Genomic DNA, 57,671 nt, shown 5'->3' with positions numbered 1-57,671 from the left:
GCCGACGAGGCCGGCCTGCGGGACCTTCCCGTCCTCGTCAGGCACACCCACCGGGTGCCCGGCGGCAGCGACCCGGCCCGGCTGGAGACCGCGGTCGCCCGGTATGCCGCGGAGCTGGCCCGGTGGGCGCAGGCACCGGACCCGGCCCCCTCGCTGGACGTGCTGCTCCTCGGGGTCGGACCGGACGCCCACGTGGCCTCGCTCTTCCCGGGGCGCAGCGAGCTGGACCTGGTCGCCCCCGCCACCACCGCCGTGCACGACTCCCCCAAGCCGCCGCCGCTACGGGTGAGCCTGACCCTGCCGGTGATCAACGCCGCCCAGGCCGTCTGGCTCGTCGTGGCCGGCGAGGACAAGGCGCAGGCCGTCGCCGCGTCCGTGGCGGCCACCGACGACCGCGACCTGCCCGCCTCGTGCGTGCACGGCCGCCAGGAGACCGTCTGGTGGCTCGACGAGGCCGCGGCCGCCCGGGTCGACGACCCGCCGGACCGGGGTTGATGGGACGCCTGACCCGGGGCTGACGGGCGGCCGGACCGACGGGGGACCTCAGGAGCCCCCGCCGACCCCCCGCTCGCGCATGGCCCTGAGGGCCTCCTCCAGCAGCGTGGCGCCGTCCTGGTCGCTGCGCCGTTCCTTGACGTAGGCCAGGTGGGTCTTGTAGGGCTCGTTGCGTGGGGCCTGGGGCGGGTTCTCCCGATCGGTGCCGGCGGGCAGCCCGCAGCGGGGACAGTCCCACGTGTCCGGGACGTCGACCTCACCGTCCCGCGCGAAGCTGGGTCGGGTCTCATGACCCCGCGCGCACCAGTAGCTGACGACGGTCCGGGGGGCGGCGTCGCCGCGCTCGCTCTCCCCCATCGGACCGGAACCGACCCTGCTGCCACGGATCGCGTTGTTGCCGACCATCGGGTGCCTCTCCTCGTGCCGTGCCGTGCCGGACCGGGCCGGCGGCTCGGGGCGAGCGGCCGGAACACCCGAGTGGGACGCGTGCGGCCCGGGGGTAGAGAGTAACCTGCGGTGCCGGTGCGACACCAGGGTGGCGGCTCAGCCGTAGCTGATGAGCAGCCCGATGGCCACGACGACGGCCGTCCACACGACGGCGACCGCGATCGTGATCCGGTTGAGGTTGCGTTCGGCGACCGACGACCCCCCGAGGCTGCTGCTCATCCCGCCGCCGAACATGTCGGACATCCCGCCGCCGCGCCCCTTGTGCATGAGGATGAGCAGGACCAGGAAGGCGCTGGTGACGACCAGCAGCCCGTTCAGGAACCAGCGCACGTACTCCACGCGGTGCACACCTCGACAGACGTTGGGAGGGAAGGGGACAGACGCCCGGGACCACGGGTCCCGGGCGTCCGACAGCCTAACCCAGCAGGAGCCCGCAGGACGAAGCCGAGCGGGCGCCGCGGAGGGTCAGGCGGTGCCGACGTGGTCGCGGTAGCGGCAGATCGCCGCGAAGTCCTCGACCGACAGGGAGGCCCCGCCGACGAGGGCACCGTCGACGTCCTCCTGGGCCATGATCTCCGCGACGTTGCCCGGCTTGACCGAGCCGCCGTAGAGCACCCGGAGGCCGGCAGCCACGTCCGTGCCCGCCAGCTCGCCCACGGTGGCCCGGACGGCGGCGCAGACCTCCTGGGCGTCGGCGGGGGTGGCCACCTCGCCGGTGCCGATGGCCCAGACCGGCTCGTAGGCCACCACGACCCGAGCGACCTGCTCGCCGTCCAGGCCCTCCAGGGCGGCACGCAGCTGGGTGACCACGTGGGCCACGTGCCCCTCGGCCTGCCGGACCTCCAGCGGCTCGCCGACGCACAGGACGGGGGTCAGCCCGTGCCGCAGCGCGGCGCGCACCTTCGCCCCCACGAGCTCGTCGGTCTCGGCGTGGTGCTCCCGCCGTTCGCTGTGCCCGACGACGACGTACGTGCAGCCCAGCTTGGCCAGGAAGGCCCCGGAGATCTCGCCGGTGTAGGCCCCCTCGTCGTGCTGGGACAGGTCCTGCCCGCCGTAGCCGAGGGCCAGCTTGTCGCCCTGCACCAGCGTCTGCACCGAGCGCAGGTCGGTGAAGGGCGGCAGCACGACGACCTCGACGGCCGAGAAGTCGTGCTTGGCGTCGCGCAGCGTCCAGTCCAGCTTCTGCACCAGGTGGGTGGCCTGGAGGTGGTCCAGGTTCATCTTCCAGTTGCCCGCCATCAGGGGCGTGCGGGGTGTGCCCGTCGATCCAGCCATCAGTCCTCCAGCACGGTGAGTCCGGGCAGCTGCCTGCCCTCGAGGTACTCCAGGCTGGCCCCACCACCGGTGGAGATGTGCCCGAAGTCGGAGTCGGCGTGCCCGAAGTCACGCACCGCGGCGGCGCTGTCGCCGCCGCCGACGACCGTCATGGCACCCTCGCGGGTCCGTTCGACGAGCACCTGGGCCACGGCCCTGGTGCCGGAGGCGAACGGCTCCATCTCGAAGGCGCCCATCGGGCCGTTCCAGAAGATGGTGCGGGCGTCGGCGAGCTTCTCGGCGAAGAGCTCCTCGGAGCGGGGCCCGATGTCCAGGCCCATCCGGTCCGCGGGGATGGCGTCGGCCGCCACGACCTCGTGCGCCGCGTCGGCCGAGAAGGAGTCGGCGACGACGACGTCCGTCGGCAGCACGATCTCCACCCCCTGCTGGGCGGCCGTCTCCAGGTAGCCCCTGACGGTGTCGACCTGGTCCTCCTCCAGGAGGCTGGTCCCGACCTCGTGGCCCTGGGCCTTGAGGAACGTGAACACCATGCCGCCGCCGACGAGGAGCCGGTCGGCCACCGTGATGAGGGACTCGATGACGCCGAGCTTGTCGCTGACCTTGGCCCCGCCGAGGATCACGGCGTAGGGACGCTGGGGGTCCTCCCGCAGCGTGCGCATGACCTCGACCTCCGAGCGGACCAGGCCGCCCGCCGCGTGCGGCAGGAGGCGGGCGACGTCGTAGACGGACGCCTGGGCCCGGTGCACCACCCCGAACCCGTCGGAGACGAAGGCGTCGGCCAGGGCGGCGAGCTCCTGGGCGAACTGCGCCCGGTCCTCGTCCGCCTTGGCCGTCTCCCCGGGGTTGAACCGGAGGTTCTCGAGGACGACCACGTCGCCGTCGGACATGGCCTCGACCGCCGCGCGGGCCGTGGGCCCCACCGTCTCCTCGACGAAGGTCACCGGACGTCCGAGGAGCTCGCCGAGCCGGTCGGCCACGGGCCGCAGCGAGAACCGGGCCTCCGGCGCCCCCTTGGGCCGCCCCAGATGGGCGGTGACCACGACCCGGGCGCCGGCCGAGGCCAGCTCCTCGATGGTGGGCACCGAGGCGCGCACCCGGCCGTCGTCGGTGATCCGCCCGCCGTCCAGGGGGACGTTGAGGTCGCTGCGGACCAGGACGGTGCGGCCGGCCAGGCCGCCCAGCTGCTCGGTCAGCTCTGCGATCGAGCGCATGCCGCTCAGAGCTTCTCGCCGACCAGGACGGTGAGGTCCACGAGGCGGTTGGAGTAGCCCCACTCGTTGTCGTACCAGCCGACGACCTTGACCTGGTCGCCGATGACCTTGGTGAGACCGGAGTCGAAGATGCACGAGGCGGGGTGGGTCTCGATGTCCTTGGACACGATCGGGTCCTCGGTGTACTCCAGGATGCCCTTGAGCTCGCCCTCGGCGGCCTTCTGCATCGCCGCGTTGACCTCCTCCACGGTGACCTCGCGGCCGGCCTGGAAGGTCAGGTCGGTGGCCGAGCCGGTGGGGGTGGGCACCCGCAGGGCGTAGCCGTCGAACTGGCCCTTCAGCTCGGGCAGCACGAGCGCGACCGCCTGGGCGGCACCGGTCTTGGTGGGCACGATGTTCAGCGCGGCGGCACGGGCACGGCGCAGGTCCTTGTGGGGCCCGTCCTGCAGGTTCTGGTCGGCGGTGTAGGCGTGGATGGTGGTCATCAGTCCCTTGACGATGCCGAACTCGTCGTTGAGGACCTTGGCCATCGGTGCGAGGCAGTTGGTCGTGCAGGAGGCGTTGGAGATGATGCGGTGCGCCGCGGGGTCGTAGTCCTTGTCGTTGACGCCCATCACGAGGGTGATGTCCTCGTTCTTGGCGGGCGCGGAGATGATGACCTTCTTGGCCCCGGCGTCCAGGTGGGCCTGGGCCTTGGTGGCGTCGGTGAAGATCCCGGTGGACTCGATGACGATGTCGGCGCCGAGGTCGCCCCAGGGCAGGGCCGAGGGGTCCTTCTCGGCGAACGCCTTGACGGCCTTGCCGTCGACGCTGATCTCGGTCTCGGTGGAGGTGACCTCGCCGTCCAGCCGGCCGAGGATCGAGTCGTACTTCAGCAGGTGCGCCAGGGTGGCGTTGTCGGTGAGGTCGTTGACCCCGACGATCTCGATGTCGGCGCCGGAGGCGAGCACGGCGCGCATGAAGTTGCGGCCGATGCGTCCGAAGCCGTTGATGCCTACGCGAACGGTCATGAGTGAACCTTCCCTCGTGGGTGGGCGCGGCGCGCGGACGCGCGCCGCGACGAAGGACGCCGTCGTCCTGGTCCCAACCTATCGTCCCGCGAGAGGGCTGCCCAACGCAGGGAGGCGGGCCGGCGCAGGTCCCGGGGGGTCGGTCAGTCGTCCAGCATGTCGGCGGTGAGGTTGGCCTCGGTGCCCTCGATGCCCAGCTCCTCGGCCTGCTTGTCGGCCATCGCCAGCAGTCGGCGGATCCGGCCGGCGACGGCATCCTTGGTCATCGGCGGGTCGGCCAGCTGGCCCAGCTCCTCGAGGCTGGCCTGCTTGTGCTGCAGCCGCAGCTCCCCGGCGACCCGCAGGTGCTCGGGGACCTGCTCACCCAGGATCTCCAGGGCGCGCTCCACGCGTGCCCCCGCGGCCACCGCCGCCCGCGCCGAGCGGCGCAGGTTGGCGTCGTCGAAGTTCGCCAGCCGGTTGGCGGTCGCCCGCACCTCCCGGCGCATGCGCCGTTCCTCCCAGGCCAGGACCGCGTCGTGGGCCCCCAGCCGGGTCAGCATCGCCCCGATGGCGTCGCCGTCGCGGATGACGACCCGGTCCACCCCCCGCACCTCCCGCGCTTGGCCTGGATGCCGAGCCGGCGCGCGGCGCCGACCAGCGCCAGGGCGGCCTCGGGGCCCGGGCAGGTCACCTCCAGGGCGGTGGACCGCCCCGGCTCGGTGATCGACCCGTGGGCCAGGAAGGCACCTCGCCAGGCCGCCTCCGCGTCGCACACCGAGGCCCCCACGACCCGGGGCGGCAGACCGCGCACGGGACGGCCCCGGTGGTCGATCAGCCCGGTCTGGCGGGCCAGCACCTCGCCCTCGGAGGTGGCGCGCACCACATACCGGGTGTGCTTGCGCAACCCGCCGGGGCTCATGACGACCAGCTCGCTGCTGCTGCCGTAGACCTCGGCCATGGACGCGCGCAGCCGACGGGCGCTCTGGGCGGTGTCGAGCTCGGCCTCGATGACGATCCGTCCCCCGACGATGTGCAGCCCCCCGGCGAACCGCAGCATCGTGGACACCTCCGCCTTGCGGCAGCACGTCCGGGTGACGGGCAGCCTGGCCAGCTCGTCCTTGACCTTGGCGGTCATCGCCACAGTCCTCATCCTCCTGGTAGGTCCTGGCACCGTGCGCGCAGGATCCCCACCTGCGTGCGGCAGGGTACCCCGTCGGCGGGGGTCATGGCAGGCTCGCCATCACGTCGCGGTACGCGGCGGCCAGCCGGAGGGTGTCGTGCACCCCGGGGGCGCGCATCTTGCCGACGGTGGTCACCACGAGGTGCGCCCCGAGCCGGGCCACCGCATCCTCCAGGGCCGCCCGCTCGGCGTCCGTGGACACGACCTGGGGGTCGGCGATGACGTGGTCGAAGGTGAGGCCGGGCGCGTGCTGGAGGATGGCCTCGACGTGGCCGGCCACGGTGTAGCCGGCGGCCTCGTCGTCGGTGAGGCTCACGTTGAGGGTCAGCACCCGCGTGGCCGGGGTGCTGTGCAGCGCCTGCAGCAGGTCGGGCACGAGCAGGTGCGGCATGACCGAGGTGAACCAGGAGCCCGGCCCCAGCACCACGACGTCGGCCAGCTTGATCGACTCCAGCGCCTCGGGGCAGGCCGCCGGCTCCTCCGGGACCAGCCGGATCGTGTCCACGCGCCCCGGGTGCTTGGCGATGCGCGACTGCCCGCGCACGGTGACGAGCACCTCCTGGCCGAGGTCGTCCGGCACCCCCATGGTCGCCTCGATGTCCAACGGCTGCAGGGACATGGGCAGCACCCGCCCGCGGGTGTTGAGCAGCCGTCCGACGAGGTCGAGGCCGCGGACCTCCTCCCCCGGCACCAGGTCCCACAGCGCGGTGATGAGCAGGTTGCCCAGGGGGTGGCCGGCCAGCTCGCCGTACCCGCCGAACCGGTGCTGCAGCACGGCCGACCACTGGTGCCCCCACTGGGTGTCCTCGCACAACGCCGCGAGCGCCATCCGCAGGTCGCCCGGGGGCAGGATGTCGAACTGCTGCCGCAGACGTCCGCTCGAGCCCCCGTCGTCGGCGACGGTGACCACGGCCGTGATGGCCTCGGTGGTGTGCCGCAGCGCCTGCAGCGAGGCGGACAGCCCGTGCCCGCCGCCGAGGGCCACGACCCGCGGACTCCTCACTCCCGCCCCAGGTCACGGTGGAAGGTGGTCAGCTGCACCCCGCGGTCCTCCAGGTCTCCCAGACGCAGGGCGAGGTCCTCGGAGACGGCCACCGACCGGTGCTTGCCGCCGGTGCAGCCCACCGCGACGGTGACGTAGCGCCGGCCCTCGGCCAGGTAGCCCTCGACGGAGGTGCGCAGCAGCTGCTCGGCGTGGTCCAGGTAGCGGCCGGCCAGCTCCTGGCCCAGGACGTAGGACCGCACGGGGGCGTCCTTGCCGGTGTAGGGCCGCAGCTGGGGGTCCCAGTAGGGGTTGGGCAGGAAGCGCAGGTCGAGGACGACGTCGGCGTCCAGGGGGATGCCGTACTTGAACCCGAAGGACATGACGGCCAGCCGCAGCCGCAGCTGCTGGTCGGCGTTGACGAGGGAGTCGATCTTGGCGGTGAGCTGGTGGACGTTGTAGCTGGTCGTGTCGACGACGACGTCGGCGTTGGAGCGCAGGTCCGCCAGCATGCGGCGCTCCCGCCGGATCCCGTCCAGCAGGAGGCCCTCGCCCTGCAGGGGGTGGGGGCGTCGGACGGCGTCGAAACGACGCACGAGGGCCTCGTCGGAGGCGTCGACGAAGACCACCCGGGGGCGCCAGCCGTCCTCGGCGAGCTCGCGCAGCGCCCGGGACAGCTCGGTGGTGAAGTCCCGGCTCCGGACGTCCACGACGGCGGCCACCTTCTGGCGTTGGGGGTCGTCGGCGGTCGTCCGCATGAGGTGCTGGATCATCGAGGGAGGCAGGTTGTCCACGACGTACCAGCCCCGGTCCTCCAGCACGTCGGCCGCCGTGGACCGGCCGGCACCCGACATGCCGGTGACGACGACCACGTCGTGCCGGTGCCCGGTGCGCCCGTCCGGGTCCGGCCCCGGACCGTCCCCGGGCGTCTCGCCCCCCGCCGGGGCCGCGGCGTCGGTGGCGGGGTCCGTGCCCGGGTCGGCCCCGGTGCGCTGGTCAGGATTCACTGCGCCCTCGTCCGTCGTGTCGTGTGCCTCCGGCAGGTCAGTCGAGCACCTCGCCTGTGCTCAGGTTAACCGCCAGGCCCGGCTCGCCGTCCCGCAGCCGTTCCAGCACCGCCCGGGCCACGGCCGGACCGATCCCGGGGACCTGGAGCAGGTCCTCCTCCTCGGCCCGCCGCAGGGCCTTGACCGAGCCGAACCGGGCCAGCAGCGCCTGCTGCCGCGCCTTGCCCAGGCCCGGGATCCCGTCCAGCTGGCTGCTCGTCATGCTCCGGGAGCGTCGCTGCCGGTGGAAGGTGTTGGCGAACCGGTGCGCCTCGTCGCGGACCCGCTGCAGCAGGTAGAGCCCCTCGCTGGTGCGGGGCAGGACCACGGGGTGGTCCTCGCCGGGGAGCCACACCTCCTCGAGCCGCTTGGCCAGGCCGATGACGGGCAGGTCGTCCACGCCGACGGCGGCCAGGGCCGCGCGGGCTGCCTCCACCTGCGGGCGGCCCCCGTCGACGACGACGAGGTTGGGCGGGTACCGGAAGCTCGAGCGGCTCCCCTCGTCGGCCGTCGGGTCCCCCTCGGCCGGGACGGCCGGTCCGGCCGCCAGGTGGCGGAACCGCCGGCCGAGCACCTCGTGCATGGCGGCCGTGTCGTCACCGGTGCCCCCCCGCACGACGAACCGGCGGTACTCGGACTTGCGGGCCAGCCCGTCCTCGAACACGACCATCGACCCCACCACGTCGCTGCCCTGGACGTGGCTGATGTCGAAGGACTCGATGCGCAGCGGCGCCTCGGGCAGCTCCAGGGCCTCCTGCAGCTCCTGCAGGGCCTGGGACCGCAGGGTCAGGTCGCCGGACCGGGCCACCTTGTGCCGGGCCAGGGCCTGGTCGGCGTTGCGGGCCACGGTCTGCATGAGGGTCCGCTTGTCGCCCCGTTGGGGCACCCGCACCCGGACCCGCGCACCCCGGCGGTCCGTGAGCCACGCCTCCATGTCCTCCGGATCGGTGGGCAGCACCGGCACGAGCACCTCGCGGGGCACGTCCTCGCCCTGCTCGGGTCCGTAGACCTGCTGGAGCAGGTGCTCGACGATCGAGCCCATGTCCTCGGCACCCTTCTCGCTCACCCATCCCCGCTGGCCCCGGATGCGGCCCCCGCGGACGTGGAAGACCTGCACGGCCACCTCGAGCTCGTCGTCGGCCAGCCCGAAGACGTCGGCGTCGGTGGCGTCGGGCAGGACCACGGCCGAACGCTCCAGCGCCCGCCGCAACGCCCCGACGTCGTCCCGGAGCCGGGCCGCCGTCTCGAAGTCGAGCTCCTGGGAGGCGGCGCGCATCCGGTCCTCGAGCCGACGCACGAACCGGGCGCTGTCACCGGCCATGAAGTCGCAGAAGTCCTCCGCGATCTGGCGGTGCTCCTCCGGGCTGACGCGCCCCACGCACGGGGCGGAGCACTTGTCGATGTAGCCGAGCAGGCAGGGCCGCCCGGACTGCTCCGCCCGCCGGAACACCCCGGCCGAGCAGGTGCGGACCGGGAAGACGCGCAGCAGGGTATCCAGCGTCTCCCGGATAGCCCACGCGTGGGTGTAGGGCCCGAAGTAGCGGGTCCCCCTGCGCTTGCGTCCGCGCATCACCTGGGCCCGGGGGAACTCCTCCCCCATGGTCACGGCCAGGTACGGGTAGGACTTGTCGTCGCGGTACTTGACGTTGAAGCGCGGGTCGTACTCCTTGATCCAGGAGTACTCGAGCTGGAGGGCCTCGACCTCGTTGCGGACGACGGTCCACTCCACGCTGGCGCCGGTGGTCACCATCTGCCGAGTCCGCGGGTGCAGGGCCCGCACGTCCTGGAAGTAGGAGGACAACCGGGAACGCAGGGAGCGGGCCTTGCCGACGTAGATCACCCGGCCGTGGGCGTCCCGGAAGCGGTAGACGCCGGGCTCGGTGGGGATCTCCCCCGGTCGCGGTCGGTAGGTCGCGGGGTCAGCCACGGACGAGCAGTTCCTCCCCGTCGACCTCGACGGTCAGCGTGCGCAGGCCGGTCGTCGCCGGACCGGACAGCACCGCCCCCGTGGCGGGGTCGAACCTGCTGTCGTGGCACGGGCAGACGAGCTGGTCGTCCCGCCGCTCCGAGGTCGCGCAGCCCTGGTGCGGGCAGACGGCGTCGAAGGCCACGTAGCCCCCCTCCGCCGTCCGGCTGACGATCACCTTCGGGTCGGGGTAGTAGGTCGAGCCGCCCACCGGGGTGTCGGCCGCCGGCACCCGCACGGTCCCGTCGGCCTCGGTGACCGCCGGGGAGGCCTCGTCCTCGCCCGAGCAGCCGGTGAGCAGCGGGGCGGCCCCGAGCAGCAGGGCGGAGGCTCCGCCGGCCCGCAGGACGGTCCGTCGGCCCGGTGCGGCGCAGGGCGGGCGGACGGCTCCGGACGAGCAGGTCATGGTGTTCTTCCTCCTCAGGCGGTGGACCGGCGGGCGGTCGTCAGCAGGTCGCGCAGGAACCGGCCGGTGTGGCTGCCGGGGTGGGCCGCGACCGTCTCGGGCGTGCCCTCCACCACGACGGTACCCCCGCCGTTGCCACCCTCCGGGCCCATGTCGACGATCCAGTCGGCGCTCTTGATCACGTCCAGGTTGTGCTCGATGACGAGCACCGTGTTGCCCTTGTCCACCAGGCCCTGCAGCACGCCCAGCAGCCGGCGGATGTCCTCGAAGTGCAGCCCGGTCGTCGGCTCGTCGAGCACGTAGATCGTCCGGCCGGTCGACCGCTTCTGCAGCTCGGCGGCCAGCTTGACCCGCTGGGCCTCGCCGCCCGAGAGCGTGGTGGCCGGCTGGCCGAGCCGGACGTAGCCCAGCCCGACCTGGGTCAGCGTGGTCAGGTGCCGGCTGATGGCCGGCACGGCGGCGAAGAACTCCGCCGCCTCCTCGATCGGCATCTCGAGCACGTCGGCGATGGTGCGGCCCTTGAAGTGCACCTCGAGGGTCTCGCGGTTGTAGCGGCGACCGTGGCAGACCTCGCACGGCACGTAGACGTCCGGCAGGAAGTTCATCTCGATCTTCAGGGTGCCGTCCCCGGAGCAGGCCTCGCACCGGCCACCCTTGACGTTGAACGAGAACCGGCCCGGCAGGTAGCCCCGCACCTTGGCCTCGGCGGTCTCGGCGAAGAGCCGCCGGACGTGGTCGAAGACGCCCGTGTAGGTGGCCGGGTTGGAGCGGGGGGTGCGTCCGATGGGGCCCTGGTCGACGTGGACGACCTTGTCGAGCTGGTCGAGGCCCTCGACGCGCCGGTGCCGCCCGGGCACGTGCCGCGCACCGTTGAGCTGGTTGGCCATGACGTGGTAGAGGATGTCGTTGACCAGGGTGGACTTGCCCGACCCGGACACCCCGGTGACGGCCACGAGGTTGCCCAGGGGGAAGCTCACGTCGACGTCGTGCAGGTTGTGCTCGCGCGCCCCGCGCACGGTCACCACGCGGCCGTCCTGGGGCCGCCGCTGGGTGGGGACGGGGATGGCGCGCCGGCCGGAGAGGTACTGCCCGGTGAGCGAGGTCGGATGGTCGCGCAGGGCGGCGACCGGGCCGCTGTGCACGACCTCGCCCCCGTGCTCCCCCGCGCCCGGACCGATGTCGACCACCCAGTCGGCGTGGGCGATCGTGTCCTCGTCGTGCTCCACGACGATGAGGGTGTTGCCCAGGTCGCGCAGCCGGGTGAGCGTCTCGATCAGCCGGTGGTTGTCGCGCTGGTGCAGGCCGATGCTGGGCTCGTCGAGGACGTAGAGCACCCCGACGAGGCCCGAGCCGATCTGGGTGGCCAGCCGGATCCGCTGGGCCTCGCCGCCGGACAGCGTGCCGGCCGGCCGGTCGAGCGAGAGGTAGTCCAGCCCGACGTCGAGCAGGAAGCCCAGGCGGGCGGAGATCTCGCGGTTGACCTGCGCGGCGATCGACTGCTCGCGCGGGGTGTACTCGACCTGGGCCAGGAAGTCGGCGCACTCCTCGATGGGCATCCGGGACACCTCCGCGATGCTCTTCCCGCCGACGAGGACGGCCAGGATCTCCGGCTTGAGCCGGGCCCCCTTGCAGGCGGGGCAGGGCACCTGGCGCATGTAGGCCTCGTAGCGCTCCCGGCTGCTGTCCGACTCGGTCTCGGCGTGCTTGCGCTTGACGTAGGGCACCACGCCCTCGAAACCCGTCGAGTAGCTGCGCTCCCGGCCGAACCGGTTGCGGTAGCGCACGTGCACCTTGTGCTTGTGCCCGTGCAGGATCGCGTCCCGGGCCCGTCCGGGGAGCTGGCGCCAGGGGACGTCCAGGCTGAACTTGAGGTCCTCGGCCAGGCCGCCGAGGACCCGGGCGTAGTAGTCGTTGAGCCCCGCGGTGGTGGACCAGGGGATGATCGCCCCGTCCGCGATCGAGGTCTCCTCCCCCCGGATCACCAGCTCGGGGTCCACCTCGAGCTCGGAGCCGATGCCGGTGCACTCGGCGCAGGCGCCGAAGGGGCTGTTGAAGCTGAAGCTGCGCGGCTCGAGCTCGTCGATGCTCAGCGGGTGGTCGTTGGGGCAGGCCATCCGCTCGGAGTAGCGGCGCTCCCGCGGCAGCGGCTGGCCCTGGGCGTCGACCGGTGCGGGACGGCCCGGCCGCGGCTCCTCCCCGGGGGCCGGCACGTCGACCATCTCGACGAGCACGATCCCGTCGGCCAGGCGCAGGGCCGTCTCGACGGAGTCGGTCAGCCGGCGGGCGAAGGAGGCGGTCGGCGCCCCGCCCTCCTCGTGCTTGGCCACGAGCCGGTCGACGACGACCTCGATGGTGTGCTTGCGCTGCTTCTCCAGGGCCGGCGGGTCGGTCAGCTGCACGACCTCCCCGTCGACGCGGGCGCGCGCGAAGCCGGTGCCCTGCAGCTCGGCGAACAGGTCGACGAACTCGCCCTTGCGGCCCCGGACGACTGGTGCGAGCAGCTGGAACCGGGTGCCGTCCGGCAGCTCGGCGAGCCGGTCGACGATCTGCTGGGTGGTCTGCTGCTCGACCGGCTCGCCGCACACGGGGCAGTGGGGCCGGCCGACGCGGGCGTAGAGGAGGCGCAGGTAGTCGTGCACCTCGGTGATCGTGCCGACCGTGGACCGTGGGTTGCGGTTGGTCGCCTTCTGGTCGATCGAGACCGCCGGTGAGAGACCCTCGATGAAGTCGACGTCGGGCTTGTCCATCTGCCCCAGGAACATCCGGGCGTAGGCGGACAGCGACTCGACGTAGCGCCGCTGGCCCTCCGCGAAGATCGTGTCGAAGGCCAGGCTCGACTTCCCGGATCCGGACAGGCCGGTGAACACCACGAGGGCGTCGCGCGGGATCTCCAGGGAGACGTCCTTGAGGTTGTGCTCACGCGCCCCCTGCACCTGGATGCGGTCGTGCCGCGCACGGGTGAACGGCGCGGCGGGCGCTCCGGGTGGCCCGTCGGACGGGGCGGTGCTGGACGGGGCGGGCGGGGATGGTACGGAGGACGGCACCCCACTACTGTAGGTCTCCGCACCGACACACCCGAGCCCGAAGGGTAGTGATGCACCCCACTGCATAGGTATGCTTCCCCCACTCCTCGCGCGGGCCGGTGTCGCCCCGGGCGTTCCACCCCGCGCCGCCCGGCGCCCGACGAGAGGGCCGACCCATGACCGTCCCCGTGCCCGTCCCGCGTCCCTACCAGGGGCCCCCCGCGCAGGGGCTGTACGACCCCGCCTTCGAGCACGACGCCTGCGGCGTGGCCTTCGTCGCCGCCCTCGACGACGAACCCCGGCACGACGTGGTGGCGCACGGGCTGACGGCACTGCACAACCTGGACCACCGCGGGGCCGTGGGCGCCGAGCCGGACACCGGCGACGGTGCGGGCATCCTCGTCCAGGTGCCCGACGCCTTCCTCCGGGCGGTCCTGGACGTCGAGCTCCCGTCCCGGGGGGAGTATGCCGCCGGCATCCTCTTCCTGCCCGCGGACGGCAGCGACGGGCAGGTCCAGGAGCAGGTGGAGCGCCTCGTGGAGGACGCCGGCCTGGAGGTGCTGGCCTGGCGGGACGTCCCGGTCGTGCCCGAGATCGTCGGGCCGACGGCCCGGGCGGTCATGCCGGTGATGCGTCAGCTCGTCGTCGCCGCACCGCCCGACGCGGCGGGCGTCCGGGAGTCGGGGCTCCCCCTGGAACGCCGGGCCTGGCTGCTGCGCAAGCGCATCGAGCGGACCACCACCGCCTACCCGGTGTCGCTGTCCTCCCGGACGATGACCTACAAGGGGATGCTGACCACCGACCAGCTCCCGCGCTACTTCCCCGACCTGACCGACGACCGGTTCGCCAGCGCGCTCGCGGTGGTCCACTCCCGCTTCTCCACCAACACCTTCCCCTCGTGGCCGCTGGCGCACCCCTACCGGGTCGTCGCGCACAACGGGGAGATCAACACCGTCAAGGGCAACCGCAACTGGATGAACGCACGCCAGTCCGCCCTGGCCAGCGACCTGTTCCCCGGCGACCTGTCGCAGGCGATGCCCGTGTGCACGCCCGGCGCCAGCGACTCGGCGACCTTCGACGAGGTGCTCGAGCTGCTGCACCTGGGCGGGCGGTCGTTGCCGCACGCGGTCCTCATGATGGTCCCCGAGGCGTGGGAGAACGACGCCACGATGGACCCGGACGTGCGCGCGTTCTACGAGTACCACTCCATGCTCATGGAGCCCTGGGACGGCCCGGCCAACCTCGTCTTCACCGACGGGACGCTCGTGGGTGCCGTCCTCGACCGCAACGGCCTACGACCCTCACGCTGGTGGGTCACCGACGACGGGCTGGTCGTGCTCGGCTCGGAGACCGGCCTGCTGCCCGTCCCCCCGGAGCGGGTCGTGGCCCGGGGCCGGGTCGCGCCGGGCCGGATGTTCCTCGTCGACCTGGCCCAGGGCCGGGTCCTGGACGACCGCGAGGTGAAGAGGGAGCTCGCGGCGCGGCAGCCCTACGGACGCTGGCTGGAGGAGAACCTCGTCCGGCTCGACGAGCTGCCCGAGCAGGTGCACGTGCGGCACACGGGCGCCTCGGTGACGCGCCGTCAGCAGATCTTCGGCTACACCGAGGAGGAGCTGCGGGTCATCCTGGCGCCGATGGCCCAATCGGGAGGTGAGCCGCTGGGTGCGATGGGCACCGACACCCCGGTCGCCGTCCTGTCCGACCGGCCACGCCTGCTCTTCGACTACTTCGTCGAGGCGTTCGCCCAGGTCACCAACCCGCCGCTGGACGCCATCCGGGAGGAGATCGTCACCTCGCTGGCCAGCTCCACCGGGCCGGAGCCGAACCTCCTCGACGAGACCCCCGAGCACGCCCGCCAGGTGGTCCTCGACTTCCCGGTCATCGACAACGACCAGCTGGCCAAGCTGCGACGCATCGACCTCGAGGACCATCCCGAGCTGGGCGCGGTCGTCGTCCGCGGGCTCTACCGCGTCGACGACGGCGCCGCGGCCCTGGAGCAGCGCCTGGAGGAGATCTGCCGCGAGGTCGACGAGGCGGTCGCGGGAGGCGCCTTCTTCGTGGTCCTCTCGGACCGGCACAGCGACCGCGAGCACGCCCCCATCCCCTCCCTGCTGCTCACCAGCGCCGTGCACCACCACCTCGTCCGGCAGAACACCCGGACCCGGGTCGGGCTGGTGGTCGAGGCGGGCGACGTCCGCGAGGTGCACCACGTGGCGCTGCTCGTCGCCTACGGCGCCGCGGCCGTCAACCCCTACCTGGCGATGGAGTCGGTGGAACAGCTGTGCGCCGCCGGCGAGCAGCTGGACGGGCTCGACCCCGAGGTGGCCATCCGCCACCTCATCAAGGCCCTCGGCAAGGGCGTGCTGAAGGTGATGTCCAAGATGGGCATCTCGACGATCGCCTCCTACCGCGGTGCCCAGACCTTCGAGGCGGTGGGCCTCTCCCGCGCGCTCGTCGGCCGCTGGTTCACCGGCACCACCAGCCAGATCGACGGCGTCGGGCTCGACGTGATCGCCGAGGAGGTGCAGCGCCGGCACGCGACGGCATACCCCCTCTCCGGCATCAGCCCGCACCGGGCGCTGGAGGTGGGCGGTGAGTACCAGTGGCGGCGGGAGGGCCCGCCGCACCTGTTCAACCCCGAGTCGGTCTTCCGGCTGCAGCACGCCACCCGGGAGGGGCGCTACGACGTCTTCCGCCGCTACTCCGACCTCGTCGACGACCAGTCCGAGCACCTCATGACGCTGCGCGGCCTGTTCCGGCTCGTCCCCGACCGCGAACCGGTGCCGCTGGAGGAGGTCGAGCCGGTCGGCTCGATCGTGCGGCGGTTCGCGACCGGGGCGATGAGCTACGGGTCGATCTCCCAGGAGGCGCACGAGACCCTCGCGGTCGCGATGAACCGGCTGGGCGGGAAGTCCAACACCGGCGAGGGCGGGGAGGACGTGGACCGCCTGCTCGACCCGGAACGCCGCTCGGCCGTGAAGCAGGTCGCCTCGGGACGCTTCGGCGTCACGTCCGCCTATCTCGTCCACGCCGACGACATCCAGATCAAGATGGCGCAGGGCGCCAAGCCGGGCGAGGGCGGCCAGCTGCCCCCGGGCAAGGTCTACCCCTGGGTGGCGCGCACCCGGCACTCCACCCCCGGGGTCGGCCTGATCTCCCCGCCGCCGCACCACGACATCTACTCCATCGAGGACCTCAAGCAGCTGATCCACGACCTCAAGAACGCCAACCCGCAGGCGCGGATCCACGTCAAGCTGGTCAGCCAGGTGGGGGTCGGGACGGTCGCCGCCGGGGTGGCCAAGGCCAAGGCCGACGTGGTGCTGGTCTCCGGTCACGACGGCGGCACCGGCGCCAGCCCGCTCACCTCGCTCAAGCACGCGGGGACCCCGTGGGAGCTGGGCCTGGCCGAGACCCAGCAGACCCTGCTGCTCAACGGCCTGCGCGACCGCATCGTCGTGCAGTGCGACGGGCAGCTCAAGACCGGTCGCGACGTGCTCGTGGCGGCGCTGCTCGGCGCCGAGGAGTTCGGCTTCGCCACGGCTCCGCTCGTGGTCTCCGGCTGCGTCATGATGCGGGTCTGCCACCTGGACACCTGCCCGGTCGGCATCGCGACGCAGAACCCCGAGCTGCGGGCCCGCTACACCGGCCGGGCCGAGCACGTCATCACCTTCTTCGAGTTCGTCGCCGAGCAGGTGCGCGAGCTGCTCGCCTCCCTGGGCTACCGCAGCCTGGACGAGGTGGTCGGACGCAGCGACCTGCTCGACACGTCCGCCGCGGTCGACCACTGGAAGGCGTCCGGGCTGGACCTCGGACCGGTCCTGCACGGCGTCGAGCTCCCGGAGGGTGCCGCCCGCCGGTGCACGACCACCCAGGACCACGGGCTGGACGCCGCGCTGGACAACCGCTTCGTCGAGGCCGCGGCTCCGGCCCTCGCGGACGGCACCCCGGTGCGGGCCTCCTTCCCGGTGACCAACGTCAACCGGACGGTCGGCACCCTCCTGGGCCACCACGTCACCAGGACCGCCGGCCCCGACGGGCTGCCGGACGGCACCGTGGAGCTGACCCTGACCGGTTCCGCCGGCCAGTCCCTCGGGGCCTTCCTCCCGCGTGGGATCACCCTGCGGCTGGAGGGAGACACCAACGACTTCGTCGGCAAGGGGCTCTCCGGCGGGCGGATCGTGGTCCGCCCGCACGAGGGGGCACCACCTCCGGCCGACGTGGTCCCCGGCACCACCGGGCAGGTCGTGGCCGGCAACGTGCTCTGCTACGGGGCCACGTCCGGGCAGGTCAACGTCCGCGGTGTCGTGGGCGAACGCTTCTGCGTGCGCAACTCCGGCGCGACGGCGGTCGTGGAGGGCGTGGGCGACCACGCCCTGGAGTACATGACCGGCGGCCGTGCCCTCGTCCTGGGCCCCACCGGCCGGAACGTGGGTGCGGGCATGTCCGGCGGCACGGCATACGTGCTGGACCTGGACCCGGCGCGGATGAACCCGCTGGCGATGGCGCAGGGCGACCTGCACCTGACCCCGTTGCCGGACACGGACCACCTCGCCGAGGTGCGCGCCCTCGTCGAGGAGCACCTCGACCTCACCGGCAGCCCCGTCGCCGCGGCGCTGCTCGCCGACGACGGCTGGGCCTCGCGGATCACCGTCGTCACCCCCCGTCAGTACGCCAGCGTGCTCAACATCCGCCGCGAGGTCGAGGCCCGCGGCGACGACCCCGACGGCCCCCACGCCTGGCAGCTCATCCTGGAGGACTCGCATGGCTGACCCGCACGGCTTCCTGACCCACCGCGAGCGGGAGAACCGGCCCAGCCGTCCCGTCCCGGTCCGCATCCAGGACTGGAAGGAGGTCCACGGCCAGCAGGAGACCGGGGTGCTGCAGCGGCAGGCGTCCCGGTGCATGGACTGCGGCATCCCGTTCTGCCACGCCGGCTGCCCGCTGGGCAACCTCATCCCGGAGTGGAACGACCACACCCGGCGCGGGAACTTCGCCGACGCGATCGAGCGTCTGCACGCGACGAACAACTTCCCGGAGTTCACCGGGCGCCTCTGCCCGGCGCCCTGCGAGACGGCCTGCGTGCTGGGGATCAACCAGCCACCGGTGACGATCAAGCAGATCGAGGTCTCGATCATCGACCGGGCCTTCTCCAACGGGCGGGTCCGACCCCAGGAGCCCGAGTGGCTCAGCGGCCGCACGGTGGCCGTCGTCGGGTCCGGGCCGGCCGGCCTCGCCGCGGCCCAGCAGCTGGGGCGGGCCGGGCACACCGTGGTGGTCTACGAGCGGTCCGACGCCGTCGGGGGGCTGCTGCGCTACGGCATCCCGGAGTTCAAGATGGAGAAGTCGGTCCTGGACCGGCGGTTGGTGCAGCTGCGCGGCGAGGGCGTGCGCTTCGTCACCGGGGTCACCGTCGGCGGCGACGGGCCCGACGACGTGAGCCTGGACGAGCTGCGCGAGCGGTTCGACGCGGTGGTCCTGGCCACCGGGTCGACGGTGCCCCGCCGGCTCGAGGTGCCGGGCGCGGACCTCGACGGGGTCCACGTGGCCATGGAGTACCTCGTGCCGGCCAACAGGGAGGCCCTCGGCGCGGACCGGGGCATCGACGCCGCCGGCAAGGACGTGGTCATCATCGGCGGCGGCGACACCGGGGCCGACTGCCTCGGCACGGCCCACCGGCACGGGGCCCGGTCGGTGACCCAGCTGGAGATCATGCCCACCCCGCCGCAGGAGCGACCCGCGCACCAGCCGTGGCCGACCTACCCCATGCTGTTCAAGGTCAGCGAGGCCCACGAGGAGGGTGGGGACCGGGCCTTCGGGGTCTCGACCCTCGAGGTGCTCGGCGACGAGGACGGCCGGGTGCGCGGCCTGCGGCTGGTCGACGTCGAGATGGCCGAGGGGCGGCCGCGTCCCGTGGCGGGCACCGAGCGCGACCTGCCGGCCCAGCTCGTCCTCCTGGCCATGGGCTTCGTGGGTCCGGACGAGACGGCCGCCCCGGCGGAGGTCCTCCCCCGGACCCCGCAGAACACCTACGCCCGGGACGAGCGGTTCGAGACGGGGCTGGCCGGCGTCTTCGCCGCCGGCGACTGCGGCCGGGGACAGTCCCTCATCGTATGGGCGATCGCCGAGGGTCGAGCTGCCGCGGCGGCCGTGGACCGACACCTCACCGGCAGCACCGGGCTGCCGGCGCCCATCCGCCCCACCGACCGGCCGCTCGTCGTCTGAGCGCACCTGGCGACCCGGGGTCGGCGGACCGTAGACTCCGGCCCGGGTCGCCGAGGCCTGCCGAGCCGCGCCGACGAGGAGGAGCAGATGAGCACGTCCACCGAGGCCCGCGGGCACGTGGAGCCCGGAGGACCCAGCTGGGTCCTCGACCTGGGGCCCGCGACGGTCCGCAAGTGCAGCGTGTCCGAGATGGACAACGACGTGTACCTGCTGACCTGCACGGCCACCGGGGACCGGCTGCTGGTCGACGCCGCCGACGACGTCGAGCGCATCTGGGCCCTGCTCGCCGAGGACGTCGAATCCCCAGGCCGCGACCGACTGGGTCAGGTGCTCACGACGCACCGCCACTGGGACCACCACCGGGCCCTGGCCGACGTGGTCCGCCGGACGGGCGCCACCACGCTGGCCGGGCACGACGACGCCGACGAGCTCCCCGTCCCCGTGGACGTCCGGCTGGGGCACGGGGACACGGTGCAGGTGGGCCGGCTCGTGCTGCGCGTCGTCGGGCTGCGGGGGCACACGCCCGGGTCGGTGGCCCTGGAGCTGTCCGTGCCGGGCCGGCCCGTGGTGCTGCTCACCGGTGACAGCCTGTTCCCCGGCGGTCCGGGGAAGACCTGGTCGCCGGAGGACTTCGCCCTGCTGATCGACGACCTCCAAACCCGGGTGTTCGACGTCTACGACGACGACACCCTGGTCCTGCCCGGCCACGGCGACAACACGGTCCTGGGGGTGGAACGGCCGCACCTGTCGGAGTGGCGGGACCGCGGGTGGTGACCACGCCCGGGTCGGCCCCCCGCAGAGGCATCCCCCCGGTGGGCCTCGTCCTGCTGGCCGTGGTGTCGGTCCAGTTCGGCGGGGCCCTCGCGGCGACCCTCCTGCCCCTCGTGGGGGTGCTGGGCTCGGTGGCCCTGCGACTGGTGCTGGCCGCCCTCATCCTGCTCGCCGTCGTCCGACCACGGGTGAGGGGCCGCACCCGCGCGGACTGGGCCGTGGTCGGTGCGTTCGCGCTCGCCCTGACCGCGATGAACCTGGCCTTCTACGGGTCGCTGGCGCGCCTGCCGATCGGGGTCGCGGTGACGATCGAGTTCCTCGGGCCGCTGACCCTGGCGGCCGTGCTGTCCCGCCGGCCCCGTGACCTGGCCGCGGTCGCCGCCGCCCTGGCCGGGGTGGTCCTCATCTCCGAGGCCGTGACCACGCCGTGGGCCCAGCTGGACCTGGTCGGGATCGCGCTCGCCGCGACCGCCGGGGTCTGCTGGGCCGCCTACATCGTGCTGAGCCGGCGCACCGGCGCACGGTTCGCCGGCCTGGACGGGATCGCGCTGGCCATGGCGATCGGCGCGGTCCTGACCCTCCCCCTGGGGCTGGCGACCGCCGGTGCCGACCTGTGGTCAGGCGAGGCGCTCCTGCGTGGTCTGGGCATCGCCCTGCTGTCCTCGGCGATCCCCTACAGCCTGGAGCTCATGGCGCTGCGGCACCTGCGCTCGGGGACCTTCGGGGTCCTGCTCAGCCTCGAGCCCGCCGCCGCCGCGCTGGCCGGGCTGCTCGTGCTGGGTCAGGTCCTCTCCGCCACGCAGCTGGTCGGGATGACGCTGGTGGTGCTGGCGAGCATCCTCGTGCTCGGCCGTGGCGGAGGCGGCGGGGTGCCGCGCCGCGACCCGGCCGCAGCCAGCGGCGCGTGAGGGCCGGGGAAGGCTTGGTCAGTCCTCCCCGTCCCGCCGGTCCGCCGGACCCGGCAGGTCGGGGGTGTCGGAGCGCGGCTGCTCGTGCGGCTCGCCGAAGAGCGAGACCTCCTCGAGGTCGAGCTCGTCGTCACCCTCGGTGTCCCGACCGTCGCGGCGGTCCTTGCGCGTCTTGAGCAGGGACGCCACCGCGGTCACACCCAGGATGCCCACGATCATCGTCAGGGACAGCCAGATCGGGATCTCCGGGACGCCGTGGATCGGTTCGCCGTCGTTGACGAAGAACAGCGAGTTCTCGTGCAGGGCGTGCAGGACGAGCTTGACGCCGATGAAGGCCAGCAGCACGGCCAGGCCCAGGCCCAGGTAGACCAGCCGCTTGAGCAGGTCGCCCAGCAGGAAGTAGAGCTGGCGCAGGCCCATGAGGGCGAAGACGTTGGCCATGAGGACCAGGTAGGGCTCCTGCGTGAGCCCGAAGATCGCCGGGATCGAGTCGAGGGCGAAGAGCAGGTCGGTGGTGCCCAGCGCGATGATGACGATCGCCATCGGGGTCAGCACCCGCTTGCCGCTCTCCATGACGCGCAGCTTGGTGCCGCCGTCCCAGGACTTGGTGACCGGGAAGCGCCGTTCGATCGCCTTCAGCAGGGCGTTCTCCTCGTACTCCTCCTCGCCGTGGCCCTGGTGGCCGAGGTTCTCCCGGGCCAGCTTGACGGCGGTGTAGATGAGGAAGGCCCCGAAGATGTAGAAGACCCACGACCACCGCTCGATCGCGGCGGCGCCCACGAGGATGAAGATGGCCCGCATCACCAGGGCCATGACGATCCCGACCATGAGGGCGTACTGCTGGTACTTCCGCGGCACCCCGAACTTGGCCATGATGATGAGGAAGATGAACAGGTTGTCGATCGACAGGGAGTACTCGGTGAGCCAGCCGGCGAAGAACTCCCCCGCCAACTGACCGCCCTCGAGGAGCAGCACGCCGAGGCCGAACAGCACGGCCAGGCTCACGTAGATCGTCAGCGCGACCGAGACCTCCCGCCGCGAGGGCTCGTGCGGGCGCCGGCCCAGGACCAGCAGGTCGAAGGCGAAGATGACGGCGATGATGACGAGGGTGACGATCCACACCCACGTGGGGACGGTCATGCAGCTACCTTCCGGTCAGGCCGGGGGCACCGTCCGGACGAGGACGTCGCCGGGATGCGCACCTCCGATGGGCGCGGACATTCTGTCACAGGCGTCACTGGGCGTCGCGCATCTGCCGGAGCTCCTTCTTGAGGTCTCCGATCTCGTCGCGCAGCCGGGCAGCCAGCTCGAAGTGCAGATCGGTGGCCGCCTGGTGCATCTGCTCGCTGAGCTCGTGGATGAGCTGGGCCAGCTCCACCGCCGGCAACGACTCGGTGGAGCGTCGTTCGATGACCGAGCTGCCGACCGCGGCCGCGGCGCCGCGCCCACGACCGGTCCCCCGGGACTGCCGGCGTCCGCTGCCCATCAGGGTCTCGGTGTCGGCGTCCTCGCGCTCGAGCATGTCGGTGATGTCGGCGATCCGCTTGCGCAGCGGCTGGGGGTCGACGCCGTGGGCGGCGTTGTAGGCCAGCTGCTTGTCCCGGCGACGGTTGGTCTCCTCGATGGCCTCGGCCATCGAGGGGGTGATGCTGTCGGCATACATGTGCACCTCGCCCGAGACGTTGCGCGCCGCCCGCCCGATGGTCTGGATCAGTGACCGCGCCGACCGGAGGAACCCCTCCTTGTCCGCGTCGAGGATGCTGACGAGGGAGACCTCGGGCAGGTCGAGTCCCTCCCGCAGCAGGTTGATGCCCACGAGCACGTCGTACTCCCCCAGCCGCAGCTCGCGGAGCAGCTCGACCCGTCGCAGGGTGTCGACCTCCGAGTGCAGGTAGCGCACCCGGATGCCCTTGTCGAGCAGGTAGTCGGTGAGGTCCTCCGCCATCTTCTTGGTGAGGGTGGTGACCAGGACCCGTTCGTTGCGCGCCGTGCGCTCGCCGACCTCGTGGAGGAGGTCGTCGATCTGCCCCTTGGTCGGCTTGAGGACGACCTGCGGGTCGACGAGGCCGGTGGGGCGGATGATCTGCTCGACGACACCATCTGCCTTGGCCATCTCGTAGTCGCCGGGCGTGGCCGACAGGTAGACGGTCTGGCCGATGCGCTCGAGGAACTCCTCCCACTTCAACGGACGGTTGTCCATCGCGCTCGGCAACCGGAAGCCATGGTCCACGAGGGTGCGCTTGCGGGACATGTCCCCCTCGTACATCGCACCGATCTGCGGCACGGTCACGTGCGACTCGTCGATGACGAGGAGGAAGTCCTCGGGGAAGTAGTCCAGGAGGCAGTTGGGCGCCGAGCCCGGGCCCCGCCCGTCGATGTGCCGGGAGTAGTTCTCGATGCCCGAGCAGCTGCCGACCTGGCGCATCATCTCGATGTCGTAGGTGGTGCGCATCCGCAGCCGCTGGGCCTCCAGCAGCTTGCCCTCCCGCTCGAACCGGGCCAGCTGGTCGGCCAGCTCGGCCTCGATGGAGGAGATGGCCCGCTCCATCCGCTCCGGGCCGCGACGTAGTGGGAGGCCGGGAAGACGTACATCTCCTCCTCCTCGCGCACGACCTCGCCGGTGAGCGGATGGAGGGTGTAGAGCCGGTCGATCTCGTCGCCGAAGAACTCGATCCGCACGGCGAGCTCCTCGTACTGGGGGATGATCTCCACGGTGTCCCCGCGCACCCGGAAGGTCCCGCGGGTGAAGGCCGTGTCGTTGCGGGTGTACTGCATGGTGACGAACCGCCGCAGCAGGTCGTCGCGGTCGACGGTGTCCCCGACCCGGAGGCGCTCCATCCGGTCGACGTACTCCTGGGGGGTGCCCAGGCCGTAGATGCAGGACACCGAGGCCACCACGACGACGTCGCGGCGGGTCAGCAGCGAGTTGGTCGCCGAGTGCCGCAGGCGCTCGACCTCGTCGTTGATCGAGGAGTCCTTCTCGATGTAGGTGTCCGTCTGCGGGACGTAGGCCTCGGGCTGGTAGTAGTCGTAGTAGGAGACGAAGTACTCGACCGCGTTGTGCGGGAGCAGCTCGCGGAATTCGTTGGCCAGCTGGGCGGCGAGCGTCTTGTTGGGCGCCATCACCAGGGTCGGCCGCTGCACCTGCTCGATGAGCCAGGCGGTGGTGGCCGACTTGCCGGTGCCGGTGGCCCCCAGCAGCACGAGGTCCTGCTCATCGGCCCCGATCCGGCTGGACAGCTCGGCGATGGCGGCAGGCTGGTCCCCGGCGGGGCTGAACTCGGACTCGACCCGGAACGGGGCGACCGTGCGCTGCAGGTCGGTGGTGGGGCGCATATCACCGAGGCTAACGTCCGGGTCCGACGGTCCTGTTCCCGTCGGACCCGGACGAGGGGGGGTCGCCTCAGGCCCGTCCGCCCTCGAGCCCGGGCTGCGGGTCGTCCTGCAGCTCCTGCGCCTCCAGCGCGAGCTCCCGCGTCAGGATGCGCCGCTCGACCTGGTCGCGCCACTTCTCCTCGGCGATGAACGCCTTCACGAGCGAGATCATGATGCCGATCATCACGAGGGTGAACGGTGCTGCCGTGATGATCGCCATCGTCTGGAGGGACTGCAGGCCTCCGCCCTCGACGCCCGCGGCCGCCCCGGCCACGATGAGGACGGCTGCGATCGCCCCTTCGAGCACGGCCCACATGACGCGGCTCCAGACCGGCGGGTCCGGGTTGCCGCCGTTGGCGATCATGTCGACCACGTAGGAGCCCGAGTCGGAGCTGGTGACGAAGAAGATGACGATCATGATGATCGCCAGGCCGGACAGGAAGGGTCCGCCCGGCAGTGCGTCCAGCATCTGGAACAGGGCCTCGTTGGTCGCGACCGACCCGTCCTCGCCCACCAGACCGCCGTCGCCGAAGATCTCCCGGTGCAGGGCGGTGCCGCCCATCACGGTGAACCAGCCCATGGTGAGCAGGGTCGGCACGAGGAGCACCCCGGTGATGAACTCCCGGACCGAGCGGCCCTTGGAGATGCGGGCGATGAAGATCCCCACGAAGGGCGACCAGCTGATCCACCAGCCCCAGTAGTAGGTCGTCCAGCCGCCGAGCCAGGCCGGGCCCTCCTCCTGGTAGGGCAGCGTGGAGAAGCTCATCGAGAAGAAGTTCTGCAGGTAGAAGCCGACGGCCTGCACCATGTCCCGGAGCAGGAAGAGGGTCGGTCCGGCCACGAGCACGAAGAGCAGCAGCAGCCCGGCGAACGCCAGGTTGATGTTGCTCAGCCACTTGATGCCCTTGCCGATGCCCGTCATCACCGACCCGGTCGCGATGAGGGTGATGACCGCGATGAGAGCGACCTGGCCCCAGGCGCCCACGCCGTCGGTCAGCCCGACGAAGTCGAGGCCCGCGGCCACCTGGCTCACGCCGAACCCGAGGGACGTCGCGACCCCGAACAGGGTGCCGACGACGGCGACGACGTCGATGACGTCACCTAGCCAGCCCTCCACCCGGCGCCCCAGGAGCGGCCGCAGGGCCCAGCGGATGGAGACCGGGAGCTTCTTGCGGTGGACGGCGTAGGCGACGCCGAGGCCCACGATGATGTAGATCGCCCAGGCGTGCAGCCCCCAGTGCAGGAAGGTCCGGCCCATCGCGGCGTTCGCCAGGCCGGCGGGCGTGTCCGCGGCGACGCCGGGCGGCGGCCCGGCGAAGTGGAACAGCGGCTCGGCCACGCCCCAGAACATGAGCCCGATCCCCATCCCCGCGCTGAACAGCATCGCGAACCAGGAGACGTAGCTGAACTCCGGCTCCTCGTCGTCCTGGCCGAGCCGGATCTCGCCGTAGCGGCTGATGGCCAGCCAGATCGTGAAGACGACGAACACGAACGTCAGCAGCACGTAGTACCAGCCGATCGTGTTGACCACGACCTCGTTGGCCTTCTCCAGCCCCCGGTTCATGGGCGCGGGGAAGATGGCGGCGGCCAGGACGAAGGTGGTGATCAGGACGGCGGCCGGCCAGAAGACGCGGGGGGCCAGCCCCGGGGTGACCGTCGGTGGCGGCGGCCCAGCCGGCCCGTCGGGCCTGGTGGTGTTGGTGCTCATCTGCTCTCCTCGGATGGTGTCGGGGGGCTGACGCAGGAGGAGCCCGACCCTGTCCGGATCGGGCTCCCCCAGGACCGGGGACGGCCGTGGCCGCCCCGGTCTGCTGCTCTCAGTTGCCGGTGAGCTTCTCGCGGAGGGCGGCCAGGGCCTCGTCGGAGGCGAGGGTGCCCGTCGCCTCCTCGGCGGCGGTCGGCGTGGAGGAGTAGGACGAGCTGCTGCTCGCCGGGGCCGCCTCCACCCCGTCGTCGGAGTCGGCAGCCTCGGCGGCCGCCTCGACCTGCGCCTTGTGTGCCTCCCAGCGGCGTGGGCGTCGGCGTACTCCTTCTCCCACTTCTCGCGCTGGGTCTCGAAGCCCTCGAGCCACTCGTTGGTCTCGGGGTCGAAGCCCTCGGGGTACTTGTAGTTGCCCTGCTCGTCGTACTCGGCGGCCATGCCGTAGAGGGTCGGGTCGAACTCGGCCGTCAGCGCGTCGTTGGCCTGCTTCAGCGACAGCGAGATGCGACGACGCTCCAGGTCGATGTCGATGACCTTGACGAAGACCTCGGCACCGACGCTGACGATCTGCTCCGGCAGCTCCACGTGGCGCTCGGCCAGCTCGGAGATGTGCACGAGGCCCTCGATGCCATCCTCGACCCGCACGAACGCGCCGAAGGGGACGAGCTTGGTGACCTTGCCGGGCACGACCTGGCCGATGGCGTGGGTGCGGGCGAAGGTCTGCCACGGGTCCTCGAGGGTCGCCTTGAGCGACAGCGAGACGCGCTCGCGGTCCATGTCGACGTCCAGGACCTCGACAGTGACCTCGTCACCCACCTCGACGACCTCGCCCGGGTGGTCGATGTGCTTCCAGGACAGCTCGGAGACGTGGACGAGCCCGTCCACACCGCCGCCGAGGTCCACGAAGGCACCGAAGTTGACGATGCTGCTGACGACGCCGGAGCGGACCTGGCCCTTCTGCAGCTCCTTGAGGAAGGTGGTGCGCACCTCCGACTGCGTCTGCTCCAGCCACGCCCGGCGGGACAGCACCACGTTGTTGCGGTTCTTGTCCAGCTCGATGATCTTGGCTTCGATCTGCTTGCCGACGTAGGGCTGCAGGTCCCGGACGCGACGCATCTCGACGAGGGAGGCGGGCAGGAAGCCGCGCAGGCCGATGTCGAGGATGAGGCCGCCCTTGACGACCTCGATGACGGTGCCGGTGACGACCCCGTCCTCCTCCTTGACCTTCTCGATCGAGCCCCAGGCGCGCTCGTACTGGGCCCGCTTCTTGGACAGGATCAGGCGGCCCTCCTTGTCCTCCTTCTGGAGGACCAGGGCCTCGACCTCGTCGCCGACCGAGACGACCTCGGAGGGGTCGACGTCGTGCTTGATGGCGAGCTCGCGCGAGGGGATGACACCCTCGGTCTTGTAGCCGATGTCGAGCAGGACCTCGTCGCGGTCGACCTTGACGATGACACCTTCGACGATGTCGCCGTCGTTGAAGTTCTTGATCGTCGCGTCGATCGCTGCGAGCAGCTCCTCCTCAGACCCGATGTCGTTGACAGCGATCTGGGAGATGGCCTTCTCGGCCGTGGTTGCAGTCATGTAGTAGGGGCTCCGATTGTGGACAGGAATTCAGATGGACGGTGGGTGTTCGCGCCGGCCGCCGCCGAGCATGCACGAGCGCACGCGACGCGCCGGTCAAGCCTATCCGCGGCACGCACGCAGGTCAAAGCGGCCGCGGCGGCGCGGCCGCTGGCACACTGGGACGGTGGACACCGAGCCTACGCCCGACCGGGTGGTGCGTCGCCCGATGGGCCACGACGAGGCGGTCCGTGCTGGGCGCGGCTGGTGGGACGCCGAGGCCGAGGCCTACCACGCCGAGCACGGCGGCTTCCTGGGGGACGACGAGCTGACGTGGGGCCCGGAGGCTGGACGGAGACGGACCTGGGCCTGCTGGGCGAGCTGGCCGGCGCCCAGGTGCTCGAGGTGGGGGCGGGCGCGGGCAGGGGGCCCGGTGGTGCGCCGGACGGGGCGCCCTTGCCGTGGCCTCGGACCTCTCCGGGGCGATGCTCGCCGTGGGGGCCCGGCTGCAGGACGGGGCGCCCACGGCCCGCCGGCCGGCCCTCGTGCAGGCCGACGGCGCGCGGCTGCCCTTCGCCGACGCGTCCTTCGACGTGGTGTTCACGGCCCACGGCGTGCTGGCCTTCGTGCCGGACGCGGGAGCCGCCCTCCGCGAGTGGGCCAGGGTGCTGCGGCCGGGCGGGCGGTGCGTCTTCTCCCTGCCCCACCCGGTGCGGTGGGCCTTTCCCGACGTCCCGGGCCCCGAGGGCCTGCGCGCGACGCACCCCTACTTCGACCGGCGTCCGTACGTGGAGGAGACGGACGACGGGACCGCCACCTACAGCGAGCACCACCGCACGCTGGGCGACCTCGTCCGCGCCGTGGTCGCCGCCGGGCTCGTGCTCACCGACCTGGTCGAGCCCGAGTGGCCGCAGGGCGCGGACCACGTGTGGGGCGGGTGGAGCGCCACCCGGGGCCGGCTGCTGCCGGGAACGGCCATCCTGGTCTGCCACCGCCCCGAAGGACCTCCGGGGTCCGCCTAGGTCACGATCCGGACACGGCCGCGTCCGGAGCCTGTCGGGCTCGACCTCGCTCCCCTATGCTCTGCCCACGTGACGCACCCGCCGCGGGTGCGTCACGTCATACCGTGACCCGTGACCTTCCCAGGTTGGAGGAGCAGTGCCGCCCACCACCTCGTTCCCTGAGCGCCCGTGCGTCCGCAGGCCCTGGCACCTGCTGGGCGTGCTGCTCGCGGTCCTGCTCGTCGCCCTCTCCCCCGTCGCCGCGCTGGCGCAGGGCGGGTCGGACCCCTCGCAGGTCGGCGTCGACGAGTACGACGACGTCGTGACCGTCAACATCCGCTACGACAACGAGCCGGTCGAGGGTGCCCGCGTCGTGCTCAGCGGTGGCGGGTTCGAGGCGGAGGCCGTGACCAGCGACCGCGGGCAGGCCCGGATCGGGGTTCCCACGACCGACCCCTACGAGGTGCTCGTCGACGAGGAGACGCTGCCCGAAGGGGTGACGGTCACCGGCGACAACCCGCTCACCGTCAGCTACGGGTCGCAGTTCTTCCAGCCGGCCAACTTCTTTCTCGGCGAGGGTGAGCGGGAGACGACCAGCTTCCTCGACCAGTTCGTCGAACGGCTCATCAACGGGCTGAACTTCGGGCTCATGCTGGCCCTGGCCTCGATCGGCCTGTCCCTCATCTTCGGCACGACGGGGCTGACCAACTTCGCGCACGCGGAGATGGTGACGCTCGGGGCCATCGTCGCGCTGGTCTTCGGGGTGGACCTCGGCTGGCCGATCTGGCTGGCCATCCTGCTCGCCGTGGTGCTCAGCGGGGCCTTCGGCTGGCTGATCGACGCCGGGATCTGGCGGCCGCTGCGCCGCCGGGGCATCGGGCTGGTGCAGATGATGATCCTCACCATCGGCTTCTCGCTGGCCCTGCGCTACGTCTTCCAGTTCTTCATCGGCGGCGGCACCAGCCAGCTCCCGGGGGCCGGGGGCACCAAGCACCAGATCCTGGGTCCGATCAGGCTGTCGACCATCGACATGGTGAGCATGGGCCTAAGCCTGGTCGTCCTGCTCGCGGTGGCCTACTGGTTGCTGCGGACCAGGACCGGCAAGGCCACCCGCGCCGTCGCGGACAACCGGCCGCTGGCCGCCGCCAGCGGCATCGACGTCGAGGGGGTCACCCGGATCGTGTGGGTCGCCGGGGCCGCGCTCGCCGGTCTCTCGGGCGTGCTGTGGGCCTACTTCCGCCCGGGCATCAAGTGGGACATGGGGATGCAGATCCTGCTGCTCATCTTCGCCGCGGTGGTGCTCGGCGGTCTGGGCACCGCCTTCGGGGCGTTGCTCGGGGCCCTGATCATCGGGATCCTCGTGGAGGTCTCCACCCTGTGGATCCCCTCGGACATCAAGTACGTCGGGGCCCTCGGCGTCCTCATCATCATCCTGCTCGTGCGGCCCCAGGGACTTCTGGGTCGAACGGCGCGCATCGGATAGCGGCAAGGGAGAACTGCGATGGACTGGGGCCAGATCCTCAACAACACGCTGAGCTTCATGCTCTCCACCGAGACGATCGGGTTCATGCTCGCCGCGCTGGGGCTCGCGATCCACTTCGGCTACGCGGGGCTGCTGAACTTCGGCATGGCCGGTTTCATGGCGATCGGCGCCTACGGCTACGCGATCTCCATCCTCAGCTTCGGCTTCCCCTGGTGGGCGGCGATGGGGGTCAGCATCGCCGGCGCGGTCGTCTTCGCCGTGCTGCTGGGGATCCCCACCCTGCGGCTGCGTGCGGACTACCTGGCGATCGTGACGATCGCGGCGGCCGAGATCGTCCGGCTGCTCTTCCAGACGCAGCTGTTCGACGAGTGGACCAACTCGGCCGACGGCCTGGGCGGCTACCACGCCAGCTTCCGTGACGCCAACCCGTTGCCGGCCGGTTCGTTCACCCTCGGCCCCTGGTCCTACACCTCCGACCAGTGGTGGGCGCGGCTGTTCGGCCTCGTCCTGGTGGCGGTGGCCGTCCTGCTGGTCTGGCTCATCATGCGCAGCCCCTGGGGGCGCGTGCTCAAGGGCATCCGGGAGGACGAGGACGCGGTCCGCTCGCTCGGCAAGAACGTCTTTGCCTACAAGATGCAGGCGCTCGTCCTGGGCGGGGTGCTGGGATCCCTCGGCGGGGTCGTCATCGCCCTCCCCTCGGCGGTGATCCCGCAGTACTACCTGCCCAGCCTGACCTTCTTCGTCTGGACGGCGCTGCTGCTGGGCGGTGCGGCCACCATCTTCGGGCCCGTCCTGGGCGCGGTCATCTACTGGGCGCTGATGGCCTTCCTGTCCGGCGTCCTGCCCGCCATGGCCGGCGAGGGCTGGCTGCCGATGACCGAGACGCAGGCCGGCTACCTGCGCTACGTCCTCGTGGGTCTGGCCCTCATGCTGCTCGTCGCGTTCCGCCCGCAAGGACTGCTGGGGAACAAGAAGGAGATGACCTTTGTCAAGTAACCAGCCCAGTCACGACGACGACCACCTCGTGGCCACCGAGGACCTGGCGCCCACCGTGCACGGCGAGAAGGCCGTCGACCTGGCCACCGGCCCGGCGCGACCCGGGGTGCCCAAGAAGGATCCCATCCTCGTGGCCGACCACATCACGCGGTCCTTCGGCGGTGTGCACGCGGTGGACGTCGACCACGTGGAGATCCCGCGCCACGCCATCACGGCGCTGATCGGACCCAACGGTGCGGGCAAGACCACCCTGTTCAACCTGCTCAGCGGGTTCGACCGGCCCGACACCGGCGAGTGGGAGTTCAACGGGCGCTCCCTCGCCGGGATCCCCGCGTGGAAGGCCGCGCGGCGCGGTCAGGTCCGCACCTTCCAGCTCACCAAGGTCCTCAACCGGCTCACCGTGCTCGACAGCATGAAGCTCGGCGCCAGCAAGCAGAAGGGGGAGAGCCTGCTCTTCTCCGTCCTGCCGTTCACCTGGCGCGCCCAGGAGAAGCAGATCGAGGAGCGGGCCCTGGTCCTGCTCGAGAAGTTCAGGCTGCTGGACAAGAAGGACGACTACGCCGCCGCGCTGTCGGGCGGGCAGCGCAAGCTGCTCGAGATGGCCCGGGCCCTGATGACCGACCCGGAGTTCGTGCTGCTGGACGAGCCGATGGCCGGCGTGAACCCGGCGCTGGTCCAGTCACTCCTCGACCACGTGGTCAACCTCAAGCGCGAGGGGATGACGGTGCTGTTCGTCGAGCACGACATGCACATGGTCCGGCACATCGCCGACTGGGTGGTCGTCATGGCCGAGGGCCGGGTCGTGGCCGAGGGTCCGCCTCAGGAGGTCATGAAGGACGAGGCCGTGGTGGACGCCTACCTGGGCAGCCACCTCGACCAGGACATCGGTGTCATCACCGGCCGGTACGACGAGGAGGGCAACCGCATCCCATGAGCGAGCACACCGAGCACCCCTCCCCCGGCGTCGCCACGTCCACCACCGCCCCCGGACGGGAGCTCGTGATCGACGTCCGGGACGTCACCGCCGGCTACCTGCCGGGCGTGGACATCCTCACGGACACCAACCTGCAGGCCTACGACGGAGAGCTCATCGGGATCATCGGCCCCAACGGGGCCGGCAAGTCGACCCTGCTGAAGGCGATCTTCGGCCTGGTCAACGTGCGCAGCGGCACCATCAGCCTGCGCGGCGAGGAGATCACCAACCTCAAGGCCAACAAGCTCGTGGGCAAGGGCGTGGGCCTGGTCCCCCAGACCGAGAACGTCTTCCCCACCCTCACCATCCAGGAGAACCTGGAGATGGGCGCCTACCAGCGACCCACGGTCGTCAAGGAGAACCTGGCCTTCGTGCTGGACATCTTCCCTGCGCTCAAGGACCGCCTCAACCAGGTGGCCGGCTCGTTGAGCGGCGGCGAGCGGCAGATGGTGGCGATGTCCCGGGCGCTGATGATGCGCCCGGACGTGCTGCTGCTGGACGAGCCGTCGGCGGGTCTGTCCCCCGTGCGTCAGGACGACGCCTTCATCCGGGTCTCCTCCATCAACGAGGCCGGCGTGACAACCATCATGGTCGAGCAGAACGCCCGCCGCTGCCTGCAGATCTGCGACCGCGCCTACGTCCTCGACCAGGGTCAGGACGCCCACACCGGGACCGGCCGGGAGCTGCTCAACGACGAGCGGGTCATCGGGCTCTACCTGGGCACCCTGGGCCAGGACGAGGCCTCCTGACCCGGACCTGCCCCTCGTACGCAAGGAAGGGCCCCCGGGACGCGTCCCGGGGGCCCTTCCTCGTGCCGTGCCGTCAGTTCTGCCGGACCAGCTCGTTGTTCCCGTCGTACTCGAAGATGCCGATGGTGGCCTCGGTCGGGTCACCGTTCTCGTCGAAGCTGATCGGGCCGGACGGGCCGTCGTAGTCGACCACGCCGCCGTCCACGATGATCTGGGCGGCCTCGGCGAAGTCGCTCACCTTCTCGCCGCCGCCGGTGCCACCGGAGACCTCCTGCATCTTGGCCGCCATGTCGGGGCCGTCGACCGAGTCGGCCGCCAGGGCCGCCAGCGCGCTGAGCATCACGGCGTCGTAGGACTCGGCCGCGTAGTTCCAGTCCTCCAGCTCGTCGTTGCCGGCAGCGGTCCAGACGTCGTTGAGCTCGCCGCGGAAGTCGTCGCCCAGGTCCGGTCCGGGCTGGGTGCCCTTGGAACCCTCGAGCAGACCGGCGTCGAACTCGTCGCCGTAGTTGGACAGGTTGCCGTCGACGAAGTAGAGGCTGCCGGTGTCGAAGCCCGCCGCGTCCAGCGCCGGGATGATCGTCGTGGCCTCCTCGAAGGTGATCAGCGCGATGGCGTCCGGGTTCTGGGCCATGACCGAGCTGATCTGCGCGTCGAAGGTGGTGTCGCCGGCGTTGTAGGACTCGCTCGCCACGATCGTGCCGTTGGCGGCCTCGAAGGTCTCGGTGAGCTGGGCCTCCAGGCCGGTGCCGTAGGCGTCGTTGAGGTAGATGATCCCCAGGTTGACCACGCCGTCGGAGGCGATCAGGTTGCCGAGCACCTCGCCCTGGAGCAGGTCCGAGGGGGCCGTGCGCCAGTAGAGGTCGTTGTCCTCCCAGTCGGTGAACTCCGGGGCCGTGTTGGCCGGGGAGATCATCAGCGTGTCGGCGGCCACGACCTCGTCGATGAACAGCTTGGACACGCCCGAGGACGCCGCCCCCACGATGACGTTGACACCGGCGTTGAGCAGCTGCGGGACCGTGGTGGCGTAGGCCCGGTTGTCCGGGTCGCCGGAGTCGCCCAGGGTCACGTTGACCGTGATCCCCATGTCGCGTCGTTGATGTGCTTCTCGGCGAGGAGGACACCGGCCTCCTCGGGCGGGCCCAGGAAGGCCAGCGCCCCGGTCTGCGGCAGGACGGTGCCGACCTCGAGGGTCAGGTCGCGTTCACCGGCGGCGCCGGTGGCCTCCGCGTCGTCGTCCTGGGTCTCCTCGGAGGCGGTGTCGTCGTCCGCGGGGGCGGCGGGGTCGTCGTCCCCGTTCCCGCACGCGGCCAGCACGAGGGTGGCCGCGGCGACGGCGGCAACCCCACGGGCGGTTACGGACGCCCGAGAGCGAAGAGAGGTGGGCTTCATGGTGCTCCTCGTGTCGATGGGGGCGACCACTGCGTCGCCCGGTGCCCTGAACGTAGAGGCGGACACCCCCGAGCACAAGGGGTCGACCCGTGCGTGGCGCCGATCGTTCCCACATCGTTACCCGCGGACGTGCAGGTCACGCCGCTGGTGCCGCGACGGGGTCAGTGGGCGGCCTCGTGCCAGCTCCGCCCCACGCCCACGCTGACGTCCAGCGGCACGGACAGGTCCGCAGCCCCGCCCATCTGCGCGCGCAGCAGCGTCTCCACCTGGTCCTGCTCACCCGGTGCGACCTCCAGCACCAGCTCGTCGTGCACCTGGAGCAGCATGCGGGAGGCCAGTCCCTGCTCCCGCAGGGCCCGCTCGGTCCGCAGCATCGCCACCTTGATGATGTCGGCGGCCGAGCCCTGGATCGGCGCGTTGAGGGCCATCCGCTCGGCCATCTCGCGGCGCTGCCGGTTGTCGCTGAGCAGGTCGGGCAGGTGGCGACGGCGGCCCAGGATGGTCTCGGTGAACCCGCTGCGACGCGCCTCGGCCACCACGTCGCGCAGGTAGTCGCGCACGCCGCCGAACCGTTCGAAGTACTCCTCCATCAGCTCCTTGGCCTCACCGGTGGAGATGGTCAGCTGCTTGGACAGCCCGAAGGCCGACAGCCCGTAGGCCAGCCCGTAGCTCATCGCCTTGACCTTGGACCGCATCTCCAGGGTCACCTCCTCCGGCTGCACGCCGAAGACGCGCGAGCCGACGAAGCGGTGCAGGTCCTCACCGGTGCGGAAGGCCTCGATGAGGCCCTCGTCGCCGGACAGGTGCGCCATGATCCGCATCTCGATCTGGCTGTAGTCGGCGGACATGAGCGACTCGTAGCCGGTGCCGGTCGAGGCGTCCCGGCCGACGACGAAGATCTCCCGGATCCGCCGCCCCTCCTCGGTGCGGATGGGGATGTTCTGCAGGTTCGGCTCGGTCGAGCTCAGCCGGCCGGTGGCCGCGATCGTCTGCTGGTAGGTGGTGTGGATCCGGCCGTCGTCGGCGACCGACTTCACCAGCCCCTCGGCCGTCACCCGCAGGCGGGCCTTGTCCCGGTGGCGCAGCAGGGCCTCGAGGAAGGGGTGCTCGGTCTGGGCGTAGAGGCCGGCCAGGGCGTCGGCGTCGGTGGTGTAGCCGGTCTTGGTGCGTCGGGTCTTGGGCAGGCCGAGCGTCTCGAAGAGCACCACCTGCAGCTGCTTGGGCGAGCCGAGGTTGACGGTCTCGTCGCCGAGGGCGTCCCAGGCGTCCTGCTGCGCCTGGGCCATCGCGGCGGCGAACTCGCCCTCGAGCGCCTCGAGCATGGGCAGGTCCACGGCGATGCCGGCCTGCTCCATCCTGCGCAGCACGCCCACGAGCGGGAGCTCCACGTCGCGGAGCAGATGCTGCTCCGGCTCGTCGGACAGCTCCTCGTCCAGCGTGACGGACAGGTCGTGCACGGCCCGGGCGTGGACCATGGCGGCCCGCCCGGCCGCCGCATCCACCTCGTCGGCCTGCTCCTGCTCCTCGTCGTCCCAGCCCAGCGCCAGCTGCCCGTCGTCCCCGCCGTCGTCGGTGCCCTCGTCCAGCCGCAGCTCCCGGTGCAGGTAGCGCAGGGCCAGGTCCGCCAGGTCGTAGGACCGCTGGTCCGGCCGGACCAGGTAGGCCGCCAGCGCGGTGTCGCTGACGACGCCCTCCACCGGCAGGCCGACGGTCTCCAGCGAGGCGGTCTGTCCCTTGGCGTCGTGCAGCACCTTGGGGCAGGCGGCGTCGGCGAGCCAGTCGCGCAGGGCCTGCTCGTCCGCGACGTCGGCCCGGTCGAGGGACAGGTATGCCGCGTGCTCGGCCCCGGCGAGGCCGAGCCCCGTGGCCTCGCCCGCGCCGGCGGGGGTCCGCGGGGCGGCCTGCACGACCAGGGCGAGGCGCTCCCCCGGCCCGGCGTACTCACCGAGCCAGCTCGCGAGCTCACCGGGACCCAGCAGGCTGCCGGCAACCTCGATGCCCTCCTCGGCCTCGGTCTCGGCGGACTCGAGGGTGGCGAACAGCCGCTCGCGCAGGACCCGGAACTCCAGGCCGTCGAAGACCCGGTGGACCTCCTCCCGGTCCCAGCCGCGCGCCTGCAGGTCGGCCACGCCGACCGGCAGCGGGACGTCCCCGACCAGCTGGTTGAGGCGTCGGTTGCGCAGCACCTGGTCCAGGTGGTCGCGCAGCGCCTGGCCCGCCTTGCCCTTGAGCTGGTCGGCCGCGCCGACGATCCCGGTCAGGTCGCCGAACTGGGCGAGCCACTTCGCGGCGGTCTTGGGGCCCACGCCGGGCACGCCCGGGAGGTTGTCCGAGCTCTCCCCCACCATCGCCGCGAGGTCGCTGTAGCGCTCGGGCCGGACGAGGTACTTCTCCTCGATCTTCTCCGGCGTCAGCCGCCAGGTCTCGGACACACCGCGGACGGGGTAGAGCAGGAGGGTGCGCTCGTCGACGAGCTGGAAGGCGTCCCGGTCGCCGGAGAGGATGACCACCTCCAGCCCCTCGGCCCGGGCCTGGGCGGTGAGGGTGGCGATGATGTCGTCCGCCTCGTAGCCGTCGACCTCGACGTGGGTGATCCGCAGGGCGTCCAGCACCTGCTTGACGAGGTCGACCTGGCCGACGAACTCCCCGGGCGTGGACGCGCGCCCGGCCTTGTACTCGGCATACTCCTGGGTCCGGAAGGTCTGCCGGGACCGGTCGAAGGCGACCGCCACGTGGGTGGGGGCCTCGTCGCGCAGCACGTTGATGAGCATCGAGGTGAACCCGTAGACGGCATTGGTGCTCTGACCCGTCGTCGTCGAGAAGTTCTCCACCGGCAGCGCGTAGAACGCGCGGTAGGCCAGCGAGTGTCCGTCCAGCAGCAGCAGCAGTCGACTCACGCATGGCAGCCTATGTCCCATGACCGACAGCACCCAGTCCGTCCCCTGCTCCGCCCTGCCCGGTCTGGAGGAGACCCTCGGGGGGACGCTCGTGGAACGGATGGGGATGGAGCTGGTCGAGGTGTCCGCGGAGCGCACCGTGGCGCGGATGCCGGTCCGGGGGAACACCCAGCCGTACGGGCTGCTCCACGGCGGTGCGTCGGCGGCCCTGGCCGAGACGGTGGGCTCGCTGGCCGCCGCCACGCACGCCGCACCCGGGCGGATCGCGGTGGGCGTGGACCTCAACGCCACCCACCACCGGGCCGTCCGTTCCGGGTGGGTCACGGGGGTGGCGACCCCGCTGTCCCTGGGGCGGTCGGTGGCGTCCTACGAGATCGTCGTGACCGACGACGAGGGGCGGCGGGTGTGCACCGCCCGGCTCACCTGCGCCCTGCGGGAGCGCCCTCCGGCCGGCTGAGGCGGCGCACCTAGGCTGTCCCGCATGGATGGCGCCTTCCCCGGGCTGGGGACCGTGATCAACGTCGTGGCGGTGCTGCTGGGAGCGACCGTGGGCATGGTGGCCGGCAACCGGCTCCCCGACCGGGTGCGCTCGGTGGTCACCGACTGCCTGGGGCTGGTGACCCTCCTGGTGGCCGTGCTCTCGGCGCTGGACGTCACCGCCCCGGCCCTCGCGGCGGCGGTGGGGGACGGTGTGCCCGTGCTCGTGGTCCTGGGCAGTCTGCTGGTCGGCGGGATCGTCGGTTCGCTGCTGCGGATCGAGCAGCGCCTGGAGTCCCTCGCCGGGGTCGTGCAGCGGTGGGTGCACCGCCGGTCCGTGCCCGGCGAGCGGGGCCACGCCGAGCGGGAACGCTTCATCGAGGGCTGGCTGACCGCGTCCCTGCTCTTCTGCGTCGGACCGCTGACCATCCTCGGCTCGCTCTCGGACGGCCTGGGCCGCGGCATCGACCAGCTCGTCCTCAAGTCGGCCCTCGACTTCTTCGCCTCGATCGCCTTCGCGTCGACGTTCGGGATCGGCGTGCTCGCCTCGGCGGTGTCGGTGGCCGTCGTCCAGGGCGGGCTGACGGTCGTGGGGGTCACGCTCGGCGCGGTCGTGCCCGAGGCGCACATCGCCGCCCTGACGTCCGTGGGCGGGCTGCTGCTCGTGGGCATCGCCTTCCGCCTGCTCAACATCCGGCAGGTCCCCGTGGGCGACCTGCTGCCCGCCCTCCTGGTGGCCCCGGTCCTGGTGTCGGTCTTGGCAGGACTGGGCTGAGGTCTAGGAGGAGCCGGGCATCCCCGAGATGACCGCGTCGGCGACCTCGCGCATCGAGAGGCGCCGATCCATCGCCGCCTTCTGGATCCACCGGAAGGCTCGGGCTCGGACAGCTTGAGCTGGGCCATGAGCAGACCCTTGGCCCGGTCGACCCGCTTGCGGGTCTCGAACCGCTCGCCCAGGTCGGCGACCTCGGACTCCAGCGCCTTGCGCTCGGCCCACCGGGCTCGCGCGATGTCGATGGCCGGCAGCACGTCGGCGGCGCTGAACGGCTTGACGACGTAGGACATCACGCCCGCGTCGCGGGCCCGCTCGACGAGGTTCTTGTCGCTGAACGCCGTGAGCATGACCACCGGCGCCAGGCCCTCGCGGCCGATCTGCTCGGCCGCCGAGATCCCGTCCATGCCGGGCATCTTGATGTCCATGACGACCAGGTCCGGGGAGGTCTCGCGGACCATGTCGACGGCCTGCTCGCCGTCGGCCGCCTGCCCCACGATCTGGTGGCCGGACTCGGTCAGCATCTCGGCGAGGTCCATCCGGATGAGGGCCTCGTCCTCGGCCAGCACGATGCGCAGACCCGTCGTGCCGGCCTCCTCCGCACCGGCGCCGGGCTCCTCCGCGCCAGCCGTGCCAGCCTCGTCGGGGGTGGCAGAGGTGGGGGTGTCCTCCGTCGCGGAGGTCTGGGCGTCGTCGGCCGGGGTCACGGGGGCGTCGTGCGCGGCGTCCGCGCCGGAGGGGGTGCTGTCCTTGGTCACGGGGGTCAGCCTATCTGGCCCGCGTGATCCTGGACCACCGGTCCGGCGTGAGGGCGCCAGGATGGGATCCTGCTGGTGCCGGGAGCGGGACTTGAACCCGCACGCCCTTGCGGGCAGAGCATTTTGAGTGCCCCGTGTCTGCCGTTCCACCACCCCGGCGGGCGCGTCGTCGACGGGCACAGCATACCCGCCGTGCCCCAGGGCCCTGCGTGCGTGCGTCCACGGAGGCCGACGATGCTCAGACCAGCGGCGGGTCGTCCTGGTAGGCGGGGGCCCGACCGAAGATGGCGTCGCCGACCCGGTGCAGCCGCAGCGCGTTCGTCGTGCCGGAGACCCCGGGCGGGGAGCCGGCGACGATGACCACGAGGTCGCCCTGCTGGCACCGCTCCTCCCGCAGGAGCACCTCTTCGACCTGGGAGACCATCTGGTCGGTGTGCCACACGAAGGGGACGAGGAAGGTCTCCACGCCCCAGGTCAGCGCCAACCGGGAGCGGGTGTGCTGCTCGGTGGTGAAGGCCAGCATGGGCACCTCGGGGCGGACCCGGGCCATCCGGGTCGTGGTGTCGCCGCTCTGGGTGAAGGTCACGAGATACTTGATGTCCTCGAGCGACTCGGCGATGCTGATCGCCGCCCGGGTGACCGCACCTCCCGGGGTCCGCGGCTTGGTGAGGATCGGGGCGATGCGGTGCAGCCCGTGCTGCTCGGTGGCCGAGATGATGTCGGCCATGGTCTCCACGGCCCGGACCGGCCAGGCGCCCACCGACGTCTCCCCCGACAGCATGATGGCGTCGGCCCCGTCGAGCACCGCGTTGGCGCAGTCGCTGGCCTCGGCCCGGGTCGGGCGGGGGTTCTCGATCATCGACTCCAGCACCTGGGTGGCCACGATGACCGGCTTGGCCTTCTCCCGGCACAGCTGGATGGCGTCCTTCTGCACCAACGGCACCTGCTCCAGGGGCATCTCCACCCCGAGGTCGCCGCGGGCCACCATCACCCCGTCGAAGGCGTCGACGATCTCGGTCAGCTTGTCGACGGCCTGCGGCTTCTCGATCTTGGCGATGACGGGCAGGATCCGCCCCTCGTCCTCCATCACCCGGCGCACGTCGTCGTAGTCCGCGGCGCTGCGCACGAAGGACAGCGCCACGAAGTCGGCGCCCGAGCGCACCGCCCAGCGCAGGTCCTCCTCGTCCTTGTCCGACATGGCCGGGACGCTGACCGCCGTGCCCGGCAGGTTGATCCCCTTGTTGTTGGACACCACGCCGCCGACGACGACCTCGGTGACCACGTCGGTGCCGGAGACCTCCGTGGCGCGCAGCATGACCTTGCCGTCGTCGATGAGCAGGTCGTCCCCGGTGTGCACGTCCCCGGGCAGCCCCTCGTAGGTGGTCCCCACGCTGCCCTGGTCCCCGGGCACCTCGCGGGTGGTGATCGTGAACGCGTCCCCCCGGGCCAGGGTGACCGGTCCGGCGGCGAAGGTGCCGGTGCGGATCTTGGGGCCCTGCAGGTCGACCAGGACCGCGACGGCGTGACCGGCCTCGTCGCTGGCCCGCCGCACCCGCAGGTAGCGCTCGTAGTGCTCCTCGTAGGAGCCGTGCGACAGGTTCAGCCGGGCGACGTCCATCCCGGCCTCCACGAGCGCGAGGATCTGCTCGTAGGAGTCGGTGGCGGGTCCCAGCGTGCAGACGATCTTGGCGCGGCGCATGGGCACCAGCCTAGTGCCGGTGCGGGGGTGCCGTGCGACGTCAGGCCGTCGCGGGGGTATGCCGTTCCGCGGCACCCCGGGCGGGCAGGTCGCCCACCCGGCGCCGCCACCACCAGATCGCCGCTCCGAGGAGGAACACGGCGATGGAGACCCAGACGTTGATGCGCTGCCCGAAGACCATCTGCGCGGGGTCGGTGCGCATGATCTCGATGAAGAAGCGGCCCAGGGTGTAGCCCATGAGGTAGAGCCCGACCACCTGGCCACGCGCCAGCCGGAACCGGCGGTCGACCAGCAGGATGGCCACGGCCACGAGCAGGCACCACAACGCCTCGTAGAGGAAGGTCGGCTGGAAGGTGCCCAGGACCACCGCGTCCCCGGCGGCGTCCCGGACGGCCTCGCCTCCGGACATCTCGTGGATCTGCACGGCCCACGGGGCGTCCGAGGGGCCTCCGTAGAGCTCGTTGTTGAACCAGTTGCCCCACCGGCCCAGCGCCTGCGCCACGAGGAGGCCGGGCATGAGCGCGTCGGCGATGTCGAGGAAGGAGTAGCCGTGCCGCCGCGCACCCCACCAGGCGCCGACGGCGCCGAGGGCCACCGCGCCCCAGATGCCCAGGCCGCCCTCCCAGATCTTCACGGCGTCGGCCAGGTTGCCCTCCGGCCCGAAGTAGGGCCACGGGCTGGAGACCACGTGGTAGATCCGCCCGCCGACGATGCCGAGCACGATGGTCGGCACCGCGATGTCGTAGATCTCCTGGCCGGTGCCTCCCCTGGCCCGCATCCGCAGGGAGGTGATCCACATGGCGGCGAAGATGCCGACGAGGATGGACAGCGCGTAGCCCCGCAGCGGGAACGGCCCCAGCCACCAGACCGACTGCTCGGGGCTGGGGATGGCGGTCAGCAGGGCCGGGGCGGCCCCGACGGGGAGGAGGGTCATCGCCCCTGGGCCTCGAGCACCTCGCGCAGGACGCCGGGCTCCTGGATGAGCCTGCTCAGGTCCTCCTGGGGCAGCTCCTCGCCGTCGACGAACACGGTGGGGGTGCTGTTGACGCCGTCCTCGTTGGCCCGCTGCTGCATGTCCTGGACGTAGTCGGCGTGCGGCTGCTCCGCCACGCAGGCCTGGAAGTCGGTGAGCGCGTCCCCGTCGACGCCCGCCTGCTCGGCGTAGCCCACGAGCTGCTCGTCGGTCCACCCGGCCCCCTCGGCCGGCTGCTCGGCGAACAGGGCCTGGTGGTAGGGCAGGAAGACGCCGGCGTCGTCGGCGCAGAGCATCGCGTTGGCGGACCGCTTCGAGGAGTCGTTGCCGATGTTGCCGTCGAGGAAGGACATGATCTGGAAGGTGACGTTGACCTCGCCGGCCTCGACCATCTCGGCGAGGTCCTCGCCGATTTGGTTCTCCAGCCGGGCGCACCACGGGCACTGCGGGTCCTCGTAGATGCGCACCTGGGTGACGTCGGCGTCCACGCCCGGGCCGACGCTGACGCCGCCGCCGTCGGGCAGGGTGCTGGAGCTGCCGACGGCCTCGAGGTCGCCGCCACGGGTGGCGGCCCAGACGAGCACGCCCAGGAGGGCGACGACGAGGACGACCACGCCGGCGATGAGCCCGGCGGACGGTCCGCGGGCGGCGACGGGCTTGACCTCGGGGGCAGGGGGGCGGGGCATGGGAGTTCAGCGACCTTTCAGCAGGGAGTCGAGGGCCAGGGGGGTGCGCGGGCGGACCACGAGCCAGGCGGAGAGCGCCAGCAGCCCGAGGTCGCGCAGGATGTCGGGCAGGTATGCGGTGTCCTCCGGGTCCACCGGCCCCCCGGTCCCGAAGCAGCCGCAGTCGATCGCCAGCCCGCGGGACCAGGCCGAGACGATGCCGGCGACGAAGAGGAGCATGAGCAGCCCGCCGACCGCGGCGGCTCCGCGCGTCAGCAGGCCGACGACCAGCAGGAGGCCCACGGCGATCTCGACGACGGGCAGCATCGAACCGATCAGCCGGGCCACCGGGTAGGGGAACAGCTCGTAGGCCATCACGCTCTGGACGGACCCGGTGAGGTCGGTGATCTTCAGCAGCCCGGCGACGAGCAGGACCCCACCCACCGCGAGCCGCGCGACCAGCCCGACGTAGCCGACCCAGGGGCGGGGGGCGGCGGTGGGCCGATCGCCCTCCCGGGCGGCCAGGCCCGTGCCGCCCCCGGTCGCGGGGGGGCCGGTCACCGGCGGACCCCGGCGGCCAGGTCGGCCGTCACCGCGCGCAGACCTTCCAGGGTGGGGTCCTCGTCGACGGCCCGGACGAGGGCCGACCCGACGATGACGCCGTCGGCGAAGGCGGCCACCTCTGCGGCCTGGGCGCCGTCGCTGACGCCCAGGCCCACGCACAGCGGCAGGTCGGTGACGGCGCGGACCCGCTCGACGAGGGTGGCGGCGGACCCGCCCACGGTGGTGCGGGTGCCGGTGACCCCCATCGTCGAGGCGACGTAGACGAACCCGCGGCAGGCCTGCGTCGTGGACCGCAGCCGGGCGTCGGTCGAGCTGGGCGCCACGAGGAACACCGGGTCCAGGTCGTGCGCCCGGGCGGCCTCGAGCCACGCGTCGGCCTCGTCCGGCACGAGGTCGGGCGTGATCATGCCGGCCCCGCCCGCCGCGGCCAGGTCCGCCGCGAACCGCTCCGGACCGTAGTGCAGGACGGGGTTCCAGTAGGACATCACCACCGGCACCGCGCCCGCCTCGCGGACGGCCCGCACGAGGTCGAAGACCTGGGGCAGGCGGAACCCGCCGGCCAGCGCCCGGCTGGCGGCCCGCTCGATGACCGGTCCGTCCATGAGCGGGTCGGTGTAGGGCACGCCCACCTCGACGACGTCGGCCCCCGCCTCCGCCAGCACCCGGACCGCGGCCAGGGAGGTCTCCAGGTCGGGGAACCCGGCGGGCAGGTAGCCGACCAGGGCCGCCCGGCCCTCGGCGCGGCACCGGTCGAAGACCTCGGACAGCGCGCTCACCAACCGCTCCCCTCCGCCTCGGCCACGGGTTCGGCGGCCTTGAGCGCTTCCGCCTCGACGAGGTCCTCGCCGTCCACGAGGCCGAACCACCGGGCGGCGGTGTCGACGTCCTTGTCACCTCGGCCGGAGAGGTTGACCAGGATCACCGGCCGGTCCGGGTCGTCGGCCGCGAAGGCTCCGCCGGCCGCCTCGGCCAGCTCGCGGCCCACGCGGACGGCACCGGCCAGGGCGTGCGCGCTCTCGATGGCCGGGATGATCCCCTCGGTGCGGCTCAGCAGGGCGAAGGCCTCCATCGCCTCGGTGTCGGTGACCGGCGCGTAGGTCGCCCGGCCGGAGTCGTGCAGGAAGGCGTGCTCCGGGCCGACGGAGGGGTAGTCCAGGCCCGCGGAGATCGAGTGCGTCGGCAGCGTCTGCCCGTCCTCGTCCTGCAGGACGTAGCTGGCGGCTCCGTGGAGCACCCCCGGCTCGCCCCCGGAGAACCGGGAGGCGTGCCGCCCGCTGGCGACCCCGTCGCCGCCGGCCTCGAAGCCCAGCAGCCGGACCTGCTCGTCGTCGCGGAAGGGGTGGAAGATGCCCATCGCGTTGGACCCCCCGCCGACGCAGGCGCAGACGGCGTCGGGCAGCCGACCGGTGCGCTCGAGCAGCTGCTCGCGGGCCTCACGGCCGATGACGGCGTGGAAGTCGCGCACCATCGTGGGGAACGGGTGCGGGCCGGTGACCGTCCCCAGCAGGTAGTGGGTCCGTTCCACGGTGGTGACCCAGTCGCGCATGGCCTCGTTGATGGCGTCCTTGAGCGTCGCGCTCCCGGTGGCCACGGGCACGACCTCCGCCCCGAGGAGGCGCATCCGGGCGACGTTGAGCGCCTGGCGCCGGGTGTCGACCTCCCCCATGTAGACGGTGCAGTCCAGGCCGAGGAGGGCCGCCGCGGTCGCGGTCGCCACCCCGTGCTGGCCGGCACCGGTCTCGGCGATCACCCGCGTCTTGCCCATGCGCACGGTGAGCAGGGCCTGGCCGAGGACGTTGTTGATCTTGTGCGACCCGGTGTGGTTGAGGTCCTCCCGCTTGAGGAAGACGCGGGCGCCGCCGGCGTGCTCGGCGAACCGGGGCACCTCGGTGAGGGGGTTGGGCCGTCCGGTGTAGTCGCGCTGCAGCCGGTCCAGCTCCGCGACGAAGTCGGGGTCGGCCATGGCCTCGTGCCAGGCCTCCTCGAGCTCCTCGAGGGCGGCGACGAGCGCCTCGGGGACGTAGCGTCCGCCGAAGGCCCCGAACCGCCCCGGGCGCGGTTCCGCCGTCGGGCCGCTCATCGCCGTCCCCCGTGGGCGGCGTGCACGGCCGGGTGGGACCCGGCGGCGACCAGCTCGGCGACGGCGTCGCGGGGCGTGCGGCCGGTCACCAGGGCCTCGCCCACGAGCACGGCGTCGGCGCCCGCCTCGGCGAGGTCCATCACGTCGAGCGGCCCGCGGACGCCGGACTCGGCCACGCGCACCAGACCCGCCGGGACCGCCGGCGCGAGCCGGGCGAAGGTGCCGCGGTCGACCTCGAGGGTCCGCAGGTCCCGGTTGTTCACGCCGAGGATGCGGGCGCCGGCGTCGACCGCCCGCTGCACCTCCTCCTCGTCGTGGACCTCGACGAGGGCGTGCATGCCGAGGGACTCGGTGCGCTCCAGCAGCCCGACGAGGACGTCCTGCTCGAGGGCGGCCACGATGAGCAGCACGAGGTCGGCCCCGTGGGCCCGCGCCTCCCAGACCTGGTAGGGGTCCACCACGAAGTCCTTGCGCAGCACCGGGACCTCGACCCTGGCCCGGACGGCGTCCAGGTCGGCCAGGGACCCGCCGAACCGACGTTCCTCGGTGAGCACGCTGATGACGCTGGCGCCCCCGGCGGCGTAGTCCGCGGCCAGGGCGGCCGGGTCGGCGATGGCGGCCAGGGCTCCCTTGCTGGGGCTGCTGCGCTTGACCTCGGCGATGACGTGCACCCCCTGGCCGGAGGCGAGCCGCGCCCGGGCGTCCAGCGCGGGCGCAGCGTTCTCGGCCCGCTCCCGGAGGCGTCCAGCGGGGTGGCGGTGCGACGGCGGGCGAGGTCCTCGCGCACGCCGTCGAGGATCTGGTCCAGGACGGTCGGCACGTGCCCAGCCTAGTCGTCCGCGCGAGGTGCTCCGACCCCGGAGGGGCCGGTCGCACGTCCCCGCCCACGGCGCCCGGTCCAGGGCCGGGAGGTCGCCTCAGCCGCGGTGGCCGGTCGACTGCCGGGGGCGGGGCGCCTCGTAGGCCTCCGCACCGTAGCCGGCCTTGCTCATGCCGAACCACACGAGGGCGCCGACGGCGAAGAGTCCGAGCCCGGCCCACAGCAGCCACGCCGGGCCGAAGACGGCGGCCCAGGAGCCCAGGACGGTGGCGACCAGCATGATGCTCACCCCGACCCAGGCGGCCTTGCTGTGGTAGTGGTTCTCGTGCTCCATGGGGTGCTCCTGCTCCGGGGTCGGGATGAGGGTCGGTGGTGGGTCGGTCGTGCCCGGGGCCATTGTGCCAGCCCCTGGATCGTCGGTGGGGTCGCGACCCGCGTCGAGCTCGGCCCAGACCCTCGCCTCCTGCCGCCGACGCCGCTCCGCCGGCAGCGGGTCCGGCGGTCGTCGGCCGCGGCTCCGGCCGGATGCCGTGGCCGGGTCGGCCCGGCCGACGACGCGGACCAGCAGGCCCGAGAGGACCGCCAGCACGGCTGCTGCTCCGACGACCAGGCCCGCCCACGCCCAGCCCGCCGGCCCGGCCGTCACCACGTCTCCCGGCACCGCGGTGCGCCCCGACACGACGAGCACGGCACCGGCCGTCGCGGCCAGGGAGCCCACGAGGGCGACCGCGCCGAGGACCCGTCCGGGCACGCCGTCCCCGCCGCGTCCGAGGAGGACGAGCGTGGCGGCCGCCGCGGCCAGCGCCGCGGCCGGTCCCCAGGGCACGAGCTCCCCGCCGGTGCGCGTCCAGGGGGTCCGGACCGAGCCGGGCGCGGGCTCGACGACCCCGGTGGTCCACGGCTGCGTCGTCGTCAGCACCAGCAGCCCCAGGAGGGCCAGGGCGGCGCCGGCGGCGGGGCGCGGCATACCGCTCAGGCCTGCCCGGCGCCCTGCTGGGCCGCCCATGAGGCGTGCATGCGGGTGTAGACGCCGCCGCGGTCCACGAGCTCGCGGTGGGAGCCGACCTCGACGATCCGGCCCTGGTCGACGACGACGACGAGGTCGGCCGCCTCGGCGGTCGAGAGCCGGTGCGCGATCGCCACCGAGGTGCGGCCCCGGGTCAGGCCCTCGAGCGCCCGCTGCACCCGGACCTCGGTGGAGGGGTCGACCGCGCTGGTCGCCTCGTCGAGGACCAGGAGGTCGGGGTCGGCCAGGTAGGCGCGGGCGATGGCGACGAGCTGGCGCTCGCCGGCCGACAGGGACTCGCCCCGCTGGCCCACGCGGGTGGCCAGGCCGTGGGGCAGGCCCGCCACCCAGCTGTCGAGGCCCAGCTCGGTGACCGCGAGCGCGACGTCCTCGTCGTCGGCGCCCGGGCGACCGAACCGGATGTTGCCGAGCAGGTCGTCGTCGAAGAGGAAGCCCTCCTGGGGCACGAGCACCACCCGGCTGCGCAGGGAGTCGAAGGAGACGGTGCGCAGGTCGACCCCGTCGAGCCGGACCGCTCCCTCGGTGGGGTCCATCAGCCGGGTGAGCAGCTTGGCCAGGGTGGTCTTGCCCGACCCCGTCTCCCCCACGACGGCGACCCGGGTATGCGGCTCGATCCGCAGGTGGACGTCGTGCAGCACGCGCTCCCCGCCGGGGTAGGCGTAGGAGACCCCGTCGAACTCGACGGTGATCGGTCCGCGCTCCAGGACCACGCCGTCCTCCCCCGGGTCGGACACGTCGGCGGGGGTGTCGATGACCCCGATGACGCGCCGCCACCCGGCGACGGCGTTCTGGAGCTCGTTGAGGATCTCGGTGGCCATGAGGACCGGCTGGGTGAAGAGGTTGACGAGGAAGAGGAACGCGAGCAGCTCGCCGAGGGTGACCTGGCCGCGGACCGCCAGCACGGTGCCGACGACGAGGACGACCGCGGTGGTCAGGCCGGCGAAGGCCTGCCCGGAGACGAAGGCCATCACCGAGCGGACCTGGGCGCGGATGGCCGAGCGCCGGTGCTCCTCGATGGCGGTGTCGATCCGGACGGCGGTGCGTTCCTCCACGCCGTAGGCGCGGATGGTCACCGCCCCGACGATCGACTCGCTGATCGCGCCGAGCATGTCGCCGACCCGGGTGCGGACCGCCCCGTAGGCCCGGCCGAGCACCGGCTGCAGCCGGCGCACGAGGAGGGCCAGCGGCACGAAGCACAGGTAGACCACGAGCGCCAGCAGCGGACTGTAGAACAGCATGAGCAGGGTGGCCATCATGATCTGGGCCGTGGAGATCAGCAGCATCAGGCCGCCGAACTGCACGAACATCGAGATCGTGTCGACATCGCTGGTGACGCGGGAGACGAGCGAGCCGCGACGTTCGGTGCTCTGCGTGAGCACCGACAGGTCGTGGATGTGCCGGAAGGCCCTGCGGCGCAGGGTGGCCAGCCCGGACTCGGCCGAGGTGAACAGCCGGACGTTGACGAGGTACTGCGCCACGCTCGTGACGGCGACCACCCCGGCGGCCAGCAGGATCGCCCGGGTCACGAACGCGGTGTCCGGGCCTCCGTCGGCGAGGATCCCGTGGTCGGTGGTCTGCTGGACGACGAACGGGATGAGGACCCGGCCGAGGGTGGCGACGACCGCCAGCACGACGGTCAGGCCGATCCCCCGGCGCAGCTCGGGCGAGAGCTCCAGCCCGCGGCGCAGGGTCGCCATGGTGCCCAGGTCGCTCTGCGCCTCGATCCGGCTGGAGCTGAACGGGGTGGTGCTCACGCGTGCTCCTCCTGCGGCTCCTCGGCGGCGGCGACGGCGGCCCGCTCCGCCGCCTCCCGGGCGTAGGCGTGCACCAGGTCGGCGTAGCCGTCGCAGCGCTCGAGCAGCTCGTCGTGCGGGCCCTGGTCGACCACGCGACCGTGCTCGAGGTAGACGACCTGGTCGGCGAGGGTGATCGTGGCCATCCGGTAGGCCACGACGAGCACGGTCATGCCGTCCCGCGCCTCCCGCAGCCCGGCCAGGATGGCCTGCTCGACGGAGGGGTCCACCGCGCTCGTCGCGTCGTCGAGGACGAGCAGCCGGGGCCGGCGCCAGATCGCCCGGGCCAGCGCGATGCGCTGGCGCTGCCCCCCGGAGAGGGTGCCGCCCCGCTCGCCGACCACGGTGTCCAGCCCCTCGGGAAGGGCCCGGACGAACCCGTCGGCCTGGGCGATCCGCAGCGACTCCCACACGGCCTCGTCGTCGGACTCCTCCCCGAGCGTGATGTTGCCCCGCACCGTGTCGTCGAACATGAACGTCTGCTGGGCCACGAGGGTGGCCACCGAGGGCAGCACCCCGTGGGCCAGCTCGCGGACGTCCCGGCCGGCAAGGCGCACGGTGCCGCCGCCGGCGTCGACGAGCCGCAGCGCGAGGTTGGTCAGCGTGCTCTTCCCCGACCCGGTCGGGCCGACGAGGGCGGTGGTGCTCCCGGCGGGCACGACGAGGTCGACGTCGTGGACCGTCGGCTCCTCCTCGCCCGCGTGGGTGTAGCTCACGCCCCGCAGCTCCGACTCCACGGCACCCCCCTCCCGGGAGAGGTGGCCGTCGCCGTACTCCATACCCCCCTCGGCCTGCAGGACGTGCTGGACCCGGTCGTGGCCCACCACCGAGCGCGGCAGCTCGGCGAGCACCCAGCCCAGGGCGCGGACCGGGAAGGCCAGGATGGAGAACAGGTAGGCCATCTGGACCACGTCCCCGGCGACGAGGTCGCCCTGCGAGACCTGCCAGGTGCCCACCCCCAGCACCGCGAGGGTGCCCAGCGTGGGGATCGCCTCGATGACCGGTTCGAAGGTGCCCCGGGTGCGCCCCACCTCGATGAGGGAGTCGCGCAGCTCGTGGGTGGCGGCGGTGAAGCGGGCGGTCTCCTCCTCCTCGCGGCCCATGGACTTCACGACCAGGCCGGCCTCGAACGACTCGTGGGCGACCTCGGCCACCTCGGCCCGCAGCTGCTGGGCGCGGGTGATCCGGGGGGACATGAACCGCTGGAAGACGAGGTTGGCGGCGAACAGGCCGGGGAAGACGAGCAGCCCCACGAACGCCAGGAGGGGGTCGACGACGACCATCATCGTCCCGGCGATGACGAGCATGAAGAGCACGCCGATGGCCATCGGCAGGGGGTTGAACACCTGCCAGGTGGCCTCGATGTCGGCGTGCGCGTTGGACAGCAGCTGGCCGGAGGGGTGGGCGTGGTGCCAGGACAGCGGCAGGCGCAGGTACTGCCGGGTCACCCGGCGCCGGTAGGCGGCCTGCAGGTTGAAGCCGGCGACGGTGGCCCACACCCGCCGCAGGATCACCCCGACCACGTTGACGAGGAGGACGGCGACCAGCACGCCGAAGATCGTCCAGAGCCCGACGGCGGTCACCGTGCCCGAGTCCACCGCAGGGGTGATCACGGTCCGCGTCACCCAGCCGATCGCGCCGGCGGTGCCGACGGTGGCGCCCGCCCAGAGCACGGCTCCGACGACGGCGACCGCGAACGGGCGCGGCTGCTGCCGGATGCCGGACCAGACGACCTTCAGGCCGCGGCGCAGCACCGCACGGCTGGGCGCGGGGCGGGGGACCGGTGGACTGGCCGCGGACATGGTGGGTCGACCTCCGTCAGGAGCGGGCAGCAGGGAACGACCGGCCATCCTCTCACGTCCGGGACCGCCCACCGTCCCGGTCGTGGTGGGATGGGGGGATGACGTCCACACCGCTGCTGCGCGACCTTCTCGCCTCGACTGCCCTGGACCTGGGCCCGCAGGCCCCGACACTGTGCGACCCCTGGCGGGTCCGCGACCTCATGGCCCACCTGGTCGTGCGGGAGTCCCGCCCCGACGTGCTGCCCGGCATCGGCCTCGACGTGGGCCCGCTGCGTCGGCACACCGACCAGGTCCAGGACCGCGTCGCCGGGCGGTGGGACCTGCCGCAGCTGGCCGAGGCCGTGCGTCGCGGACCGGCCCGCTGGTGGCCGACCTCGGTGGGGGCGGTGGACGACCTGGTCAACGTCCCCGAGCTCGCCGTGCACCTGGAGGACATGGTGCGGGCCCAGCCGGACTGGGAGCCCACCCGGCTGCCCGAGGAGGTGCAGCGTGCGCTGTGGACCTCGTTGCGGCGCAGCGGCCGGATGCTCTACGGGCGGGCGCCGGTCGGCGTGGTCGTGGTCGCCGAGGGGCACGGGCGGGCGTCGTTGAGGCGGCCGCCCGGTCGTGCCGGAACGGTGGTCCTCCGGGGCACCCCGCTGGAGCTGACCCTGCACGCCTTCGGCCGGGACGCCGTCGCCCGGGTCGAGGCCACGGGCGAGGACGCCGACCTGGCCGCCCTCGACCGGCACCACCGGTCCGTCTGACCCGCATGGCCGACCGGCCGGCCGGCGGCGAGCCCACCTGGTGGCGCGGCCTGCTCGGACGCGTCGGGCCGTTGGTCGGCGGGCGACCCGTGCTCGTGGGCGTGGACGGGCGAAGCGGCGCCGGCAAGACCGACCTGGCGCTCGCCGCCGCCGAGCTGCTGGCGGCCGCCGGGCACCCGGCGCACGTGGTCCACCTGGATGCGCTCTACCCCGGCTGGTCCGGGCTGGCCCCGGCCCTGCCCAGGCTCTGCGAGGAGGTGGTCGCACCCCTGCTGGCCGGGCGGCCCGGTCGCTACCGGTCCTGGGACTGGGACGCCGGCCGACCGGGTCCCACGGTCGTGGTGCCACCACGCCCGGTCGTCGTCGTCGAGGGCGTGGGGACCTGGCCAGCCCGTGCGCGGGCAGCTTCGACGTGCGGCTGTGGCTGGAGGCCCCGGCCACGGTGCGCCGGGTCCGTGCCCTCGCCCGGGACGGGGAGACCTTCGCGCCCCACTGGGACCACTGGGCCGAGCAGGAGGATGCGGTGCTGGCGACCCGTCCCCGGTGGGACGGGCTCGTCGACACCGTGGTCGGCCGGACCCGGTGGTCGGCCCCGGAGTGGGACAGACTGGACCCATGAGCACCCGCCGGGAGCAGCTGAGCCTCGTCCCGGCCCGGGCCTGGGACCGGCTGCGGCTGGAGGTCTCCCCCGGGTCGGCCCGGGAACGGTGGGTGCGGCTGCGGGCCCGGGCGTGGCTGATCGTCCAGATCGCCGTCGGCGCCGCCCTCGCCTGGTGGATCGCCCGGCACCTCGTGGGGCACGTCCTGCCGTTCTTCGCCCCGGTGACCGCGATGATCTGCCTGGGGCTGACCTACGGCGACCGCATCCGCCGGATCGTCGAGCTGACCGTCGGCGTGGCCATCGGCATCCTCACCGCCGACGTCTTCGTCCAGTGGTTCGGCTCGGGCACCTGGCAGATCCTCCTCGTCGCCGGCACCGCGATGTCGTTGGCGGTCCTGCTCGGCGCGGGACAGCTGCTCATGATGCAGGCCGGGATCCAGGGCGTGCTGGTCACCACCCTCGTGGCGCCCGAGGGCGCCGCGCTGAGCCGGTGGGTCGACGCCCTCGTCGGAGGCTCGGTGGCGCTCGTCATCGCCATGCTCGCGCCGACCCGGTCCACCACCCAGCGGCCCCGCGAGCGCGCCGTGGCCGCCGTCGGCCACCTGGCGGCCGTGCTCACCGACGCCACCCAGGCGCTGCGCAGCAGGGACCTCGACCGCGCCCGGGGGGCCCTGACGACGGCCCGGAAGCTGTCCGAGGAGGTGGACGCGCTGCGCGACGCCACGGCCGAGGCCCTGGCGGCGGCCCGGCTGGCCCCGCTGCTGTCCGGGGTCCACCGCGAGCAGGTGCGGCAGATCCAGCAGATGATCGGGCCGCTCGGCCTGGCCGTGCGCAACGTCCGGGTGCTGGTCCGCCGGTCCGTCGCCGCCGTGGAGGACGGCGAGTTCGTGCCCCCCACCTACACCGACATGGTCGAGGCGCTGGCCCAGGCCGCCGCCACGGTCCAGGAGCAGCTGGCCGACCAGGCCCCGCTCGCCGAGGTCCAGGAGGACCTGATCACCCTGGCCCGCCGTTCGACCTGGAGCCATCCGCAGGCCGGCCTGTCCGCCGAGGTCCTGCGGGCGCAGGTGCGCTCCACCGTCGTGGACCTGCTGGTCCTGTCCGGGATGGGGCCTGCCGAGGCCCGCCGTCGCGTGCCGGCCACCCGGGAGGAGTACGACCCCGGCCACGTCGAGGACGAGGACCGCTGACGGGTGCGGGCCGGTCAGCCCGCGTCGCCTCCCCCGCCCGTGCGGTGGTGGTGCTCCACGAGCGCCGCCAGCCGGGAGGCCTCCCGTCGGGCGTGCTCACCGTCGGCGCGCTGGATGGCCATGACGGCCAGCTCCTCGGTGTCGGTCAGCTCCAGGACCGCCCACGACGCCCCGCCGGAGAAGCCCACCCGCAGCACCCGGGCCCACTCGACCTCCGTGGTGGAGAAGAGGTTGACCACCCGCAGCCCGCGCGGCCCCGGCACGGCGCGGATCCGGGCATACCTCCACAGGAACGCCGCCATCACCACGCCGATGAGCGCGACCGCCACCCGGTTGAGCACCATGAGGGCGGGGTCGGAACCCAGCGGCATCGGGGAGAAGATCGCGACCATGCCGAAGACGACGACGGAGGCCACCGCGGACAGCCGGGCCACCCACGCCCCGCGGACGGGACGGAAGGTCGCGTAGGGGTCGCGCCGCTCGGCCGGTGGGGTCATTCCACCAGCGTACGTCCGTCGTCGCTGGGCGCGGGTCCCAGACCCGTGGGGGCCTCGACCCTGGCAGCCCTGCGCCACACGACGAAGCCCCAGAGCACGAACGCCCCGTAGACCAGGAAGAGGATCGCCGAGGGGTAGTAGCCCGAATGCCACAGGAGGGGCACGCCGACGAGGTCCACGGCGATCCAGACCAGCCAGAAGTCGACCCAGCCCCGGGCCATGGCGTACGTGGCCAGCATCGAGCCCACGAAGATCCAGGCGTCGGTCCAGTAGTACCAGCGGGGCGCCGGCCAGCCGGCCCCCACCTGCGCGAACACCCACTGGGCGAGGACGACCAGGACCGCGGCCCCGACGAGGTATGCGGTGCGCTCGGCCGCGGTGGCCCACCGGGGGGTGATCGCGGGGGCGCCGTGGGCGCGGCCCCGACGGGACCGGTTCCAGGCCCACCAGCCGTAGACGCTGGTGAGGATGAAGAAGACCTGCCGGGCGCCTGGCCGAAGAGGCTGTGCTCCTGCGGGTTGGCGAACCAGACCCCCGTGAAGACGGTGAAGAGCAGGGCGTTGCCGACGATGCCGACCGGCCAGGCCCACACCGTGCGTCGCATCCCGAGGACGGCGGAGGCCAGGCCGAAGGCGTTGCCGACGACCTCGCGCCAGGCGATGGTGTGGCCGGCAATGCTCAGCTGGGCGTTGAAGAGGTCGTTCCAGACGTCCACGGCGCATCCTCAGCCGCAGGCGTGGCGCCGGGCCAGGGCCCGCAGCTCGCCGATGCGCGCGGGGACGTCGTCGGCGCCGTAGACGGCCGATCCGGCCACCAGGACGTCCGCCCCCGCCTCGACGCACCGGCCGATGGTGTCGGCCGAGACGCCGCCGTCGACCTGCACCCAGATCTCGCCCCCGCGGCGGCCGACGGCCTCGCGCACGGCCTGCACCTTGGGCAGCTGGTCGTCCATGAACGACTGCCCGCCGAAGCCGGGCTCGACCGTCATGACGAGGACCATGTCCACCTCGTCGAGCAGCTCCTCGTAGGGGGCGAACGGCGTCCCGGGCTTGACCGCGAACGCCGCGCGGGCACCGGCGGCGCGGATCGCGCGGGCGGTGGCGACCGGGTCGGCGGCCGCCTCGACGTGGAAGGTCACCGACCCCGCGCCCGCCTCGGCGTAGCCGGCCGCCCAGCGGTCGGGGGCCTCGATCATGAGGTGGCAGTCCAGCGGGACCCGGGTCACCCTGGCCAGTGCCTCGACGACCGGCAGCCCGAGCGTGAGGTTGGGGACGAAGTGGTTGTCCATGACGTCCACGTGGGCCCAGTCGGCCGTCTCGATGCGCCTCAGCTCGGCCTCGAGGTTGGCGAAGTCGGCGGCCAGGATGGAGGGGCTGATCTGCAGCGGGGCGGGCATGGCGCACACCCTAGTGCGAGCCCGCCCGCCCAGGGGTGCGGGGCCGACGTGCCCGGAGGACGCCGGCTCAGCGCCGCCGCAGGAGGGCCAGGAACATGCCGTCCGTGCCGTGCCGGTGCGGCCACAGCTGGGCCCACGGCTCGTCGGGCCGGCCGACGGCGGGAAGCGGCCGACCCGCCCGGTCGCGCAGGTGCGGCCGGACGTCGACGAGCTCGGCGTCCTGGTCGGCACGGGCCTTGAGCACGTCGCGCACGACGAGGTGCGTCTCGGCCAGGTGCGGCGAGCAGGTGGCGTAGGCCACGAGTCCCCCGGGCCGGGTGGCCTCCAGCGCGGAGTCCAGCAGGGCGCGCTGCAGCGGGGCCAGGGCCGGGATGTCCCGGGGGCTGCGCCGCCACCGTGCCTCGGGGCGCCGGCGCAGCGCGCCCAGACCCGTGCACGGGGCGTCCACGAGGACCCGGTCGTAGCGCCCCGGCTCCTCCGCACCGACGTCCCGGCCGTCGCCGACGGTCACCTCCGCCCGGGCACCCGCGTCCATGGCGGCCCGCAGGCTCTGCCGGACCAGCTCCGCCCGGTGCGGGCTGACCTCGTTGGCCCGCAGCTCGACGCCCCGTTCCAGCGCGAGAGCCGCGAGCAGGCCGGCCTTGCCGCCGGGCCCGGCGCACAGGTCGAGCCAGCGGGCGTCGGGTCCCTCGAGCGGCGCGTCCACGAGGGCGAGCGGGATGAGCTGGGAGCCTGCGTCCTGCACGGCGGCGCGCCCCTCCCGGACCGCGGCCAGGTCACCGGGGTCTCCTGCGGGGAGGGTCCAGGCCGTGGGGGCCGTGGGTGAGGGGCGTGCGCCGGCCGCCGTCAGCTCGGCGTCGTCGACGAGGCCGGGCCGGGCCGCCAGCGAGAGGGGGCCGGGGGTGTTCTGCGCGGCCAGCAGCGCGGCCAGCTCCTCGTCGCTGCCCGTGCTGGCGAGCAGGGAGGCGCGCAGGGCCCTGACGACCCACGCCGGGTGGGAGTGCTCCACCGCGAGCCGGGCCACCTCGTCGGGCTCGTCGGCGGTCAGGAGCGCGACCCAGTCGTCCCGGTGGCGTTCGCCGACCCGTCGCAGGACGGCGTTGACGAAGCCGGCCGCCCCCTGGCCGACGTGCTGGCGGGCGAGGGCGACCGTGGCGCTGACGGCGGCGTGGTCGGGCACGCGCATCCCCAGCAGCTGGTGGATCCCCAGCCGCAGGACGTCCAGGACCGGGGGGTCGATCGAGCTCGCCGGCCGGTCGGCGGCCCGGGCCGCGACCGCGTCGTAGAGGCCCTGCATCCGCAGGCGCCGTAGGCCAGCTCCGTGGCGAAGGCGGCGTCACGGCCGCGGAGCCCGGCGGCCCGCAGGATCCGTGGGAGCTCGAGGTTGGCGTAGGCGTCCTGGAGGGCCACCGCGCGCAGCAGCAGGTAGGCCGACTCCCTGGTCGGGTCGCTGCGACGCTGCCGCTGCGCCGGTGCCTGGGCCGACCGGCGCCGCGGTCCCCGGCGCCCGGCCGGCGGCCGGTCAGCCATCGAAACGCTCCCCCGGCTGCGGTCGGACGCCGCGTGCCCAGTCGGCGGCGGGCATGGCCCTCCTGCCCTGCGGCTGGACGTCCCCGAGCCGCACCGCCACGGTGGCGGTGCCGACGAGCACCTGGTGGCGCTCCACGCGCAGCTCGCCCGGGCCCAGCGGCTCCCCCTCCCCCGGAGCGTCCGCCGGCTCGACCGGCTGCAGCCGCAGCCGCTCGCCGCGCCAGGTGGTCCAGGCGCCGGGGGCCGGGGTGCAGGCGCGGATCCGACGGTCGACGGCGAACGCGGGCACCGTCCAGTCGACCCTGGCGTCCCCGGGCGTGAGCTTGGGCGCCAGGCTCACCCCGTCGGGGACCTGCGGCTCGGGCACCAGCTCGCCCCTCTCCAGCCCGTCCAGGGTCGCGACGACGAGGTGGGACCCGGCCCCGGCCAGCCGGGCCAGGAGGTCGCCGCTGGTGTCCCGGGCCCGGATACGCTCGGTCAGGCGACCCAGCACCGGTCCGGTGTCCAGCCCCTCCTCGAGGAGGAAGGTCACCGCGCCGGTGATCTCGTCCCCGGCCAGGACGGCGTGCTGGACGGCGCGGCGCCCCGCCACTGGGGCAGGAGGGAGAAGTGCAGGTTGACCCACCCGTGGACCGGCAGCCCCAGCAGGGCGCGCGGCACGAGCGCCCCGTAGGCGACGACCACGCCGACGTCCGGGGCCCAGTCCCTCAGCTGCTCGGCCACCCCCTCCTCGGCCAGCCGGTGCGGTGCGAGGACCGGGACCCCGTCGGCCTCCGCGGCGGCCCGCACCGGGGATGGACGGGACCGGCGTCCTCGGCCGGCCCGGGCGTCGGGACGGGTCAGGCACCCGACCACCTCGTGCGGCGAGGCCAGGAGCGCCTCGAGCGTGGGGACGGCCACCTCCGGCGTCCCGGCGAAGACGACCCTCACCGGGCCACCCGTCCGCGTCGGGAACGCCCCGGCCGCCGCTCGGGCCACGCCGGGGCGGCGCCGGTCCTCGCCGCCGGGGTCAGAACTGGTCCTTCTCGTCCGAGATCGTCGCCCGGAACTCCTGGGCGTCGTCGAGGCGCAGCTCGGCGATCTCCTCCCCCTGCTCGCGCAGCAGCTCGTGCCGCTCGCGGCGCCGGCGGGCCTGCTCGATCGGGTCGGGCACCGGTGCGGCGGCGATCAGCCGCTGGGTGTACTCCTCCTGCGGGTGCTCCATGATCTGGGCCCGTGGCCCGGCCTCG

At 72.9% G+C, this 57,671-nt stretch carries 41 protein-coding genes, 1 tRNA gene and 10 pseudogenes (2 of these 52 cut by a window edge); 15 read left to right on the top strand and 37 right to left on the bottom strand.

All coding sequences use genetic code 11. The annotated features are described in order from the left end of the window. Positions 1-495 carry the 3' portion of a 6-phosphogluconolactonase gene (pgl, locus tag BJF81_RS15130; RefSeq protein ID WP_187345525.1) on the top strand. The gene continues 186 nt to the left of window position 1, outside the view, so the window shows 495 of its 681 coding nt (coding positions 187-681); its start codon lies beyond the left edge, outside the window; its stop codon occupies positions 493-495. A 48-nt stretch (positions 496-543) separates the two neighbouring features. Here the strand turns inward: pgl and BJF81_RS15125 are convergent, their stop codons facing one another. The 11 genes and pseudogenes from BJF81_RS15125 to uvrA form a co-directional block, all read right to left on the bottom strand. Further along, a complete protein-coding gene (locus tag BJF81_RS15125; protein ID WP_075959023.1) occupies positions 544-900 on the bottom strand; it encodes an RNA polymerase-binding protein RbpA in 357 nt (118 codons plus the stop codon). 138 nt (positions 901-1,038) lie between these two features. Next, positions 1,039-1,281: a preprotein translocase subunit SecG gene (gene secG, locus BJF81_RS15120; protein WP_075959022.1), complete on the bottom strand. Its 243-nt coding sequence runs from the start codon at positions 1,279-1,281 to the stop codon at positions 1,039-1,041. 126 nt (positions 1,282-1,407) lie between these two features. After that, positions 1,408-2,217 carry a triose-phosphate isomerase gene (gene tpiA / locus BJF81_RS15115; protein WP_075959021.1) on the bottom strand — a complete coding sequence of 270 codons (810 nt, stop codon included), beginning with the start codon at positions 2,215-2,217 and terminating at the stop codon, positions 1,408-1,410. Then, positions 2,217-3,428, bottom strand: a complete 1,212-nt coding sequence (locus BJF81_RS15110; RefSeq protein WP_075959020.1) for a phosphoglycerate kinase — start codon at positions 3,426-3,428, stop codon at positions 2,217-2,219. The genes tpiA and BJF81_RS15110 overlap by 1 nt, the downstream gene beginning before the upstream one ends. Positions 3,429-3,433: 5 nt before the next feature. Next, the gene (gene gap, locus BJF81_RS15105; RefSeq protein ID WP_075959019.1) at positions 3,434-4,438 is read right to left on the bottom strand and encodes a type I glyceraldehyde-3-phosphate dehydrogenase; all 1,005 of its coding nucleotides are present in this window, start codon (positions 4,436-4,438) and stop codon (positions 3,434-3,436) included. 143 nt (positions 4,439-4,581) lie between these two features. Then, a pseudogene (gene whiA / locus BJF81_RS15100) lies at positions 4,582-5,561 on the bottom strand (DNA-binding protein WhiA). Between the two features lie 82 nt (positions 5,562-5,643). Beyond that, complete coding sequence (locus BJF81_RS15095) at positions 5,644-6,603, bottom strand: gluconeogenesis factor YvcK family protein (protein ID WP_075959018.1); 960 nt, start codon at positions 6,601-6,603, stop codon at positions 5,644-5,646. Beyond that, the gene (gene rapZ / locus BJF81_RS15090) at positions 6,600-7,589 is read right to left on the bottom strand and encodes an RNase adapter RapZ (protein ID WP_075959017.1); all 990 of its coding nucleotides are present in this window, start codon (positions 7,587-7,589) and stop codon (positions 6,600-6,602) included. Before rapZ ends, BJF81_RS15095 begins: the two co-directional genes overlap by 4 nt. A 37-nt stretch (positions 7,590-7,626) precedes the next feature. Further along, positions 7,627-9,555 carry an excinuclease ABC subunit UvrC gene (gene uvrC, locus BJF81_RS15085; protein ID WP_075959016.1) on the bottom strand — a complete coding sequence of 643 codons (1,929 nt, stop codon included), beginning with the start codon at positions 9,553-9,555 and terminating at the stop codon, positions 7,627-7,629. Continuing rightward, on the bottom strand, positions 9,548-10,000 hold the full coding sequence (locus tag BJF81_RS15080) for a Rieske (2Fe-2S) protein (RefSeq protein ID WP_075959015.1): 453 nt from the start codon (positions 9,998-10,000) through the stop codon (positions 9,548-9,550). The genes uvrC and BJF81_RS15080 overlap by 8 nt, the downstream gene beginning before the upstream one ends. A 14-nt stretch (positions 10,001-10,014) precedes the next feature. After that, on the bottom strand, positions 10,015-13,110 hold the full coding sequence (gene uvrA / locus BJF81_RS15075) for an excinuclease ABC subunit UvrA (protein ID WP_083664283.1): 3,096 nt from the start codon (positions 13,108-13,110) through the stop codon (positions 10,015-10,017). A gap of 89 nt (positions 13,111-13,199) precedes the next feature. Between uvrA and gltB the strand changes: the two genes are divergently transcribed. From gltB to BJF81_RS15055, 4 genes are all read left to right on the top strand, one after another. Continuing rightward, entirely contained in the window at positions 13,200-17,792 is a 4,593-nt protein-coding gene (gene gltB / locus BJF81_RS15070; protein WP_075959014.1) for a glutamate synthase large subunit, read from the top strand. Then, a complete protein-coding gene (locus BJF81_RS15065; RefSeq protein ID WP_075959013.1) occupies positions 17,785-19,245 on the top strand; it encodes a glutamate synthase subunit beta in 1,461 nt (486 codons plus the stop codon). Before gltB ends, BJF81_RS15065 begins: the two co-directional genes overlap by 8 nt. A gap of 87 nt (positions 19,246-19,332) precedes the next feature. Beyond that, positions 19,333-20,019, top strand: a complete 687-nt coding sequence (locus tag BJF81_RS15060) for an MBL fold metallo-hydrolase (protein WP_075959012.1) — start codon at positions 19,333-19,335, stop codon at positions 20,017-20,019. Further along, on the top strand, positions 20,013-20,924 hold the full coding sequence (locus BJF81_RS15055) for an EamA family transporter (protein ID WP_237770278.1): 912 nt from the start codon (positions 20,013-20,015) through the stop codon (positions 20,922-20,924). Before BJF81_RS15060 ends, BJF81_RS15055 begins: the two co-directional genes overlap by 7 nt. Positions 20,925-20,942: 18 nt before the next feature. On the opposite strand, the gene BJF81_RS15050 is transcribed toward BJF81_RS15055, so the two are convergent. The 4 genes and pseudogenes from BJF81_RS15050 to rpsA form a co-directional block, all read right to left on the bottom strand. After that, positions 20,943-22,064, bottom strand: coding sequence for a TerC family protein (locus BJF81_RS15050; protein WP_083664281.1), 1,122 nt, complete (start codon positions 22,062-22,064; stop codon positions 20,943-20,945). A gap of 94 nt (positions 22,065-22,158) precedes the next feature. Beyond that, positions 22,159-24,260, bottom strand: a pseudogene (uvrB, locus tag BJF81_RS15045) (excinuclease ABC subunit UvrB). Between the two features lie 67 nt (positions 24,261-24,327). Next, positions 24,328-25,917: pseudogene (locus tag BJF81_RS15040) on the bottom strand (BCCT family transporter); the annotation flags it as partial. Between the two features lie 199 nt (positions 25,918-26,116). Further along, positions 26,117-27,585 (bottom strand): annotated as a pseudogene (gene rpsA / locus BJF81_RS15035) (30S ribosomal protein S1). 208 nt (positions 27,586-27,793) lie between these two features. Here rpsA and BJF81_RS20580 point away from each other — a divergent pair. The 5 genes and pseudogenes from BJF81_RS20580 (at position 27,794) to BJF81_RS15010 (ending at position 32,766) form a co-directional block, all read left to right on the top strand. Continuing rightward, positions 27,794-28,586, top strand: a pseudogene (locus BJF81_RS20580) (class I SAM-dependent methyltransferase). A gap of 136 nt (positions 28,587-28,722) precedes the next feature. Then, positions 28,723-30,048, top strand: a complete 1,326-nt coding sequence (locus BJF81_RS15025; protein WP_237770277.1) for a branched-chain amino acid ABC transporter permease — start codon at positions 28,723-28,725, stop codon at positions 30,046-30,048. Between the two features lie 18 nt (positions 30,049-30,066). Beyond that, positions 30,067-31,044, top strand: coding sequence for a branched-chain amino acid ABC transporter permease (locus tag BJF81_RS15020; protein WP_075959010.1), 978 nt, complete (start codon positions 30,067-30,069; stop codon positions 31,042-31,044). Positions 31,045-31,087: 43 nt separating this feature from the next. Further along, the gene (locus BJF81_RS15015) at positions 31,088-31,978 is read left to right on the top strand and encodes an ABC transporter ATP-binding protein (protein WP_141338811.1); all 891 of its coding nucleotides are present in this window, start codon (positions 31,088-31,090) and stop codon (positions 31,976-31,978) included. After that, positions 31,975-32,766, top strand: a complete 792-nt coding sequence (locus BJF81_RS15010; RefSeq protein WP_083664279.1) for an ABC transporter ATP-binding protein — start codon at positions 31,975-31,977, stop codon at positions 32,764-32,766. Before BJF81_RS15015 ends, BJF81_RS15010 begins: the two co-directional genes overlap by 4 nt. A gap of 73 nt (positions 32,767-32,839) precedes the next feature. Here BJF81_RS15010 and BJF81_RS15005 read toward each other — a convergent pair whose 3' ends face one another. The 3 genes from BJF81_RS15005 to polA form a co-directional block, all read right to left on the bottom strand. After that, positions 32,840-33,850: an ABC transporter substrate-binding protein gene (locus BJF81_RS15005; RefSeq protein WP_342447165.1), complete on the bottom strand. Its 1,011-nt coding sequence runs from the start codon at positions 33,848-33,850 to the stop codon at positions 32,840-32,842. After that, entirely contained in the window at positions 33,829-34,155 is a 327-nt protein-coding gene (locus tag BJF81_RS21215; protein WP_342447164.1) for a hypothetical protein, read from the bottom strand. Before BJF81_RS21215 ends, BJF81_RS15005 begins: the two co-directional genes overlap by 22 nt. Before the next feature lie 161 nt (positions 34,156-34,316). Further along, positions 34,317-37,052 (bottom strand): DNA polymerase I, encoded by a 2,736-nt coding sequence (gene polA, locus BJF81_RS15000; RefSeq protein WP_075959008.1) that lies wholly within the window; start codon positions 37,050-37,052, stop codon positions 34,317-34,319. A gap of 19 nt (positions 37,053-37,071) precedes the next feature. Here polA and BJF81_RS14995 point away from each other — a divergent pair, with 19 nt between their 5' ends. Then, positions 37,072-37,509, top strand: coding sequence for a hotdog fold thioesterase (locus tag BJF81_RS14995; RefSeq protein WP_075959007.1), 438 nt, complete (start codon positions 37,072-37,074; stop codon positions 37,507-37,509). 24 nt (positions 37,510-37,533) lie between these two features. Next, positions 37,534-38,304 (top strand): DUF554 domain-containing protein, encoded by a 771-nt coding sequence (locus BJF81_RS14990; RefSeq protein WP_075959006.1) that lies wholly within the window; start codon positions 37,534-37,536, stop codon positions 38,302-38,304. Positions 38,305-38,307: 3 nt separating this feature from the next. Here the strand turns inward: BJF81_RS14990 and BJF81_RS14985 are convergent. The 12 genes and pseudogenes from BJF81_RS14985 to BJF81_RS14930 form a co-directional block, all read right to left on the bottom strand. Next, positions 38,308-38,840 (bottom strand): annotated as a pseudogene (locus BJF81_RS14985) (ANTAR domain-containing response regulator). 292 nt (positions 38,841-39,132) lie between these two features. After that, positions 39,133-39,218 (bottom strand) — tRNA-Leu (locus tag BJF81_RS14980). Between the two features lie 79 nt (positions 39,219-39,297). Beyond that, positions 39,298-40,758 carry a pyruvate kinase gene (pyk, locus tag BJF81_RS14975; RefSeq protein WP_075959005.1) on the bottom strand — a complete coding sequence of 487 codons (1,461 nt, stop codon included), beginning with the start codon at positions 40,756-40,758 and terminating at the stop codon, positions 39,298-39,300. Positions 40,759-40,798: 40 nt separating this feature from the next. After that, positions 40,799-41,692 carry a prolipoprotein diacylglyceryl transferase gene (gene lgt, locus BJF81_RS14970; RefSeq protein WP_083664278.1) on the bottom strand — a complete coding sequence of 298 codons (894 nt, stop codon included), beginning with the start codon at positions 41,690-41,692 and terminating at the stop codon, positions 40,799-40,801. Continuing rightward, positions 41,689-42,417: a DsbA family protein gene (locus BJF81_RS14965; RefSeq protein ID WP_075959004.1), complete on the bottom strand. Its 729-nt coding sequence runs from the start codon at positions 42,415-42,417 to the stop codon at positions 41,689-41,691. The genes lgt and BJF81_RS14965 overlap by 4 nt, the downstream gene beginning before the upstream one ends. A 6-nt stretch (positions 42,418-42,423) precedes the next feature. After that, the gene (locus tag BJF81_RS14960; RefSeq protein ID WP_237770276.1) at positions 42,424-42,957 is read right to left on the bottom strand and encodes a MauE/DoxX family redox-associated membrane protein; all 534 of its coding nucleotides are present in this window, start codon (positions 42,955-42,957) and stop codon (positions 42,424-42,426) included. Further along, positions 42,954-43,736, bottom strand: coding sequence for a tryptophan synthase subunit alpha (trpA, locus tag BJF81_RS14955; protein WP_075959003.1), 783 nt, complete (start codon positions 43,734-43,736; stop codon positions 42,954-42,956). Before trpA ends, BJF81_RS14960 begins: the two co-directional genes overlap by 4 nt. Beyond that, a complete protein-coding gene (gene trpB, locus BJF81_RS14950) occupies positions 43,733-45,040 on the bottom strand; it encodes a tryptophan synthase subunit beta (protein WP_075959002.1) in 1,308 nt (435 codons plus the stop codon). Before trpB ends, trpA begins: the two co-directional genes overlap by 4 nt. After that, a pseudogene (gene trpC / locus BJF81_RS14945) lies at positions 45,037-45,860 on the bottom strand (indole-3-glycerol phosphate synthase TrpC). Before trpC ends, trpB begins: the two are co-directional and overlap by 4 nt. Positions 45,861-45,957: 97 nt before the next feature. After that, the gene (locus BJF81_RS14940) at positions 45,958-46,827 is read right to left on the bottom strand and encodes a Trp biosynthesis-associated membrane protein (protein WP_075959001.1); all 870 of its coding nucleotides are present in this window, start codon (positions 46,825-46,827) and stop codon (positions 45,958-45,960) included. 5 nt (positions 46,828-46,832) lie between these two features. Beyond that, positions 46,833-48,584 (bottom strand): ABC transporter ATP-binding protein, encoded by a 1,752-nt coding sequence (locus BJF81_RS14935; protein ID WP_083664288.1) that lies wholly within the window; start codon positions 48,582-48,584, stop codon positions 46,833-46,835. A gap of 53 nt (positions 48,585-48,637) precedes the next feature. Next, positions 48,638-50,530: an ABC transporter ATP-binding protein gene (locus tag BJF81_RS14930; RefSeq protein ID WP_237770275.1), complete on the bottom strand. Its 1,893-nt coding sequence runs from the start codon at positions 50,528-50,530 to the stop codon at positions 48,638-48,640. Positions 50,531-50,580: 50 nt separating this feature from the next. Between BJF81_RS14930 and BJF81_RS14925 the strand changes: the two genes are divergently transcribed. From BJF81_RS14925 to BJF81_RS14915, 3 genes are all read left to right on the top strand, one after another. Further along, positions 50,581-51,228 (top strand): TIGR03085 family metal-binding protein, encoded by a 648-nt coding sequence (locus tag BJF81_RS14925; protein WP_075958998.1) that lies wholly within the window; start codon positions 50,581-50,583, stop codon positions 51,226-51,228. Between the two features lie 412 nt (positions 51,229-51,640). Then, positions 51,641-51,847 carry a hypothetical protein gene (locus BJF81_RS14920; RefSeq protein ID WP_075958997.1) on the top strand — a complete coding sequence of 69 codons (207 nt, stop codon included), beginning with the start codon at positions 51,641-51,643 and terminating at the stop codon, positions 51,845-51,847. After that, the gene (locus tag BJF81_RS14915) at positions 51,844-53,019 is read left to right on the top strand and encodes an FUSC family protein (protein ID WP_075958996.1); all 1,176 of its coding nucleotides are present in this window, start codon (positions 51,844-51,846) and stop codon (positions 53,017-53,019) included. Before BJF81_RS14920 ends, BJF81_RS14915 begins: the two co-directional genes overlap by 4 nt. Positions 53,020-53,033: 14 nt before the next feature. Here the strand turns inward: BJF81_RS14915 and BJF81_RS14910 are convergent, their stop codons facing one another. From BJF81_RS14910 to BJF81_RS14885, 7 genes and pseudogenes are all read right to left on the bottom strand, one after another. Beyond that, on the bottom strand, positions 53,034-53,516 hold the full coding sequence (locus BJF81_RS14910; protein WP_075958995.1) for a PH domain-containing protein: 483 nt from the start codon (positions 53,514-53,516) through the stop codon (positions 53,034-53,036). Then, a pseudogene (locus BJF81_RS14905) lies at positions 53,513-54,231 on the bottom strand (nicotinamide mononucleotide transporter family protein). The gene BJF81_RS14910 and the pseudogene BJF81_RS14905 overlap by 4 nt, the downstream one beginning before the upstream one ends. Positions 54,232-54,240: 9 nt before the next feature. Continuing rightward, a complete protein-coding gene (rpe, locus tag BJF81_RS14900; RefSeq protein WP_083664276.1) occupies positions 54,241-54,912 on the bottom strand; it encodes a ribulose-phosphate 3-epimerase in 672 nt (223 codons plus the stop codon). A gap of 67 nt (positions 54,913-54,979) precedes the next feature. Continuing rightward, positions 54,980-56,442 (bottom strand): annotated as a pseudogene (locus BJF81_RS14895) (RsmB/NOP family class I SAM-dependent RNA methyltransferase). Beyond that, complete coding sequence (locus BJF81_RS19990; protein ID WP_237770286.1) at positions 56,435-56,731, bottom strand: hypothetical protein; 297 nt, start codon at positions 56,729-56,731, stop codon at positions 56,435-56,437. Before BJF81_RS19990 ends, BJF81_RS14895 begins: the two are co-directional and overlap by 8 nt. Before the next feature lie 165 nt (positions 56,732-56,896). Next, positions 56,897-57,342: pseudogene (locus BJF81_RS19985) on the bottom strand (methionyl-tRNA formyltransferase); the annotation flags it as partial. Between the two features lie 109 nt (positions 57,343-57,451). Beyond that, on the bottom strand, positions 57,452-57,671 hold the final stretch of the coding sequence (locus BJF81_RS14885) for an ABC transporter ATP-binding protein (protein ID WP_075958994.1). It continues 1,583 nt past the right edge of the window; only the last 220 of its 1,803 coding nucleotides appear in the window; its start codon lies off the right edge, out of view — the gene reads right to left on this strand; it ends in the stop codon at positions 57,452-57,454.

Origin of the sequence: Ornithinimicrobium sp. CNJ-824, from assembly GCF_001942405.1 — a bacterium.
Taxonomy (GTDB): Bacteria; Actinomycetota; Actinomycetes; order Actinomycetales; family Dermatophilaceae; genus Ornithinicoccus; species Ornithinicoccus kibberensis.
This window is presented reverse-complemented; position numbering and strand designations above follow the sequence as displayed.

Coding starts and splice junctions, on each gene's coding strand:
- BJF81_RS15125 (WP_075959023.1), bottom strand. CDS start 900: ATGGTCGGCAACAACGCGATCCGTGGCAGCAGGGTCGGTTCCGGTCCG.
- tpiA (WP_075959021.1), bottom strand. CDS start 2,217: ATGGCTGGATCGACGGGCACACCCCGCACGCCCCTGATGGCGGGCAAC.
- BJF81_RS15110 (WP_075959020.1), bottom strand. CDS start 3,428: ATGCGCTCGATCGCAGAGCTGACCGAGCAGCTGGGCGGCCTGGCCGGC.
- gap (WP_075959019.1), bottom strand. CDS start 4,438: ATGACCGTTCGCGTAGGCATCAACGGCTTCGGACGCATCGGCCGCAAC.
- BJF81_RS15080 (WP_075959015.1), bottom strand. CDS start 10,000: ATGACCTGCTCGTCCGGAGCCGTCCGCCCGCCCTGCGCCGCACCGGGC.
- uvrA (WP_083664283.1), bottom strand. CDS start 13,110: ATGCAGTGGGGTGCATCACTACCCTTCGGGCTCGGGTGTGTCGGTGCG.
- gltB (WP_075959014.1), top strand. CDS start 13,200: ATGACCGTCCCCGTGCCCGTCCCGCGTCCCTACCAGGGGCCCCCCGCG.
- BJF81_RS15065 (WP_075959013.1), top strand. CDS start 17,785: ATGGCTGACCCGCACGGCTTCCTGACCCACCGCGAGCGGGAGAACCGG.
- BJF81_RS15060 (WP_075959012.1), top strand. CDS start 19,333: ATGAGCACGTCCACCGAGGCCCGCGGGCACGTGGAGCCCGGAGGACCC.
- BJF81_RS15050 (WP_083664281.1), bottom strand. CDS start 22,064: ATGACCGTCCCCACGTGGGTGTGGATCGTCACCCTCGTCATCATCGCC.
- BJF81_RS15020 (WP_075959010.1), top strand. CDS start 30,067: ATGGACTGGGGCCAGATCCTCAACAACACGCTGAGCTTCATGCTCTCC.
- BJF81_RS15010 (WP_083664279.1), top strand. CDS start 31,975: ATGAGCGAGCACACCGAGCACCCCTCCCCCGGCGTCGCCACGTCCACC.
- BJF81_RS15005 (WP_342447165.1), bottom strand. CDS start 33,850: ATGGGGATCACGGTCAACGTGACCCTGGGCGACTCCGGCGACCCGGAC.
- BJF81_RS21215 (WP_342447164.1), bottom strand. CDS start 34,155: ATGAAGCCCACCTCTCTTCGCTCTCGGGCGTCCGTAACCGCCCGTGGG.
- BJF81_RS14995 (WP_075959007.1), top strand. CDS start 37,072: ATGACCGACAGCACCCAGTCCGTCCCCTGCTCCGCCCTGCCCGGTCTG.
- BJF81_RS14990 (WP_075959006.1), top strand. CDS start 37,534: ATGGATGGCGCCTTCCCCGGGCTGGGGACCGTGATCAACGTCGTGGCG.
- pyk (WP_075959005.1), bottom strand. CDS start 40,758: ATGCGCCGCGCCAAGATCGTCTGCACGCTGGGACCCGCCACCGACTCC.
- lgt (WP_083664278.1), bottom strand. CDS start 41,692: ATGACCCTCCTCCCCGTCGGGGCCGCCCCGGCCCTGCTGACCGCCATC.
- BJF81_RS14965 (WP_075959004.1), bottom strand. CDS start 42,417: ATGCCCCGCCCCCCTGCCCCCGAGGTCAAGCCCGTCGCCGCCCGCGGA.
- trpB (WP_075959002.1), bottom strand. CDS start 45,040: ATGAGCGGCCCGACGGCGGAACCGCGCCCGGGGCGGTTCGGGGCCTTC.
- BJF81_RS14940 (WP_075959001.1), bottom strand. CDS start 46,827: ATGCCGCGCCCCGCCGCCGGCGCCGCCCTGGCCCTCCTGGGGCTGCTG.
- BJF81_RS14935 (WP_083664288.1), bottom strand. CDS start 48,584: ATGGCGACCCTGCGCCGCGGGCTGGAGCTCTCGCCCGAGCTGCGCCGG.
- BJF81_RS14930 (WP_237770275.1), bottom strand. CDS start 50,530: ATGGCCGGTCGTTCCCTGCTGCCCGCTCCTGACGGAGGTCGACCCACC.
- BJF81_RS14925 (WP_075958998.1), top strand. CDS start 50,581: ATGACGTCCACACCGCTGCTGCGCGACCTTCTCGCCTCGACTGCCCTG.
- BJF81_RS14915 (WP_075958996.1), top strand. CDS start 51,844: ATGAGCACCCGCCGGGAGCAGCTGAGCCTCGTCCCGGCCCGGGCCTGG.
- BJF81_RS14910 (WP_075958995.1), bottom strand. CDS start 53,516: ATGACCCCACCGGCCGAGCGGCGCGACCCCTACGCGACCTTCCGTCCC.
- rpe (WP_083664276.1), bottom strand. CDS start 54,912: ATGCCCGCCCCGCTGCAGATCAGCCCCTCCATCCTGGCCGCCGACTTC.